We start from the raw sequence: 57,006 nt of genomic DNA, 5'->3' as shown, positions 1-57,006 counted from the left end.
AATCCTCAGCCTCGGCAAGGTGCTCTCGCAGATCTCGGAGTGGATGCCCGCCGATTTCAGCTCGTTCGACTTGTTCGGTGCCAGCCTGCTCGGATTGATCGCCCTCGGCTACTACAAGGGATTGGTGCTGCCGTGGACCCGCATTCTTCTGCTGCTCGGCCTGGTCTGGGCGGCACTCAACCACGTCAGAAACATCGAAGTCTTTGCATTGTTGACACCGCTCGTGCTGGCGAAACCGTTGGCCGAACAATTGGGCGCGGCCAGAGCGGTCGCGCTCGCACGGGCTGAAGCACGGACCTCCTTTGCAGCGACCGCAATCGCCGCGCTCGTCATCGTTGCGACCAGCTGGAGTATCACGCGGTCCTATGCCACGCCGACGCGGTATGCCTTTATCCGCAATCCGACCCCTCGGGCCGCAGTCGATCTGCTCGAGCAGCGGCACGCGCAGCGCATCTTCAGCACCGCGCCGATCGGGAGCTATCTGATCTTCCGCAACCTCAAGACCTTCATCGATGGCCGCGCCGAGCTGTATGGAGAGCAGTTCGTGCTCGACTATTTCGACGCCATCGAAGGCAAGAACGCTGAGACTCTGCTGCGTTTGCTCGATACCTACCAGATCGACGCCACACTGCTGAACGGATCGACTCCCGCCGCAAGGATCATGGACCACGTGCCGGGCTGGAAGCGGCTCTACTCGGATGACCTTGCCGTCATCCACGTCCGCGATGACGCATCGGCGAAGCTACCCTCAGCACCGTGAGCCGCGGATCAGGCGTTTAACCGTCGCGGACTCGCTTGGACGCGACGACTTCGGCGAAGAAAAGACTTCGCTATAACGAGACCTCGCTAGAACAACACTTGGCACAAAAGGCTTGGCACAAAAGAAAAGAGCCTTGTCCGGGACAAGGCTCTTTCTACTCTTGGTCCGTTCAGTCTTACTTGAGGCTGGACGAGATCGAGGTGAACTTGGCGTTCAACGTGGTGCCCAGGTTATTGACGACAGTGATGATCGCCAGCGCGATGCCGGCGGCGATCAGACCGTATTCAATGGCGGTGGCGCCGGATTCATCTTTCGCAAAATTCGCAACGAGGTTCTTCATAAAGAGCTCCAAATGAGTACACGAGGCTACAACTGATCTGGTCTTTTTGGCTTCCCAGCGCCGCTCGACCATGGATGCGAACGTAGTGGCAAAGAATTGCGCCGCAGTTAATTCGACTGCGGAAATACAGAGCGGTTTGCGTGTATTCGCCGATGGTAAACCGAAATCTAAAACGATCCGTTAAATTGTCGAGACATCAAGCCGGCCCGGTATCACCGGTTTACCCGGAATTATGACCGCCGTGGTCCAATGTCGATCGCTCGGCACCCCGACAAAACAACAGGACGACGACGCGGCATGTCCCTTTCCTTTGCCAACAGCATCACGGTGCAGGGTCGTGCGCGAGCCCTGGTGCCGCTGTGCGTCGGTGCGGGCGCCTATCTCTTCTTCATGTATGTCGGCGATACGCTGCTTCAGGACTCCGACTCGTTTTGGCAGATCAAGATCGGACAATGGATCATCGATCACGGCGCTATGCCGTACACGGACATCTATTCCTTCACGCGGACGGGCGCGCCGTGGATTTCAACGTCGTGGCTGTCGCAGGTGCTGTTCGCTCTCTCCTATGCGCAATTGGGCTGGGCAGGTCCCGTCATCCTCACCGCGATGGGAGTCGCGCTCACGGCCGCGATCTTCGTCTATCTGCTCGACGTGCAGATCGAGGCACCGCGCGCAGTGCTGCTTGCGATGCTGGCCCTGCTGCTGTCGCTGCATCACGTCCTGGCGCGTCCGCACGTCCTGGCGCTGCCTGTCATGGTGGCATGGGTCGGTCTATTGATGGCGGCTGCCGACCGCAGGAGCGCGCCGTCCTGGTACTGGCTGCCGCTGATGGCGCTGTGGGCGAACTTGCATGGCGGCTTCGTGCTCGGTCTGGCGCTGATCGGTCCGATCGCGCTCGAGGCCGTCGAGCACGCCGAGAAGGGGCGGCGGCTTCAGCTGTTCCTGCGCTGGGTGCTGTTCGGCATCGGTGCACTGGTCGCGAGCTGCTGTACGCCGTACGGCTGGGGAACGCTGCTGGGCGCCACCAACATCTTGAGCCTGGGCGAGTTGCTTTCGCTGATCTTCGAATGGATGCCGGCGAACTTTGCCACCTTCTCCTCGTTCGAAGGCGCCCTGCTCGGCCTGATCGCGTTCGGCTATTATCGCGGCCTCGTGCTCTCTGCGCCCAGGATCTTCCTGATCCTGTTCCTGACCTGGAGCGCGCTGACCCACGTCAGGAGCATCGAGGCGTTCGCGTTCCTGGTGCCGCTGGTGCTGGCGAAGCCGCTCGGCCAGCTGGCCTCGCGCCCGCAGCCGGACGCACCCGGTGCCGACCGCTGGCCGGCCCGCTATGTCACCGCGCTTGGCGCACTCATGATCGTCGCCGCAAGCTGGGCCTCGACCTCGCTCTATATGGGCCACCACAGCTTCAGCTTCACCATGACGCAGACGCCGGTCGCGGCAGTCGACTTGCTCGAACAACGCAAGGTCCAGCGCGTCTTCAACGCCTATCAGTTCGGCGGCTATCTGATCTCGCGCGACATCCCTGTTTACGTCGACGGTCGCGCCGAGCTCTATGGCGAGAAATTCGTCATGGACTTCTTCAAGGCGACCGAGGGCAAGAAGCCCGAGCTGCTTCCGCGGCTGCTCGACGAGCACAAGATCGACGCAACGCTATTGGCCGCCGACGCGCCCGGACCGCAGATCCTGGACATGCTGAAGGGCTGGAAGCGGATCTATACGGACGACATCGCAGTGATCCACGTGCGGGACAACACGGTAGGTGGGTCGGCGACGAGCGCGAAGCCCTAGCGCCTAGGTGATTGCGAGGCAACCCTGCCCTGCGTCAACGTCGTCACCGCGAGCGTAGCGAAGCTTCGTCGCAAGAGCTCCTCGCAACGACGAGTCGTTCGCCGACGCACCACCACCCAACAAAAAACGCGGCGTTTCCGCCGCGTTTTTCAATTCGATCTGCCGTTCGCGATTACGCCTGCGGCTGCGGCTCCAGGCCGGGATCCGGATCGGGCCGCGGGCGCGACTTGCCGGCCGGAGGCACCGCCGAGGCGCGCGGCGTGGTCGGCTCGAGCACGGACTCGCGGTTCGGCTTCTTGCCCTTGAGCAGGTCGATGATCTCGTCGCCGGAGAGCGTCTCGAACTCGAGCAGGCCCTTGGCGAGAGCTTCGAGATCGGCGCGCTTCTCGGTGAGAATACGCGTCGCTTCGTTGTAGCCTTCTTCGACGAAACGCCGGATCTCGGTGTCGATCTTCTGAACCGTCGCTTCCGATGCGTTCTGGGTGCGCGACACCGACATGCCCAGGAAAACCTCGTCCTGGTTCTCGCCATAGGACACCGTGCCGAGCGCCTCGGACAGGCCCCAGCGCGTCACCATCATGCGTGCCAGACGCGTCGCCTGCTCGATGTCGGACGACGCACCCGAAGTCACCTTCTCGCGGCCGAAGATCAGCTCTTCGGCGACGCGGCCACCCATCATGATGGCAAGGCGCGAGGTCATCTGCTCCAGCGACATCGACAGCTTGTCACGCTCGGGCAGCTGCATGACCATGCCCAGCGCACGACCGCGCGGAATGATGGTCGCCTTGTGGATCGGGTCGGTCGCGACGACATTGAGGCCGACGATGGCGTGGCCGCCCTCGTGATAGGCCGTCAGCAGCTTCTCTTCCTCGGTCATGACGAGCGACTTGCGCTCGGCGCCCATCATCACCTTGTCCTTGGCTTCCTCGAACTCGGCCTGGGTCACCATCCGCTTGTTGCGACGGGCGGCGGTGAGCGCGGCTTCGTTGACGAGGTTCATCAGGTCGGCGCCGGAGAAGCCCGGGGTGCCGCGCGCGATGGTCTTGAGGTTGATGTCCGGCGCCAGCGGCACCTTGCGGACGTGGACCTTGAGGATCTGCTCGCGGCCGACGACGTCAGGGTTCGGCACCACGACCTGACGGTCGAAGCGGCCGGGACGCAGCAGCGCGGGATCGAGCACGTCGGGACGGTTGGTCGCGGCGATCAGGATCACGCCCTCATTGGCCTCGAAGCCGTCCATCTCGACCAGCAACTGGTTCAGCGTCTGCTCGCGCTCGTCATTGCCGCCGCCGAGGCCAGCGCCACGGTGCCGACCGACGGCGTCGATTTCGTCGATGAAGATGATGCAGGGCGCGTTCTTCTTGGCCTGCTCGAACATGTCGCGGACGCGGCTGGCGCCGACGCCGACGAACATCTCGACGAAGTCAGAACCCGAAATGGTGAAGAACGGCACGTTGGCTTCGCCCGCGACCGCACGCGCGATCAGGGTCTTGCCGGTGCCGGGAGGGCCGACCAGAAGCACGCCGCGCGGGATGCGGCCGCCGAGGCGCTGGAATTTGCCGGGGTCGCGCAGGAATTCAACGATCTCCTGCAGGTCCTGCTTGGCCTCGTCGACGCCCGCGACGTCCTCGAAGGTGACGCGGCCATGCGCTTCAGTCAGCATTTTTGCGCGCGACTTGCCGAAGCCCATCGCCTTGCCGGCGCCGCCCTGCATCTGCCGCGACAGGAAGATCCACACGCCGATCAGCGCGATGAAGGGCAGCCAGGAGACCAGCAGCGAGACGAACCACGGCACGTTGTCGCCGGGCGGCTTCGCGGTGATCTGCACCTTGCTGTCATAGAGGCGCTTCACGAGCGTCGGATCGCTCGGCGCATAGGTCTGGAAGCTCGAGCCGTTGGTGAAGGTGCCGTGGATGTCCGGCCCCTGGATCACGACGTCGCGCACATTGCCGCGGTCAACCTCGCTCAGGAGCTGGGAGAAGGCGATGTCCTGCGAGGAGGCGCGCTGACCCGGATTCTGGAAGAGCGTGAACAACGCCAACAGCAGCAGGACAATGATGACCCAGAGGGCGAAATTGCGCAGATTGGCGTTCATCGATCTTCCTTCGTGGTCGCGCGGATCGCGGCCTGAGCCTTGGGCAGTTATTTGGGCAGCGCGAGGAAATCCCCAAGGAATCCTCTCGGTTAGACGGATACAATCTAGGTGTCGCTCCGGTCGCTGCCAAGGGAACGAGATGGGACTATTTAGCCCATCTTAGTCCGATTCCCGCTGAAATAATGGCACCCAGATCCCGCTTTTTCTTGCCTGGTTAAGGTGTCCTCACGGCGCGGTCTCGAAACGGACGGTGCGATGATCCGCCCCTATCCGCCCTTGCGCCGGGCCGGCGCCGGGCCGATGCGGATACGTCCCCCGACAAGGCTGATCAAGGCTCCCGCAAGCGTCTGCTTCAGGGCAGGCCGGCCATTTGCGGGTGCGCGGGGACTTGCGGCAATGGCCTGATCCAGCACCGCCAGGAGGGATTCGACCTTGCCGAGTTCCGCCGGTCCCTCATGCCCGAACGCGTTGATGGCCCGCAGCAGGAGCCGCAGCCGGACCTCCTCCGGCAGGACGGCAAACGCGGAGGCCTCGAGGCTTCGAACGCCGGCCTGCGGCGCATCGCCGCGATCCCGCAAACGGAGGAAGCGCTCGGCTCCATCGGTCAGCACCTCGACGGCCGCATTGGCGCGCGCCAGCCTTGCCGCGAGCCGGGCCAAGCTGCGGGCATCACCCCCCTCCGCCGCGAGCTGCGGCAGCAGCGCACGCAGCCGCGGCCGAGTAAAGGCAGCGTCGTGGTTGGTGGGATCGTCGGCAAAGCCGATCTTCGCCCGCTTCAAGGTCGCGATCAGCTGCGATTTCGGAACATCGAGCAGTGGACGCGCAAGAACGACGCCGTCGCGCTCGGTGAGACGGGCCATCGCCGACAGCCCGGCCAATCCGCTGCCGCGGACAAGACGCATCAACAGGGTCTCGGCCTGGTCGTCGCGGGTGTGGGCGGTCAGCACGTGGCTCGCACCAGCCTTGCGTGCGGCCTGCACGAGCAGGCGGTAGCGTGCCTCGCGCGCGGCGGCCGGCAGTCCCGTTTTCGGCTTGGCGCCGCGCCAGCGCAGGGTCCGGTGCGGCAAGCCAAGCCCGGTCGCCAGACGCTCGACCTCGCGCGCCTCGCGCGCCGCCTCCGGCCGCAAGCCGTGGTCGATGGTGACGACGGTGAGACGCGGGCCGCACGCCAGGCTGCGATGCCAGCGCGCCGCAAGCCACATCAGCGCCACCGAGTCGGGCCCGCCGGAGACCGCGAGCAGCAGTCCCTGCGCGCCTTTCAGGCCTGCGAAGAGGCGCTTGGCCTCACGCGCCGAGATCGGTGAATTGTCCTCTGGCATGACGCTGCAATCGTCCGCGGATGGACCGACTGTTTAGCGCAGCGCCATCAATCTTGTCAGGATCAATCGCTGCGCCTCAGCACTTCACCCGCTTCTGCTCGCGGTCGACCGCGGCTTTGACGCCGGCGGAAGCGCGCGGATATTTGCGGCCGACTTCGCCGAAGGCGGCGCACGCGGCCTCCTTTTCCTTCAGCGCCGCCAGCGACTGGCCGAGCCGCAGCAGGGCATCGGGCGCCTTGGCGGATTTGTCGTATTTGGTGGTGACGGCGAGGAAGGCTTCCGCGGAGTCGCGATATTGCTGGCGCTGGAAATAGCTCTCGCCGAGCCAGTATTGCGCGTCGCCGAGCAGCGGGTCGCTCGGATATTTCTGCGAGAAGTTCTTCATGGTCTGCTCGGCCAGCGCATAGTCCTTACGCTGCATGTATCCGATGCCGAGGTCGAATTCGTCGCGTGGCGTGGCCGAGGGCGGCAGCGTCGTCAGCGCCGGGGCGCCTGCCGGCGCGGGAGAGCCGGATGGGGCCGGCGGATAGCCGGGCTGCGCAGCCTGAGGCGCGGCCGCTTGCGGATAGCGGGGGCCGCTGTTGGCGAGATCAAGCGGTTCGCCGGCGCCACGGCCACCGGGCGCGCCGCTCGGGGCACCTGCAGGCATCGGTTGCTGCCCGCCGCCGAGCGCGCGCGGCGCACCCGGCGCATTCGGGCTCTGGTTCGGGTCGAAGGCATCGCCGCGGCGGCGCATGCCCGGCGCGCCGGGCGCAGGCTGCTCTTGAACGATCGGCGCGGGAGAGGCGATCTGCGGCTGCTCGTAATTCGGCTGGGCCGCTTGCTGGTGCGGTGGTTGGCGATAGGCCGGCGCGGCTTGCGCGGGCGGCATGGCCACGACATTGGGCTGGACCGGCGTCTGGCCGGGCGCGCCTTGCGCGCCGCCCTCGAGCGCTCGCAGCCGCTCTTCGAGCTGGCGGTTGCGATATTGCAGCTCTTCGTTCTGGCCGGTGAGCTGGCGCAACTGGTTCTCCAGCCGCTCGATCCGCATCTCGGGATCTGCATCGTCCGACTGTGCGAGGGCGGGCGAGCACAAAGAGAGCAGCGCGGCGATCGCCACGGTGCCGGTGAAGACCTTAAATCTGGATGACATCTTGCCCTGACGACGAAAGCGAAATGGCCTGCGACCGAACATTCGACGCGCCACACATTGAAGCGGAGTACGCCAAAACTGTGACTGAAACAAAGGGGTTTCCGTCACAGATCGCTGAAACGAAACCGGCGCCCGAGAGGGCGCCGGCATAATCGGTTTCTGAAGATGAACGGCGCCTGACCAATGGTCAGGAGCTCGCGTTCAGCACGGTGACGGCGCGGCGGTTCTGCGACCAGCAGGAGATGTCGTTGCAAACGGCGACCGGCCGCTCCTTGCCGTACGAGATCGTGCGCATGCGGTTCGGATCGATGCCGCGCGAGGCGAGGAACGAACGCACCGACTGGGCGCGGCGGGCGCCGAGCGCGATGTTGTATTCGCGGGTGCCGCGTTCGTCGGCATGACCTTCGACGGTGAAACTGTAGCGCGGATAGCTCTGGAGCCACTGCGCCTGCTTCTCCAGGGTCACGATCGCCTGCGGGGTCAGATCGGTCTGGTCGCTTTCGAAGAACACGCGGTCGCCGACATTGACGACGAAGTCTTGCTGGCTGCCCGGCGTCGCCGCGTTGGCCATCGCATCCGTGGCAGCGTTCTTGTTGGCGCAGGCACCCATCGACAACGCGACGGCAAGCACCGCGGCCAGCTTCAATCCCTGGAGGATGCGCATAGGATGTTTCATTCCGGAGCCTCCACGCTCACGTTTCGTCCACTGCTGTCCGGTCTACAGGGGGTTGGTTAAGCGAACGTTCCGTCAACCTTGATGGAACCTTGCCACAGCCGGTCAAATGCCCCCAACCAGCGAAAAGCAACCGTCATGGTTAATGGGTTGTAAATGTGGCGCGATGGTGAAGGCAAGCCGCGCCGACCGGCAAAAACCGCGGCCCTTGCTGCAATTTTAGGCTCGGCGCGTGGAGACGCTGGGGCCAGATCCTGGGGCCAGATCCTGGGACCTAGCGGGCAGAACCCGTTGCCGAGGCGGCTACGTCCGGGCTCCGCTGGGTGGCCAGCGACACCGGCCGCGGGGCCACCTGGCGCGGGCTGCTGCGTTGAAATAACATGCGCCGCTCAAAAGCGCTGGAGCGCATGATCGGAAAGCGTGTCAGGACCTTTTCCCGCTGGTTCCGGAAATCGGACGCCATCAGCACGGCCTTCTTGGTGGGCCAGCCCGGAAACCCGCGGGGCTCCGGTGAAATAGTCTCGTGCAGGAAGATGCGACGATAAAACGCCTGATGATCGGTCCGGATCATGGCCAGCCCGGTGTCGGCGTTGAAATGATCGCAAGCCACAAAAGCCAGCCGCACCGTCAGATAGGGCAGCTCCGGAAAACGCTGGTGCTTTTCGGGATCAGCAACAAACCGGCATGGATCGATGAGAACTTCGCCGCGGTCGAGGCGGGGATGCAAGACGTCGCCAAACACTTCGGTCGTGTAGGACATTCGCCAGTCAGACGTCAGGACGTGAATGCGAACGGAGCTGCAGAGCTCTCCATCGACATAGACCCCGAAATTCCAGGTGTTGGGCGCATCGTCGAAGCGATCAGTCACGCGCCGCGACTCCGACGGCTCGATCAGTCCGGCATGCAGATAGGCCCGGTACCGCATCAGATAGAGGTTGTCTCGGTCCTCAGGAGTTTCGATCAGGCGGTAATCGATGCGGTCAAACAGAGCGGCTCCCCGCGGAAGGAGCACCGTTTGCGGTTCAGCTCCAGACGTCATCCAGTACCCCTACACTCCAAAGCAACTTCTGCGAGTGTGGGGAGATTAATGGTTCATTAACGGAATTGCAAAGGCTTAGAAACGTTAGGGTTAACCTTTGCAGCCCGCAAAAACACGGACGAACGAGAGCTAAATACGTTGAGGAGTGAGGCAGAGAAAGATCAGGCGATCGATCGCGAGGACACCATGACGATCTGGTCCTCAGCCCCGCGACGGCCATGCGAGGCATTGAGCAATTGGCGAATCCGGACTGCCGGCACCGGCCGGCTGAACAGATAGCCCTGCCCTTCGGTTACGGTGCCGTCGGCGCTGATCAGCTCGAGCTGATCATTGGTCTCGATGCCCTCGACCACGACCGCCATGCCGAGATCGGCCGACAGCCGCGCCACGCCGCGCAGCAGCGTCAGCGGCCGGTCGGCATCGATGCCTTCGAGGAAGGAGCGGTCGATCTTCACCTTCTGCATCGGGAAATTGTGCAGGTAGCTGAGGCTCGAATAGCCGGTGCCGAAATCATCCAGCGAAATGCGCACGCCGATCGCATGCAATTGCGACAGGATGTCGTGCGTCAGCTGGGTGTTGCGCAACAGCGAGGATTCGGTGATCTCGATCTCCAGCCGATGCGCCGGGAGCCCCGAAACCTCGAGTGCGTAGCGGATTTCGCTCAAGACGTCGCGCTGGTGGAATTGCTGCGGCGAGAAGTTGACGGCGACGCTGACACCCTCCGGCCATTTCATGCATTCCATGCAGGCGCGGCGCAGGATCCAGCGGCCGAGATCGACGATCAGCCCCATGTCCTCGGCGACCGGGATGATGTCGATCGGCGAGACCGTGCCGCGCACCGGATGATTCCAGCGCAGCAGCGCCTCGCACGTCGTGATCTTGCCGGACTTCAGATTGACCAGCGGCTGGTAGAACAGCTCGAATTCCTCGTTGGCGAGCGCCTTGCGCAGGTCGAGCTCGAGGATGCGGCGCGCCTCCACGGTCGCCGCCATCTCGTCGCGGAAGAAGCAGAAGGTGCCGCGGCCGTCGGCCTTGGCCCGGTACAGCGCCATGTCGGCGTTCTTGAGCAGCGTGTCCGCGCTGACGCCCTCCGGAGAGGTCAACGCGATGCCGACGCTGGCCCCGATCTCGACCAGATGATTGTCGATGCGGTAGCGCTCGCTCAGCCGTTCGACGATCCGGCGCGCCAGCGCGGCGGCGTCCTCGGGCGAGGAGATGTTCTCCTGGAATACGACGAATTCGTCACCGCCGAAGCGGGCGACGAAATCCTCGGGGCGCAACATCTCGCGCAGACGGTTGGCGACCGCGCACAGCAGCTGGTCGCCGCAGGGATGGCCGAGCGTGTCGTTGACCTGCTTGAACTGGTCGAGATCGACGAACAGCAGCGCGGACAGGCGCTCGGCGTCGTGCGAGATCGCCAGCAGCCTTTCGATCTCATCGCGGAAATGAACGCGGTTGGGGAGCGCGGTGAGGTCGTCGTAGCGCGCCAGATGCGTAATCTTGGCCTCGGCGCTGCGACGGTCGGTAATGTCCTCGAGCAGCACCACTGCGCCGCCGTCAGCCATCGGCTGAACAGTCCAGGACAACGACCGGTTTCGCTGCGTGTCGGGATCGGCGGTGATGATCTCCTTGGCTTGCGAACTCTCGATGTCCGCGACGATCCGCTCGCCGCTCCCAGCCGAGATGGATCCGGCGCTGACGCACGCCGCGACGATGTCACGCGCGTTGATGCCGCGCTGCGCGAGACCTTCCGGCAGGTTCATCATTGCGCCGAAGCGGTGGTTCATGACCGCCAGCTGTCCGTCGACGCGGAACATGCAGAGGCCGTGCGGCATGTTGTTCAGCGCCGTATCGAACTGGCCGGCGAGCGCGGCTTCACGTTCCCGTGCCACGACCGCTCCCATGAAGATTCGGTGCAGATTCACCGAAAGCTGCATGATCGCCATCAGGAACGCGCCGCTGACCAGCGCCATCGCGATGTAGTAGGGCGTTCCACGCAGCGCCAGGGCAAGCACGGCCGGGCCGAAAATCAGCACGGCCTGGAGGTGGAAGATCGCAGGCCGGCCATATGCCCTGCCCGCGCCGCCCGCCGCGATTCCGGTGGTGACCGACAAGGCTATCATGTGAGCCACGGCGTCGTCCGTGGCCAACAGGGCGGTGGCGCACCAGATGCCGATCGCAGCCGCCTGGATCTTTGCCCCGATCTGATAGCGCTTCTGCCAGCGTGCGGCCGCCTCGACGGTCATGACCGCCTGACGTGCCTGATAGAGGCGCAGGTCGATCGCCCGCGCGGACCCGGCCAGGATCAGAAGTGCGACGCAAGCCCAGATCAGCGGCTCGCCCGTCCTCAGCGCGGTCAGGGCCGCACCAATCGACACGAAAATGAGTCCGGCCAGCAACGGGCCAGGCGCTTCGAACAGCGAATCGATTTGCGCCGCCGAAGTTTTCGGCGGCCGCTGTTCCGGCTCTCCGCTCTGACTTGCAAACTGCATCTGGTGTTTACGCGCGTCCTGTCTGGAGCGCAGTTTTACCGATCCGGTATGAAGTCTTTCTGAGGGAACATCGTTAAAGTCGAGTTGTTTTGAGTGACCAATAGTCGAAATACATCAATAGAAACAAACCGATGGGAAAAGTTTGCCGAGTGCAACCTTAAAGAACAATTATCGCGGGGAAACATCTGGCAAAGTTTTCGGAAAAGGCGCGCGGTCAAATCATCGCGCGCCGCGGGCGGCGGCTAGCCCGACGTCGAGGACAATAGCGGCGACCATGCCGGGTCGGAAGCGAAGCCCGGCGTCGGCACCTTCAGCTCGTTGCGGCCCGAGATGTCGACGGAGAACAGCGACGGCCCGCCGCTGCCGCCGGGATCGCGGAAGAACATCAGCACGCGACCGTTCGGCGAGAAGGTCGGACCTTCGTTGTGGTAGCCGGAGGTGAGAAGCCGCTCGCCGGAGCCATCCGGCTTCATGACGCCGATCGAGAACTGTCCGCCACCTTGCCTGGTGAAGGCGATGTAATCGCCGCGCGGCGACCACACCGGGGTCGAATAGGTGGCGTTGTTGTCGTCCTTGGAGAAGGAGATGCGCTGCGCCGCTCCGCCGCCCGCGGCCATGACATAGATCTGCGATCTGCCGCCGCGATCGGACTCGAAGCAGATGCGGGTGCCGTCCGGGGAGTAGGACGGAGAGGTGTCGATCGCGGGCGTGTCGGTGAGGCGCGTGGTCGAGCGCGAGCGCAGATCCATCACGAACAGGTTGGAATTGCCGCCCTGCTGCAGGCTCATGATGACGCGCTGGCCGTCCGGCGAGAACCGCGGCGCGAAGGTCATGCCGGGGAAGTTGCCGACGATCTCGCGCTGGCCGGTCTCGATGTTGAACAGATAGACCTTCGGATCGCCCTGCCCGAACTCCATGTAGGTGATTTCCTGCGAGTTCGGCGAGAAGCGCGGCGTCAGCACGAGGTCGGAGCCGCGGGTCAGATAGCGCACATTGGCGCCGTCCTGGTCCATCATCGCGAGCCGCTTGACGCGGCGCTCCTTCGGCCCGGTCTCGTCCACGAACACGACGCGGCTGTCGAAATAGCCCTTCTCGCCAGTCAGCTTCTCATAGATCTGGTCGGAGATGATGTGGGCGATCCGGCGCCAATATTCCGGCGAGGTGAAATATTGTTGGCCGGCGAGCTGCTGGCCGGTGACCACGTCCCACAAGCGGAATTCGGCCTTGAGGCGGCCGTCCGGCTGCCGCGTCATGCGGCCGGTGACGAGGGCTTGCGCGTTGAGGGTCTTCCAGTTCTCGAATTGCGGCGCGACGTCGATATTGCTGATGCGCTCGATGAAGGCGGCCTGGTCGACCGGCGCGAACAGACCCGAGCGCTTCAGGTTGTTGGTGACGACCTGAGTGACGCCGTTTCCGACCTCGCCGTCGGCCGGCGAGCCCGGCACGAAATTGGTGATCGCGATCGGAATCGGCCGAAATTCCGTGGGATTGATTTCAAGCCGCTTTTGGGCCTGTGCCAGGGCATGTCCGCCCCCAAGCATCGCCAGCGCCGATCCACTGACGGTCATAAAGCGGCGGCGGGTGATCGATCGAGCGTCATTCATCGCAAAATTCTTTTGTTCGGATGTCACAACATATCTTTCAGGCCGAAGCGCATCGGAATGGTTTTCCAAGTGTCATACTGCTGCTTTGGCAGGAACGAATAGACCTGACATTGTACGATGGCTCGCTTGCCACTCTCCGCCACTGCCTGAGCGATCGACCGGGACGGTCCTCTCGCCGCAACGACGACCGGCTCGGATGCCAGCGATCCATCGATCTTCATGAAAATATCAATGTCGGCTTGGTATTGATCGGCGTCCTGCCCGTTATAGGTGGGCGTGAAGCAGCGCTTGACCGCTGCCATGAACGCGCCTTGCCAGGTCGCAACGTTGTTAGCGGCCGTCCCGGTCGTCGATCCCAGCGCGGCGGACGCATTCAGAGTCGATCCCGTGAGCTCGTGCCGGGTCGCGGCGCGCTTGTCGAGATCTCGGGCAATCTGCGCGGGATCGAAGGTGCGCTCCTTGGGCTTGGGCTGCTGCTGCGGCTGCACTGCCGCGACCTTCTGCTCCACGGGCTTGGGCGGCGGCTTCTTGGTGTCGAGCTTCTTCTGGAGTTCGGCGATCGGATCTTCCTTGGCCGGATCAGGCTTCTTTTCCGGCGGCTTCGGCTCTTCCTTGGGCTTCGCCTCGGCGACCGGCTTCGGCGGCTCGGGCTTCTTCTCGACCGGCTTCTCCACGGGCTTCGGCGGCGGCTCAGGCGTCGAGTTGGTCTTGATCAGCTCTTTCTTCTCGGTGACCTTGCCGACGGCATCTTCCTCGGGCTTGGCTTCCGCGATCTTCTCGACCTTCGGCTTCGGCTCTTTCTTGTCGCCGGTCTTCTGCCCCGACATCATCTGCGCGAGTTGGTCGGTGGAGATGATGTCGATCGGCAGCGACTCTTCCGCCGGCACGAAAGCCCTGCTGCTAAAGGTGACGAGCCCCCATCCCAGCACGAGGACGTGGAGGGCAATCGACGCAACGAGTGTCTTGTCGACCTTCACCTTCACGGGCTACCCCTGATCCGCTTCCGTGACGAGCGCCAGCTTCTTGAATCCTGCGCCGGACAACTGGCCCATCACCTTGGCCACCGTCCCGTAATCGGCCTTCTTGTCGGCACGCAGATAGATGCGTTCCTCAAGCCCTCCGCGCGCGTCCGTGATCGCCTTCAGCTTCGGGATCAGTTCGTTGATCGCGATCTCGGCGTCGTTGATGAACACCTTGCCCTTGATGTCCACTGACATCTGGATCGGCTTCTGGTCGTTGTTTTCGAGGCTCTTGGCCTGGGTCTGCGGCAGGTCGAGCGGCACGCCGACCGTCAGCATCGGCGCCGACACCATGAAGATGATGAGCAGCACCAGCATCACGTCCACCATCGGCGTGACGTTGATCTCGGCCACGACCGGCTTGCGCCGGCCACGGCGCCCACCGCCTCCGGACGAACTCGCAACGTTCATGCCCATGGTCTGGTGCCCAAATTGCCCTTCACACTATACATGCCGTCCGTCAGCCCCGCTCGTCGATCTGGCGCGACAGGATGGCTGAAAATTCATCGGCGAAGCCTTCGAGCCGCTGGGCCTGCCGGTTCACCTCGGAGGTGAACTTATTGTAGAAAATAGTGGCAGGAATGGCGGCGATAAGGCCGACGGCGGTCGCAAACAGCGCCTCCGCGATACCGGGGGCCACCACCGCCAGGGAGGTATTTTTCGACGCCGCGATCGACTGGAAGCTCGACATGATGCCCCAGACGGTGCCGAACAGGCCGACGAACGGGCCTGCGGAGCCGACGGTGGCGAGCACCAGCAGCCGGCGTTCCAGCCGCTCGACCTCGCGGGCGATCGAGACATTCATGACCTTGTCGATGCGCATCTGAAGGCCTGCGACCGAGCGGGCCTGGCTCTCGAACGAACGCTTCCACTCGCGCATCGCCGCGACGAAGCAGGCCGCCATGGAATGCGTCGGCTTGGCCGAGAGCGTGCGATAGAGGTCCTCGATCGACTCGCCGGACCAGAAGGCCTGTTCGAAACGGTCCATCGAGCGGCGGGTGCGGGCAAACAGGAAGATCTTGTCGATGGCGATCGCCCAGACCCAGACCGAGCAGGCGAGAAGCCCCAGCATCACGGCTTTCACGATCCAGTGAGCCTGCCAGAACAGCGCGATCAGCGACACGTCCGCGGAAGCGGCAACCGGAAGGGCTGACTGAGCCACGTCGGCCGGATTCATAAGCAGTATCCTCTCAAGGCGATCGTTACCTGATGTCCCGACCTAATGTCCCGGCCAGCAAATGGCCGCCGGTTCCCCAATAGCCGCGCTAGAACCGGCGCGGCCGGCAAGCCCGCTCAAAGCCTTGTCTTTCTGGGGTGCAGGGCTCGTCCAAAGCCAGCCGCCTGCATTCCCTGCCAAGATGTCAAAACTATGGGCCCGACCCCAAGGCTCAGACTTCGGGCTCTGGGCGCGATTGTCCGCAATTACCAGAGCCCGGCGATGGTTAATGCTGAGTTACCGCAGGCGAATTTGGCTGCGGGAAAGCGAGGTCCCGCAGGGGGATGGGAGGCGCGGCGCGCGGGTCCGCGTTCCCCCCACGCGCCGCAACGCCTGCGCAGGGCCTCGGCTCTGCGTCACGTCCTCGACGGGACGTTGCGCTGGCGCCCGGAACACCAGCGTTCCGCTTCCCTGTGCGCATCAGGAGCGGAGCCCAATATCCGGCGGAGGAACCAGCCCTCACCCGAAAAATTGTCCAGAAAATCACTACTCGCGAGGTTTTGCCATGAGCATCAACCCCAAATCGACCGCCGCCATCGGCGATCATCCGCTCCACCCCATGATCATCCCGTTCCCCGTCGCCTTCCTGGTCGGCGCGCCCATCGCCGATCTCGCCTTCATCGGAACCGGCGACGGCTTCTGGGCCAGAGCCGCCATCTGGCTGATCGGCGCCGGCATCGTCATGGCGCTCGTTGCCGCCGTGGCCGGCTTCACCGACTTCTTCAGCGACGCCCGTATCCGCAGCCTCAACGATGCCTGGTATCACATGGTCGGCAATCTGGCGGCGGTCGTGCTGGCCCTGATCAATTTCTACCTCCGCTACGCGCAAGGCGCGGAGGCTGCGGTCAAGCCGTGGGGCGTGGCGCTCTCGTTGATCGTGGTGGGCATCCTCCTGTTCACGGGATGGAAGGGCTGGGAAATGGTCTACCGGCATCATGTCGCGGTGCTGGACGCACCGGGCCAGACCAGTTCGGAGCCGGTCACGCCGCATCATGGCGGCGAGCGCCACCGCCGCGCCGCCTGAACGAGGAGCACGTCGCCTGATGACTTGAGGGCGAGTCAGGCCGTCGAGGCCGGTTCGGGGCAATTCGTCAGCCGCGCCGGATTGCCTACTGCGGTGCAACCCCGGGGCACGTCGCTCGTCACGACGGTGTCGGCGCCGATCTTTGCAAAACCGCCGATGCTGACGTTGCCGAGAATCGCCGCGCCGGAGCCGATGAACACGCCGCGACCAATGCGAGGCGAGCGCGCCGGCAGTTCCGTGCCGCGACCGATGCTGACGTTCTGAAGGATGGTGGCCTCGTCGCCGATCGCCACATCGGCACCGATCACGATGCCGGTGGCGTGGTCGAGATACACCGACGATCCGAGGCTCGCCGCCGGATGAATGCTGACCTGCAGGACGTTCGACGCCTCGTTCTGAAACAGCAGCGCCGCGTCGCGCTGGTCGTGATGCCAGAGCCAGTTCGAGACGCGCCAGGCCTGTAAGGCGACGTAGCCCTTGAAATGCAGCAGCGGCGCCAACAGTCCGGTGATGGCGGGATCGCGGAGCACGATGGCCTGCAAGTCGCGTCCGGCGGCCTCGATCAGATTCGGCTGGCCATTGAAGGCGTCGCGGGAAAATGTCGTGAAGCGCGCGCGTTCGGCCGCGCTGTCGCCAAGCCGCCGTCCGATCAGGTCGGACAATGCGCCGGTAAAATCGTCATGGGCGAAGATGAGGCCGCCAAGAGTCCGGCCGAATATGGGGTCGGCTGCCGCTGCGCGCTGCGCCTCGTCTCGGATCTTCTGCCAGAGGGCCTCGCTCGGCGTGATCGCAGCTTCCATCATCGTTGCCGCCTGCGATGTTTTGACGCTTCCTTTTCACCGTCAGATATAGAGCGTCGGCAGCGCGCGCGCCACGCTCCCCGTGAGGCTACGAGCTTGCATGCCAGGCGGCCGGGATCATATATATGGAGGAAGTCGAGTTCCCGGCCGAAGCTATGGTCTCAGGATCGTACTGCCGCGCTGGCCCGGGTTGTTCAGGCAAAGTATCTCGTTCGAAGCCCCGCAGCGGTCCGCCACCCCCGGGTTTGTCGTACACAGCGGCCCTCAGTGCTGCCGAAGCGACTCCGGATCTCCATCATCCAAGGTCACGCCAATCCATGTCGCCCAATGCCTCCGCCGACGACCAACACGACGACATCATGTATCCCTCCGCACTGCCGTTCCTGCTGGTGCATCTCGGCTGCGTTGCAGCCATCTGGACCGGCGTGACCTGGCAGGCCATCGCGATCTGCGCCTCGCTGTATGTCGTCCGCATGTTTGCAATTGGAGCGGGCTACCACCGCTATTTCTCCCATCGGGCTTTTGCGACCGGCCGGGTCTTTCAGTTCATCCTGGCCTGGCTTGCGCAGAGCACCGCGCAGAAAAGCGTTTTGTGGTGGGCGGCCAAGCATCGACATCATCATCTGCATTCCGATACCGAAGACGACGTGCATTCACCGCGTCATCGAGGCTTCCTCTATAGCCATCTCGGCTGGATTTTTTACCGGGAGCACGATGGCACCGATCTCGTGAAGGTCGGCGATTTCGCTGCCTATCCGGAGTTGATGTGGCTGCATCGCCTGGAACTGCTGCCGGCCGTTACGCTGGCTGCGCTCTGCTTCCTGGTTGGCGGGTGGTCCGGTCTCGTCGTCGGCTTCCTGTGGAGCACCGTGCTGGTCTATCACGCGACCTTCTGCATCAACTCCCTCGCCCATGTGCATGGACGCAAGCGGTACGTGACCGGCGATGATTCCCGCAACAATTGGCTGCTGGCCTTGTTCACCCTCGGTGAGGGCTGGCACAACAATCACCACGCCTACCAGAGCAGCGTGCGGCAAGGTTTTCGCTGGTGGGAAATCGACATCACCTATTACATCCTGAAGGTGCTGTCCTGGTTCGGCATCGTCTGGAACATGAAGTCGCCGCCCGAGCAGGTGCTGCGCAACGAGCAGCCGCTTGGCGCGCGCGTCATCAACCGGGCAGCCCGTGAGCTTGCCGGACGGTTCGATGCGCAGACACTGGCGCATGCGATCTCGTCGGCGCTCCGTCGAGCCGATTTGGCCCAGCTGCAGCTGCCGACGCTGCATGACATCCTCAGTCGCGCGCACGAAGGCGTCGATGCACTGACACATCTGCATTTGCCGAAGATTCCAACCCGCGAGGAGTTTCTCGCCGAGGCCAAGGCGATGTTCGCGCGAACGCGATCACTCAACGAGATCGTGGACTACGCCTACGAACACTTCCTGGAGTCGGTTCGCGCGCAGCTCGCTACGGCGCGCTGACCAAGTCTCTCTCTGGACCAGACTTCCAGACCAAGACTTTCCAAACCGAGGCAATCCGGACGGTCGCGGCAGCCTGACGCGCATTCCCAAAATCAAACCGCCCGCCTGCGGTTGCGCAGGCGAGCGGCTCAGGGCCATCAGGACTTTGGGGGCATGCGCCTGACGGCTTTGAGAGGCGTCAGTCCCGAGATCAACCTTGAGATCAACCTTGCTGCTGGTCGGTCGGCGGCGGGGTCGGGCGTGTCTTGTGTTGCGCCATGAACTGGTCGAACTCTTCCTTGTCCTTGGCGTGACGCAGACGGTCGAGGAAGTTCTTGAACTCGACCTGCTCCTCCTCGAGCCGCTGCAGTGTCTCGGTGCGGTACTCGTCAAAGGCGCGGTTGCCGCTCGAGGGCGGTCCGAAGCCAAAGCCGAAACCGTGGCGCTCCATGCGGCCGCGCATACGGTCCATCTTGTACTGCATCCGCTCCATCTTGTTCTGCCAGCGATCCTGGTTGCTCCAGCACGACATTCTTCTGCTCCCGAGTGTGAAAAAGAGAAGGGCAAGTCCGATCGGCCACCACATGATGAAACCGAGGATGGTCACGGCGATCCAGCCGGGATGCCAGGGCGTGTTGAGCATGTGGGGGCGCTCGTAGTGTTGGTCCGAAGGGCCGCGCCATCGATTGACATCAGCGGTGTAGGCCATTTCCCTCTCCATGACGGCATCAGCGCCGTTGTGAATGTAAATAACATTTACATAGGTAGATCATCCCGCGATTTTGTCAAGCCGACCGCCTGACAGGGCGGGGGAATTATTTGGGTAACTTTATTTCGGCTTGCCCCAGGGACCACCGGGCGGCACGCCCGAACCGGAGGATGCCTCCGGTGGTACCGGCGGCGGCTCGGCGCTTTTCGCCGGGGGACGGCGATCGGTCGGGAAGCCGAGACCGCGCAGATAGATCAGCACCTCGGCTTCGAGCAGCTCGTCCGGGGACATGGGCAGCTTTCGACGCGCAGCATCGCCGCGGGAGAACAGCGAGGCCACGCCATGCGCCATCGACCAGATGTGCAGCGCCATCATCATCGCCGGCGGCCGCGGGGTGCCCGGCGGTGCCAGCGCGGCAAGCCGCTCCGCCGCGGCACGAATGATGTTGAAAGCACGCTCGCTGGCGGCCTGGAGCGCTGGATTGGAATCCACCGGCACGCCCGATTCGAACATCGCATTGTAGAACGCGGGCTCCTCGCGGGCGAAGGCGAGATAGGCCCTGCCGACTCGCTCGAACGCCGTGACGGTGTCGGGCCGTCCGTCGTCCCAAGCCGCGGTCAGGCGCGCTTCGAACTGCTCGAAGCCGCGCTGCGCGATCGAGGACAGCAGTTCTTCACGGTCGCGAAAATGCCGGTACGGTGCCGCGGCACTGACGCCAGCCATGCGCGCGGCATCGGCAAAGGTGAAGCCGGCCGCGCCCTTCTCGGCGATCAGCCCGAGGGCGGCCTGCAACAGGGCTTCCTTCAGATTGCCGTGGTGATAGCCGCGCTCGGCGCGGCGCGTCTCCTTGCGCCAGCTCATGTGAACGACCTTTACATGAGCTGGGCAGGAAGGTCACTAGCGGCGACGGGGTTGATCGACCGTATTCTTCCCGGTCCGGCGCCGCGGGCCGAAGCCCTAGCCGCCGGGGATCGGCAGCACCGGCATGATCTCGACGCGTTCGCCGGGGAAGATCGTGAAGTGCGGGTGGTTCTCGAACATCTTCGCCGCGGCTTCATGGGACGCCGCACGCACGACGGTGAAGGCGCCCATCTCGTTGGCGATGTCGGCGAGGCCCTTGCCGTCGACCTTCTTGGTCTTGCCGAGCGGGCCGCCCATGGCCTCGATCGCGCCCTGGTGCTTTTCGACCCAGCCCTTCCAGGCCGCCATGCCCTCCTGCTCCTTCGCCTTCCGCTCGGCCTCGGGCATCGCATCCCATGCGGCCCATTTGGAGCTGGTCTTGCTGCCGAGGAAAACGGCGAGATAGGTGTCGGTGCTCATTGGTTCTCTCCCTTGGTGATGGATAGCCGAAGCTGCGGCTATTTCTTGAGGTCGCCGAAACCGGCGGCGGCCTCCTGCACGTCAGGCGGAAAGTCGCTCATCTCCTGCACCTGACGGATCTCGATGATTTCGTTCGGTGCGGCCGGACACCGTTTGGCCCAGGCGATCGCCTCGGCACGCGAGGCAACCTCGATCATCCAGTAGCCGCCCAGGACCTCCTTGGCCTCGGCGAACGGACCATCGGTCACGATGGGCTTGCCGGCCGCAAACGAGACGCGCGCGCCCATCGAGGGCGGGTGCAGGCCGTCGAGCGTGATCAGCACACCGGCGTCCTTCAGCGCCTCGTTGTAGCGCATCATCGCAGCGACCCGCTCGGGATCGAGTTGAACGTCGGGCGCCGCGGTCTCGTAGCCGAGCGGGATCATCAGCATCATGAATCGCATGAGCATTCCTTGCGTGCTTTTGTCGTTCGGGTTGCGCGGCGGCGCCACTCCGGATGGACGGGAGCGACAGCCCGGGCCGCCCGCCCCCACCTCCAAGACGAAGGAACCTTGACGAAACCGACAGGTGACGAAAATTATTCTGGAGGTTATTGGCTGGTGCTAGCGCGCCTGCGGCAGGAAACGCCCGTCCTGCCGGGCAGCGCCGAAATAGACCTCGATGCGGCGAACCTTGCCGCCGGCGAAGGTGAAGAACTCGGTGTTGCGAAAGCTCCTGCCATCTGTCGCCAGGCAGAGATAGGTGACGAAGGCCTCGTCGCCTTGGATGAAAATCCGCTCGATGTCGTGCCGCGCAATCCAGCCGGTGTCCGTCCAGCAACGCTCGAAATAGGTCGCTTTGTCGAGGTCGTCGTCGAACGGGCTGGTGAAGCGGAAATCGTCGGCCAACGCGTCGGCGACCCGTTGCCGGTCGTTTCCGAGATAGGCCGCGAAAAGGTCTAGAATTAGGCGCTCGGGGTCAGTCATCGAACGGTTCCGTGATCAGCATCGTCTTGAAGACGATTGAGGCGCACCCGCGCCGACATCACGTCCGGCGGCAACCACGCGAAAAATAATGCACGCGGTGGCCCGTACAAATACGGCGCGTTCTATGAACTCCGCCGTGCATATGAGTCAAGAATACTTGCAACCTGAGCAACATGGCCGAGGCGTGCGAAAGACAGAACGGGCGCCGCCTCGTGCAGGAGTTTACAGTTGCTAAAGAAGCCCATGCAACTTTTTAGCTTGAGCGAAACGGTATGACGATCCGGCTGATTCGCCCCTCAGCATTAGGCGGAGCTTACGTGTTCAATTTCCAAAGCAAGAAAGTCAGGCACGCGGTCGCGGAGGTCGAGGCGCTCGACCGATCCCAGGCCGTGATCGAATTCGGCCTCGACGGCACCATTCTCGATGCCAACGAAAATCTCCTCAAGATGAGCGGCTATACGCTCTCGGAGATCAAGGGCAAGCATCACAGCATCTTCGTCAGCGCGACTGAACGCGAAAGCGCCCGTTATCGCGATTTCTGGGCCAGCCTGAACCGCGGCGAGTTCCAGACCACGCAATACAAGCGCTTCGGCAAGAACGGCAAGGAAGTCTGGGTCCACGCCTCCTACGCGCCATTGCGCGACGAGAACGGCAAAGTGGTCAGCTTCATTAAATTCGCCACCGACATCACGGCATACAAGGTCAAGACCATGGAGGATGCCGGCAAGATCGCCGCCGTCAACCGTGCCCAGGCCGTGATCGAATTCAACATGGACGGCACCATCCTCACCGCCAACGAGAATTTCCTGGGCGCGATGGGCTACTCGCTCGACGAGATCCAGGGCAAGCACCACAGCATGTTCGTGACGCCGGAGGATCGCGCCAGCTCGGCCTATGCCGACTTTTGGGCGCGACTGAACCGCGGCCAGTTCGAGGCCGCCGAATACAAGCGGATCGGCAAGGGCGGGCGCGAAATCTGGATTCTCGCAAGCTACAACCCGATCCTCGACGAGATGGGCAGGCCGTTCAAGGTGGTGAAGTTCGCGACCGACGTCACCGCGCAGAAGATGAAGGCCGCCGACAATGACGGACAGCTCGCCGCAATCCAGAAATCGCAGGCGGTGATCGAGTTCAACATGGACGGCACCATCCGCACCGCCAACGAGAACTTCTTGAAGGCGATGGGGTATTCGTTGGCGGAGATCAAGGGACAGCACCACTCCATGTTCGTCGAGCCGAACGAGAAGAATACGGCTGCCTACCGCCAGTTCTGGGAGACGCTCAACCGCGGTGAATACCAGGCCGCCGAATACAAGCGGATCGCCAGGGGCGGCCGCGAAATCTGGATCCAGGCGTCCTACAATCCGATCCTCGACCTCAACGGCAAACCCTACAAGGTGGTGAAATATGCCACCGACATCACCGCGCAGGCGATCGGCCGCAAGAAAGCCGAGAACGCGCGCGGTCTGATCGAGGCGGTCGCGGCCGGTAGCGAACAGATGAGTGCATCGATCCGCGAGATCTCCGCCACCATGGCGAAGTCGCGCGAGAATTCGAAGGTCGCGACCACTCGCGTCGAGGCCGCCGACGGCCAGGCGCAGCGGTTGAACGCGGCGGCGCAGGCGATGAGCGGCATCGTCGAGATGATCTCAGGCATCACCGGCCAGATCAACCTGCTCGCGCTCAACGCCACCATCGAATCGGCGCGCGCGGGCGAAGCCGGCCGCGGCTTTGCGGTGGTCGCCTCCGAGGTGAAGAGCCTCGCCAACCAGGCCAAGCAGGCGACCGACACCATCACGTCCGAAATCGACGCGCTGAACACCATCTCCGGCGACGTTGCAAGCTCGCTGACCGCGATCAAGGTCGCGATCGCCGGCGTCAACGAGTTCATCGCCTCCACCGCCGCCGCGGTTGAGGAACAGAGCATCGTGACGGCCGACATGTCGGCCAACATGCAGCGCGCCACGGCGGAGCTGGCGTAGGCCGACCTGCGCGGCTGCAAAAGGAGAGCCTCGAAGAGCCAAAGGGCGCGATAGTTTGTCGCGTCTCCTCGCGGCTTTCGTGGTAGGGAGACCGCTTCAATTCCCGAACCACGGATAAGCTATGACCGCCACCCCGCAGAAAATCGCCCTCGTCACCGGAGCCGCGCGCGGCATCGGGCTTGCGACCGCGAAGAAGTTTTTGACCGAGGGCTGGCGGGTGGCATTGCTCGACATCGAGGGCGAGCTGCTCGGCCGCGCGGTCGCCGAGATCGGCCGGGACGAGGCCACCCTGGCGTTGACCTGCGACGTCTCGGACGCAGCCGCGGTTGCCGCCGCAATGACGACGGTCGAACAGCGGTTTGGACGGCTCGACGCGCTCGTCAACAATGCCGGCATTGCCGTGTTCGCGCCGCTGATGGAGACGTCGGAGACCGATTGGCGGCGCGTGCTCGAAGTCAACCTCACCGGCCCGTTCCTCTGCACCAAGGCGGCGGTGCCGCTGATGCGCGACGGCAATGGCGGCGCCATCGTCAACATCACCTCGATCTCGGCGGTGCGCGCCTCGACGCTGCGCTCGGCCTACGGCACCAGCAAGGCCGGCCTCGCGCACCTTACCAAGCAGCTCGCGGTCGAGCTCGCGTCCCTCAACATCCGTGTCAACGCGGTCGCGCCGGGACCGGTCGACACCGCGATGGCGAAGCAGGTGCACACCAGGGAGATCCGCGCCGACTATCACGACGCCATCCCGCTCAACCGCTACGGCCTGGAAGAGGAACTCGCCGAAGCCATCTACTTCCTGTGCTCGGAACGATCGAGCTACATCACCGGCCAAATTTTGGCCGTCGATGGCGGCTTCGATGCGGCGGGCATCGGCCTGCCGACGCTGCGCGGCGAACGGCGGAACGGATAGACACGGCGTAGGTTGGCCTAGCGAAGCGCCACCCAGCTCTTCTCATTGGCCTATCCTACGGACTCGAATTCGCGGAGGCTTCATGCGGCGCGTCACCTTCCTCAAGGCCATGATGTTCGCATCCGCGCTGCTCGCCGCCACACCTGCCTCGGCCGAAATCCGCATCATCCAGTCGCCCGGTGGACAGGTCGGGCCCTTCCTCGATTTGTTCGAGAAGGTGCGCGAGAGCGGCGAGCGCGTGGTGATCGACGGTCCCTGCCTGTCCGCCTGCACGCTGGTGCTGAGCATCGTGCCGGGCGAGCGGATTTGTGTGACGAAGCGTGCCGTACTCGGCTTCCATGCGGCGCGATCGGTCGATCGGCGCGGACGCTTCTACGCCGAGCCGGAAGCATCCGATGCGGTGCTTGCGGCCTATCCCGGCCCGGTGCGCGACTGGATCAGCCGCCGCGGCGGCCTCTCGTCGCGGTTGCTTCTGCTGAAGGGACGCGACCTCGCCGCGATCTATCCACGCTGCCGGTGATGATCAGGCGGACGCAGGCGCCCGCCAATTCCGCCCGTCACACGCTTCCTGAGGTCTAATAGAAACTCTGGATCAGCTCGGTCAATTCCATGCTCGCGCAGATGAGCATACCCCAAAGTGCAAAGTTGATCTGCAGCGCCGCCGCCATCGGTCGCTCCCCTTCCAAGTACGCCCGCCCCAGTTTTTTAGAATTTTATGACGAAATAAATAACGATTCTGTCCCGGAGTTCACAGCCTAATATTGCGCCAGTTGTTGTGCGATGCGGTCCGCATCATTTCACGAAGCGGCCTCACTGCTCCCGCAATGTGATGCGACAGCAACATCCATATTCGGCCGTGTCGGCCAGGCGTTTCCCTTAGGTTCCATTTGAGCGGTGCGACGCAAGCTTCGGCAAGCGAACTTGGCGCGTCGCTACAACACCCAAGGTGTCCGGCATGATGCGACACGGCTTTGTCTTGCTCACTTTTTGCGCAACGCTCATGGGATGCGTGGTCGCGCCTGCGCAGGAGCGCCGTCCGATCGCATGGGACGGCCTCGGTCAGGATCCGAACCGTCCCTTCGTCGTGAAGCGTCGTGCGGCGACCCAAGCTCCCGCGGCGAGTGATCCGAATCAGGAGCGGGAGAGAGTACTCGGCACCTTGCACCCGTACTCCGCTGCGTGGTGGGCAATCCATGACGAAATCGAAGCGGAGAATGACAGGCAGCTCGGGACAAAGCTCGTGATCTGTCCGCGCTGCGTTCCCTCCTCCCAACCACCGAGCAACGACGTGACCGGATCGATCCGCTGAGAGCGGCACGCGGTCGATCGGCACATGACGCAACATCTCATGCGCGCCCCTCTCCGCATCGTCGGGGAGAGGGGATCGCCGCCCAGCGCGTCAAACGATCGCGCCTGTCACATTCCCTCGGCCGGGCAGTTCACCATCCAGGGAATGCCGAACTTGTCGACGCACATGCCAAAGCCCTTGGCCCAGAAGGTTTTGCTGAAGGGCATGGTAACGCTGCCGCCGTCGGCGAGCGCGTTGAACTTGCGCTCGCCCTCCGCGGGGTCCGCGACCGTGAACGAGATCGAAAAGCCCTGCGGCTTGTGAAAATGCTCGCTGGGTGCGTCGGAGGCCATCAGCACGCTGCCGTCGGGCAGCGACATCCGCGCATGCATGATCGTCTTCTCGCGGCCGGGCGCGGCCGCCATGTCCGGCGGCGCGTCCGACGAACGCATCATAGCGTCGATCTTGCCGCCGAGCACCTTGGCGTAATAATTGAATGCCGCTTCGCAGGTGTCCTGATAGAATAGATAAGGATTGAGCATCGTTTCTCTCCGTTTGCTTTCGTTCGGGGTACGGCGCTACTTCTCGGTGAGCTTCTTGAGGCTGGCCAAGCCCGCCTCGAAATCCTTGCCGATCATGTTGTCCATGTTGATGAACACCTGCATGACCTTGGACAGGAACGGGGCCGGACCGGACATCGCCCACGTGACCAGTGTGGCATCGCCTTGCGGCACAAAGGTGAACTCGGCGGTGTTGTGGCCTTCGAAAGGCCGCTCGAAGTCGAGCTTGATGCGGAGTTTTGACGGCGCACTCGCCTCGAGGATCTCCATATGGCCGGCGCCGACATTGTTGTTGCCGTCCCAGGCATAGGTCGCGCCCTTGCCTGGCGCAGTTCCGCCGAAGCTGCGCTTCATCGCGGGGTCCCGGCCCTCGTAAGGTGACCAGGCGGTCCAGCGATGGAAATCGGCGACCAGCGGATAGATCGCATCGGCGGGCGCCTTCACAGCGAGGCTGCGTTCGACACGGAAGGTGCCGGGTTTCGTCAATGCGAAGACGAGGACACCCGCGAGTCCGACAGCGAGCACGACGGCGATGATGGCAACGGCTTTCAGCATGAATGGCTCCCTCGATACGGTCCTAGGACGAAGGGAGAGGGCCATATCCGACAAGGCGAAGCGAAAATTTTGCAACGCCCGAAGCAGGCGCTCCCTACTTCACCTTGGCGTCTTTGACCTTGGCGTCTTGCCTGGCGCCGCCATGGGCGCCCTTGGGCTGGCTGTCCCGGATCAGGCGATCGAGATGCATGCGGATGTGAGCGGCTTCTGCTGACGTGTTGGCGAGAGCGATGGCGCGGTCGAAGGCGACGCGGGCTTCGTCGTTGCGGCCGAGCTGCATCAGGAAAGCGCCGCGCACGCCGTAGAAATGGAAGTAATTGGCAAGCTTTGGCGCCAGCGGCTCGATCAGGTCGAGCGCGGCTTGCGGTCCGCGCACCTTGGACACCGCGACCGCGCGGTTGAGCGTCACCACTGGCGAGGGCTGCACCACCTCCAGCGCACCATAGAGCAGGTCGATCTGCGCCCAGTCGGTCTCCTCGGGCGTCGCCGCGCGGGCATGCAGCGCGGCAATCGCGGCCTGGATCTGGTAGGGCCCGCTGCGGCGATGGCGTATCGCCTTGTCGATCAGGGCGAGGCCTTCCGCGATCATCGTGCCGTTCCACAGCGAACGATCCTGGTCGTCCAGCAGGATCAGCGAGCCATCCGCGGCAAAGCGCGAGGCACTGCGCGCATGCTGCAACAAGATGAGCGCCGTGAGCCCCATGATCTCCGGCTCGCTCTGGAACAGCCGCAAAAGCAGCCGCGCCAACCGGATTGCTTCCTCGCACAGCGGCTTTCTGATTGCGGCGGTGTCGCCGCTCGCCGAATAGCCCTCGTTGAAGATCAAATAGATCATCGCCGCGACAACGGCGAGCCGCTCCGAGCGCTCGACCGCGCCCGGCGTTTCGAACGGTGTCCCGGCCTCGGCGACCTTGGCCTTGGCGCGCGTGATGCGCTGCTCCATCGCCGCATCCGACACCAGGAAGGCGCGTGCGATCTGCTTCACGGTCAGGCCGCAGACGATGCGGAGCGCCAGCGCGATCTGCTGCGTCGCCGGCAGGCCCGGATGGCAGCAGATGAACATCAGCCGCAAAATGTCGTCGCGGTAGTGCGAGCCGTCGAGCCGCTCGGCGAGCGCGCCCTCGGCGTCGTCGAGATCGGAGATCGCCTGATCGTCCTCGGGCAGCGGCTGCTGCTTGCGGGTGCGGCGCACCTCGTCGATGGCAACGTTGCGACCGACCATGATCAGCCAGGCCGCGGGATCGCGCGGCGGTCCGTTCTGCGGCCAGGTCTTCAGCGCGCGCAGGCAGGCGTTCTGGAAGGCCTCCTCGGCGGTGTCGAGATCGCGGAAATAGCGCAGCAGCGCGCCGACTGCCTGGGGGCGCGCCGAGGTCAGCGCGGTCTCGATCCAGGCGGTATCGGCCTCGCTCACGTCAGATTCCCTCCGGGCCTGAACACGCCCACCGGGCGCACTTCATAGGCGCCGCCGGGATTGGCCGATCCGAGGTCGCGCGCAACGTCGAGCGCCTCGTCGAGGTTCTTGCAATCGACGATATAGAAGCCGAGCAACTGCTCCTTGGTCTCCGCGTAAGGGCCGTCGAGCACCAGCGGCGGGTCCTCCTTGCGCAGCGTCGCTGCCGCAGTGGTCGGCAGCAGCCGCGCCACGGGGCCGAGCCTGCCCTGCTTCGCGAGACCTTCCTGCACCACGGCGAGCTTCTTCATCACGGCCTCGTCCTGGTCCTTGCTCCAGGAGCCGACGAAGTCCTCGTCGTGATAGCAAAGGATCGCATAAAGCATGGGCAGTACCTTCTCTGAGCGCTTGTTTTGAAGACGATCCAGTATGCCTTGCCCCGACATGGCTGCGGAAAAAAATTGCAAGAAAAATCCGGCAGATCGTGCCAAGGAGAGCCTTCAAAAGCGGAACCTCAAGAGGCACTTCGAATGACCGTGGGCACACTGGCCGTCCTGATCAACAGCACGCAGCAGAACTGGCTGCCGGAGCGCTGGAAGGCCCGGTTCGACGCGGTCAGCGGCGGCCGCCGCGTGGCGCTGCTGCCCGATCCCAGGCTCGATCCGGCCGAGGTGCACTATGCCGCGGTGTGGAAACCGGTGCCGGGCGACCTCGGCTCTTTCCCCAATCTGCGTGCGATCTTCAATCTGGGCGCCGGCGTCGATGCGCTGATGGCGGACAAGAGCCTTCCGAACGTGCCGCTGGTGCGTGTCGCCGTGCCCGATCTGACCGGCCGCATGACCGAATACGTCGTGCAGCACGTGCTGATGCACCATCGCCAGGAGCTTTATCTGCGCCAGTCGCAGCGCGAAAAGCGCTGGGAGCCGACCTATCAATGGCCGGCGAGCGCCGTCACGGTCGGTATCATGGGACTGGGCACGCTCGGCACTGACGCGGCCGATGTGCTGCGGCGGCTTGGTTTCCGCGTCGCCGGCTGGAGCCGCAGCCCGCGCACGATCGCGGGTGTCGAATGCTTCCACGGCGCGGCGCAGATCGACGCGTTCCTGCGCACGACCGATATTCTCGTCAGCCTGTTGCCGCTGACGCCCGATACACACGGCATCCTCAACCGCGACGTCTTCACCAAGCTCAACCGCAAAAGCCCACTCGGTGCGCCCGTGCTGATCAACGCCGGCCGCGGCGGCCTGCAGAACGAAGCCGACATCCTTTCTTGCCTCGACGACGGCACGCTGGGCGCCGCCTCGCTCGACGTCTTCGTGCAGGAACCGCAGCCGGCGGATAGCCGGTTCTGGACCCATCCCAAGGTGTTGCTAACGCCACACAACGCCGCCGATACCGACGCCGATGCGATCTCGACCTATGTCGCCCAGCAAATCGCGCAGTTCGAGGCGGGTGGTGTGCTGGAGAACCTGGTGGACCGGACGCGGGGGTACTGAGACCTCACGTGCCACCCGGGCCCGTAAAATCACTGATCGCCGGCCGGTATCCCGTTCACCCTCTCTTAGCGAGAAGTTGATAGGCGTTGTTAATCAACGCTCAACGAACGAGTCGGACATGCGCTTCACGCTCGGCCTCAGGATGCGGATCACGGTTGCGCTGGCGGTGACGGCGGCGGCGACCGCCCTGTTCGCCGTGCTCGGGGCGATGTGGATCATTTCCGGCATCATCGACCGGGCCGACCAGCGCGAGCTTCGCAGTCATTACGACGCGCTCCAGTCGCGAATTGCCGAGGAATCCCAGCGTGCCGCCGCCATGAGCGCCGTCGTGGCCGCGATGCCCGCGACGCAGGACGCGATGGCCAAACAGGATCGCAACGCTTTAATCGGCCTGTTCGGGCCGGTGTTTGCCGCGACCAAATCGGAGTACGGCGTCGAACAGTTCCAATTCCACGTGGCGCCCGCGACCTCGTTCTTGCGCGTGCACCAGCCTGCCAAATTTGGCGACGACCTCTCGGGCTTTCGCAAAACCGTGATCATCGCCAACCAGGAGCACAAGGTCGTGGTCGGGCTCGAGGGCGGCCTGGCCGGGCTCGGCATCCGCGGCGTGGTGCCGATCGCGCAAGGCGGCAAGCATCTCGGCTCAGTGGAGTTTGGCCTGACCTTCGGCCAGTCCTTCCTCGACGATTTCAAGACCAACCGCCATGTCGACATCGCCTTCCATCTCGCGGACGGCGGCGGCTTCAAGCTGTTCGGCGGCACACTGAAGGGCAAGAGCTTCTTCGATGCGGCCGATTACGGCCGCGCCGCCGGCGGCGACTTCACGGTACGGCAGGCCAAGCTCGACACCACGCCGGTGGCCGCGCTGCTCGGGCCGATCAGGGATTTTTCCGGCAAGCCGCTCGGCGCGGTCGAACTGGTGATGGACAATGCCGACTATGTGGCCTCTGCCGACCGTGCCTGGCTGCTGGCATTCGGCATCGCCGCGCTCGGGCTCGGGCTCGCCGCCATCGTCGGCTATCTCATCGCCCGCAGCATCTCGCGTCCGATCATCTCCATCACGAGCGTGATGCGCGAGCTGGCCGACGGACACCTCGATGTCACCGTCCCCGCCAGCAAGGCGAATGACGAGGTCGGCGCGATGGTCAAGGCTGTCGCAGTGTTCCGCGACAACGCCGTCAACTTCAACCGGCTCCAGGCCGAACAGGCCGACACCAAGGCGCAATCCGAAGCGGAGAAACGGCGCGCCTTCGCCGCGCTCGCCGACAATTTCGAAGCCAGCATCCGCGATGTCGTCACCACGGTCTCCTCGGCCGCGGTCGAGATGGAGAACACGGCGCGCTCGATGTCCGATATCGTCGAGCGATCACGGCAGCAGACCGGCACGGTGTCATCGGCCTCGGCGCTCGCCTCCGAGAATGTGCAGACGGTTGCTGCCGCCGCGGAAGAGTTATCGTCGTCGATGACCGAGATCAGCCGGCGCCTTGCGCACGCGACGGCGGTGGTCGGCAAAGCTGCCAGCGACGGGCGACGGTCGAATGAGCGCGTGCAAAGTCTGGCCGACGCCGCGCAGAAAATCGGCGACGTCGTCTCCTTCATCAGCGGCATTGCCGAGCAAACCAATCTGCTGGCCCTCAACGCGACGATCGAGGCGGCCCGCGCGGGGGAAGCCGGCCGCGGCTTTGCGGTGGTCGCCTCCGAGGTGAAGGCGCTGGCAACCCAGACCGCCAAGGCGACCGAGGAGATCGGCGCGCAGGTGACCGCAGTACAAGGCGAGACCACCGGCGCAGTGGACGGCATCCAGTCGATCTGCGCGACGATCCAGGAGGTCGACGAGATCTCCGCCGCGATTGCCGCCGCCGTCGGCCAGCAGGGCACCGCGACGCAGGAGATTGCGCAGAACGTCCAGCAGGCAGCCGCCCGCACAGGCGAGGTCTCGCAAAACATCGCGGGCGTCACCGCCGGTATCGCCGCGACGGGAACAGCGGCCGAGGAAGTCCTGGGCTCGGCGATCGAGCTGTCGAAACAATCGCAGCGGCTGCGCGACGAGGTGGACCGCTTCCTCGCGCACATTCGCGCGGCGTAGCGAGGCTACAACTCAGTGTCGTCCTGGCGAAAGCCAGGACCTATTACCCCAGGGAGGAGCTGCGGCGCGACGGCGGCAACTCCGAACCTTCGCCAAACCAAATTCGGTGGCTATGGGTCCTGGCTTTCGCCAGAACGGCGTTTGGGAGATACTCCCGCCACGCCACCGTCTAGCTCTTTCCTCCCACCATCACGTCGATCGCCCCCTTCACGATCGCCTCGAGCTCCTTCCGCGACACACGCGCGCGGGAGCGGATGGCAATTGAGTGCACGGTTGCGGATGCGAGCTGCGCCAGCACAGCGGGATCGGCGCTGTCGGACAACTCGCCTTTCTCCTTGGCGCGGCGGAAGCAACTTGCAAATGCCTTGTCGAGCTCGTTGAGGCCATCGAGCACCATGGCCCGGATGTCGGGATCGCCGACCGCTTCGGAGGCCGCTGTGACCACGGTGAAGCAGCCGCGCGGGCCGGTCTCGCCGGAGAGATAGATGTTCAGCGCGGAGGCGAAGATGCGTTCCAGCCGCCGGCGCACGGGCATCTCCTGGCGAAAGATCTCCACCATCGATGCGCGCGCTTCCTCGCGGTAGCGCTGATAGCTCTTGATGTAGAGCTCGCGCTTGTCGCCGAAGGCGCCATAGAGGCTAGGGCGATTCATGCCGGTGGCTTCGCTGAGATCGTCGAGCGAGGTCGCCGCGAAGCCCTGCGTGCGGAACAGGTCGAGCGCCTTGCCCAGCGCGACGTCGGGTTCATAGGCGCGCGGACGTCCGCGGCGCTTGGGCTCCGTGGCAGCAGTTGGCGGCTTGGATTTTTGTACCATTTCGCAATTTAATCCTTGACCGCCTCCATAATATGCAAGACAGTACAAAAATCAATCTGGCCGGGTTGAGCGACACTACAAAAGTCACATCGAGGAATTGCCCAAGGAGGCTCAAGATGGATCTTTATTTCTCGCCCCTCGCCTGTTCGATGGCGAGCCGCGTCGCGCTGTATGAAGCGGGCGCCGAAGCGAATTATCTCGAAGTCGATCCGCCGACCAAGACAGTGCTGAGCGACGGCACTGATTTTCGAACCGTGAATCCGATCGGCCTGGTGCCGACACTGCGCACTGACGAGGGCGTGGTGCTGACCGAGAACGCCGCGATCCTGCAATATATCGCCGACCGCTTCCCGCAATCGGGCCTCGGCGCCGCAGCGGGCATCGATCGCACGCGGCTGCATCAATGGCTCTGCTTCATCGGCACCGAACTGCACAAGGGCCTGTTCATCCCGGTGCTCGACCGCAAGGCGCCGCAGGAGACGAAAGCCTACGCACTGGAGAAGAACCTGTCGCGGCTGGACTATCTCGACAATTACCTGAAGGGGCGCGACTTCCTGCTCGACCATTTCAGCGTCGCCGACGCCTATCTCGTCACGGTCATCAACTGGACCATGGCGACGCCGCCGATCGAGCTCGCCAAATGGCCGAACGTGAAGGCCTATTACGAACGCCTGCGTCAACGGCCGTCGGTCGCACGCGCGATCGCGGAAGAATTCGAGCTGTACAAGGCCGAGCAGGCGCGGAAGAAGGCCGCGGCTTAAGCGACATTCGAAACGACCGTCGTTCCGGCCAATGCGGCCGGGACGACGGGTTAAAGCGCGACTAACCGCGTCCCGAACAATTGGCTATTTCGGCGTCTGCAGTACGACCCCGTAGCGGCCGTATATCCGATCGATCGTGCCGTCGCTTCGCAGCCGTTCAATCGCTCCATCGATGATGTCGCGCAATGCATCATCCGGACGGACCATGCCGACCGCGACGTTCCAGTTGAGATCGGCTATGGATTCGTCGCGATCCAGGATGCGAAATGCCTTGTCCGGATGCGTCAGATTGAAATAACTCGCCGCGGTGGGGGTGACCGCCGCGGCATCGATCTCATGGTTTGACAAGGCATCGAGGCTGTCGCTCTCGAAGCCGAAAGTCGACGTCGGGACGTGCCGTTGGCCGATGATCATGGCCGCGACGGATCCGACCTGCACCCCGACCTTGGTATGCTCGTTGAGGCTCTGGAACGAGGCCAGCGCGCTGGATGAAGGGACGGCGAGGGCGACGCCCGTGCGGTAATACGGTTTTGAGAATCTCAAGCGGGTTTCACCCTGCGCTTCGCGGTTGGCGATGACGTCCAGAACGATGTCGCATCCGGCGCTCCGCATCTGGTACTGGGTGATGATCCAGTCGAGACGCAGCGAGACGCCGAGCTCGTGTGCCAGCGCCTCGCCCAATTCGATCTGAAAGCCGGGTGGATCGGCCGCCTTGCTTGCGAACGGAAGCGAGTTCGGATGGGCGCATAATCCGAGCACACCGGACGCGCGGATCGCGTCCAGGGTCCGCCCCTGCGCAGGATTCAGCAATCCGATCGCGGCGCCGACCACAAGCGGGAGAACTGCTTTCATTCCGCGTTCTCGTATCGACATCGGCTGGTCATTCAGCCCTCGCGCGGCTTCAGGGCGCGGATATATTTGACGATCTGGTCGATCTGCGCGTCGGTGAAGGCCCCGCCGAATGCCGGCATCGCACCAGACTTGCCGTTCTTGATGCGGCTGTGCAGATAGTCGTCGTCGCGCGGCGAATTCATCAGTTGCGGTCCCTTGCCGGCGGCCCGACCGCCAGCAGAGTGACAAAAGCCGCAAGTCCCTGCGAATAACTGCTCGACGTCGAGCGTCCCGTTGTCGGGTACGGGAGTGGCAGACTGCGCCTGAACCAGTGCGGCATACAGCGACGAGGCGCCCAGCACCGCCGATAGCAGCGCGGTGATCTTCTTGAAATGCAAGTTCAAGGTATCCAGCTCCATATCCTGAAGCGCCACGTCTCGAAGCACGAGTCCTGAAGCACGAGTCCTGAAGCACACCGGGAAATTCCAATGCACGGGAAGCAAGCTTGCGCCTGCTCCCCGGCAATCTGCGATGATCTATTTCAAGCTGAAGACGACAAGCGCCCCGTCATCACGCGGCATGCTCTTGTAGGCGCCGCCGAAGTTTGGCGCGTATTCGTCCGCCAGCATGCCGCCAAAGCCAGCGACTACGGCAATGTATTGCTTGCCATTGACGGAATAGCTGACGATGCCGCCCTGGTGGCCGGTGCCGTTGTTGTGACTCCACAGCTCAGCCCCGGTTTCGGCATCGTAGGCATGAAGGATGCCGCGGGAGTCGGGCACGAATACGAGATTGCCCGCAGTTGACAGCACGCTTCCGAGCGGCGGCTCGGGATAGCGAACCTCCCACTTCTTGGCGCCGGTGATGGGGTCGCGCGCGTCGAGATGTCCATAAATCTCTCCGCCCGGAGGAGGTACCATCTTGAAATCGGCGCCGATGTTGAGCTGGACCTGGGGCGCTGTAACCGGCGTCGTCTTCTGGACGTCGAGCGTCATGCACCATTCCTGGCCGATCTTGTAGTACAGGCCTGTCTTCGGGTTGTAGGAGCCGGCGTTCCAGCTGACGCCGCCGCCAATGAAGGGGCACAGCGGCGGTTCGGTGACCTTCCCGGCGCTGAAGTCGCGACGGCCGATCAAGGCACCCGTCTTGGGATCGATATCCTTGACGAAATTGATGTTCTCAACGAGCCGCCAGACGTTCTTCACGGCGAGATTGCGGTCATAGACGAAGACGAAACCGCCCTTGTTCGGGTGAACCACGAACTTCTGACCGTCGCGTTCGAGCATCACAAACTCGCCGACCGCGCTGTCGAAGTCCCAGGCGTCGTGCGGCAATTCCTGATGATGGAATTTCAGCCTGCCGGTATCGACGTCGAGACCGATCACCGAACTCGTGTAGAGATTGTCGCCGGGACGCGCGCCTTGCGTCTTGTAATCGGCGCCCGACCAATCGTAGAGCGGCGCCGGGTTTGCGGTGCCCCACAGGATTGTGTTGGTCTCGGAATCGTAAGTGCCCGGCATCCAGCCGCCACCCCCGCCGGTGCGCCAGGAATCGTTTCCCCACGTCTTCATGGCCTCGTCGGTGCCGGCGACGGTCAAGAACTCCCACTTCTTCTTCCCGGTGGTGGCATCCAGGCCGAAGATCGGGCCGCGGCCCGGCCATTCACCGCCTTGCGCTCCGATGATCACCGTACCCTTCGCGTAAAGCGGTGCACCGGTGAAACCGACCGTGAGCTTCTGCGAGTCGATCAACCTGGTTTCCCAGAGGACCTTCCCCGACTTCATATCCAGGCCAAGAACCCTGCCATCCATGGTGCCGACGAAAACCTTGCCCTCGCCGAGCGCTACGCCGCGATTGTAGGGGGAATGGGTCTGACGGGAGATCAGTGCCTCGTCAAGCTCCGGAAAATGAGACCAGATCACCTCGCCTGTCGCGCCGTTGAGCGCAAAAACCCGGCTGTAAGAACCCGAGTAATAGAGCACGCCATCCGCCGCGAGGGGCATCGATTGCAGGCCGCGGGTCGAGCGTCCTGGAATATGGGTCCAGGCAACGTTCAGATTACCGACGTTGTTTGCGTTGATCTGCGCCAGCGGGCTGTAGTGATAGGATTTGTATGAACCGTGATAGGTCAGCCAATCGTTCTGACCGCCGTTCTCGATCCGCGCAGTATCCACGGACTGGGCCAAGGCCGACGACACCATCAGCGTCGCGCCGGCAATAAGAGGTAGACCAGACTTACACCAACGCTTCCTCATCCGTTCCTCCCGCTTTTATGGCTGTTTAACTTGCGTCTCACAGACGCCACCGCGAGGGATGCTGCAGTCCGCTCTCTGTCGGCCTTCTCCATCGCATACGAGCCGCCGACGGCTCTCGATCTCTCTCGGCGGACATCGCCAAAAGGTGCTACGTCTCTGGACTGGTTGCAGTTGCGCTTATCCTCGCTGCAGCAGCGTACGCCGGATGACGAGGAGCGCAAAGATGAAACACGCGCACGGCGCGAATTTGACGCGCGGCGCGGATTGCAAACGTCAGTTGCGCTGACCGGTTCGTTTGGCCTCGCAGTCTCAGACTGCTGCGGGCGGCGATAGCGCCAAGGCCCGAGGAAGGATTTACCCGTACAGCACGCGCGGAAGGATCGTGACGATGCCGGGCCAGAGCGTCAGCAGCAGCACGAAGCCCACCATGATGAGCAGGTACGGCATCGTGACGCGCGCGATGTAGCCGAGGCCATCGTCGGTCAGGCCCTGGATGACGAACAGGTTGAAGCCGACCGGCGGCGTGATCTGCGCCATCTCGACCGCCAGCACGAGGAAGATACCGAACCAGATCTCGTCGAAGCCGGCGCCCTTCACGATCGGCAGCACGATCGGCAGCGTCATCACGATCATCGAGAAGCCGTCGAGGAAACAGCCGAGGATCAGATAGAAGATAATCAGCACCACGATCAGCATGAAGGGCGATAACCCCAAGCCCTTCACGAAGGCGGCGACGGCCTGCGGGATGCCAAGGAAGGCCGCGGCGTTGCCGAGGATCGAGGCGCCGAGCACGATCAGTGCGATCATCGAGCAGGTCACGACCGAGCCGATCAGCACGTCGCGGATCACCTGCTGCGACATCGAGCCCTGCGCCCAGGCAACCAGCGCCGCGCCGAGCACGCCGACCGCGGCGGCCTCCGACGGCGTCGCCAGCCCGCCATACATCGAGCCGAGCACGCAGGCGATCAGGAATAGCGCAGGCGCGAGATCCTTCAGCGCCGCAAAACGTTCGCGCCATGGCACCTGCGAGAGCTTGGCTTCCGTCTCAGGCACCATGCTGGGGTTGAGGGACGTGTGCAGCATCACCCACCCCATGAAGGTGGCCGCCAGCAACAGTCCGGGCAGCACGCCGGCGGTGAACAGTTTCAGGATCGAGACGTCCCCGAGCACGCCGTAGATGATCATGATGTTGGACGGCGGGATCAAGAAGCCGAGCGTGCCGGCGCCGGCGAGCGAGCCGATCGCGATGTCGCGGGAATAGCCACGGCGCAGCAGTTCGTTGAGCGACATACGGCCGATCACCTGCGTCGTCGCCGCCGACGAGCCGGAGATCGCCGCGAAGATGGTGCAGCCGATCACGTTCACATGCAGAAGACGACCCGGCAGAAGCCCCGCCCAGGGCGCGAGCCCCTGGAACAGCGAACGCGACAGACGGGTGCGAAACAGCAGCTCGCCCATCAGGATGAACAGCGGCAACGCCAGCAGCTCCTGCGTGGTCAGGATGTTCCAGGCGTATTGCGGCAGCAGCTTGTCGAGCGGGATCGAGCGGAACATCGCCAGCAGCAGCGTCGCAGTGAGCGCAAGCGTCAGGCCGATCCAGACGCCGCAGGCCAGAAGCGCAAACAGGATCGCAAAGAGTGCAACGACTTCGATGGTCATGGAATCCGGTGTCCGCTGGCTGGCGCGTGGGCGATCATTCGACGGGCGAGGCCTTCATGCGGTGATCCTCCAGCGGCAGGCCGAGCACGGCCTGGATCGCGCGCGCCAGGAACTGGAGCGTCAGCAGCAGCATGCCAAAGGTGACGACGGCCTGCGGAAACCACAGCGGGGTGTCGCTCGAGGTCGAAACCTGGCCGCGCACATAGGCGCCGAAGGCGAACTTCGCCATCGACGATGTCAGGAAGGCCATGAAGGCGAAGCCCGCGGCGGCCGACAGGATTTCGATCGCGCGCTGAAACGGAGCGGGGACGTTCTTCAGCAGCAGCACGACACGGATATGGCCGCCGACGCGCAGGGTCATGGCGGCGCCGAAGGTGAAGGACGCCGCCATCAGATAGGAGGAATACTCCCACGCGATCGAGATCGTGGGCGGAAAGAACGGCAGGAAGTTCGAGAGGAAGCGCGTTGCGACCTCGCACAGCATCAGCAGCGTCAGCATCAAGAGGCAGCCGCCGCCGATCCAGCCGTCCAACCGGCCAAGACGGTCGATGCCGTCGAGCAGGATGCGCAGCGGCGCTGGCGCCGCCGCGTTGAGACTTTGGGACGACGCAGGCAAAACATTCGCCACTGCAAGTCCTCAGCGCTTCATTTCGGCGAGATAGGCCCGCACCGGCTTGTCGGCCGCCGGCACGCGCTTGACGAAAGCCTCGAGCTGCGGCGCGGTCTTGGCGCGAATGTCCGTGATCATGGCCTCCGAGACCGGCACCACCTCCATGCCGCCTTCCTTGAGCCGGTTGAGGCTGTCGACGTCCGCCTTGAGCGAGTTCGCCCAGAAGCCCGGCTCCATCTTGGCGGCAATGCCGGCGACAAGCTGTTGCTGATCGGCGCTCAGTGCCTTCCAGGAATCGAGATTGACGGTGAGCATCTGCGACGACCAGACGTGGTTGGTCGGGTAGATGTATTTCAGGAATTCCCAGAACTTGCCGTCGACGCCCGACACCGCCGAGGTGGAGACGCCGGAGACCGCGCCTGAGGCCAGCGCGGGGATGGTCTCGCCCCAGGGAATCATCACCGGCGCCATGCCGACCACGGCCAGCATGTCGACGGCGTTCTTGTCGGGCACGCGGATCTTGATGTTCTTCAAGCCGTCGACATCGGCGACCTTGACCTTGAGATGCAGATATTGCGTCGGCCAGGGCACGATGTAGAGGATTTTCTGGTTGTTGCGCGCGGCGACCTTCTCGTATTCGGGCCGCACATATTTGTGCAGTACCTTCAATTCGTCCATTGAGCCGCAGAGAAAGGGAATGCTTTCGACGCCCATGAAGGGCTCGTCGCCGACCTGCTGGATGTTGAGGACGTCGGCGAGCGGCACCAGGCCGTCGCGCACGGCGCGCAGATGCTCGGGGCCCTTGAAGCCGAGCTGTCCACCGGCCTTCACGGTGATTGCGACCGAGCCGCTGCTCTGCTTCTTCACCTCTTCCGCGAAGGCAAACGCGTTCTGAGTGTGGAAATTGCCGTCGGGCCATACCGTCGACATGTCCCAGCTCACCGTCGCAGCTCGCGCGCGAGTCGAGATGTGGCCGGCGGCGAGCAGCGTCGCGGCGCCCGCGGTAAAATTCCGTCGCGTGATCATTGAGCCCCTCCGTTTGCTACGCGCACAACGCCTGAAGCGTCATCGCGCATGCCCATAAACTGTAACCGCGTTGTCGGCAGACACGAGGCCGCTTTCGATGTCGTCGTTGACGGCTGTCGGCGCGCGCTCCCGGGGATCGCCGATGCCGGCGCCGCCTGGTGTCAGCACCACCAGCCGGTCGTCCGGCGGCACCTGCTGAAAGCCTTTTCCACGCAGCTTCTTGCCGGACTTCAGGCCGACATAGCCGGCCTCGCCGTTCTTGCCGCCATCGCGACCACGTGGCGGATGATCGATGCGGTCGAATGCCGCCAGGATGTCGAACGGCGCATCAACGCCGCTGCCGACCTCGATGATCTGGCCGAGGCCGCCGCGGGTGCGCCCCGCCCCTCCGGAATCCGGACGCAGCTCCTTGCGCCAGAAGATCAGCGGCGTCTGCGTCTCGGCGATCTCGACCGGCGTGCCGCGCACGCCGCTGGGATAGGCAGTCGCCGACAGCCCGTCCTTCGCGAAGCGCGCGCCGGTGCCGCCATTGGAGGTCACCGCCATCGAGAATCCGTAATTGCCGCCGGCGCCCGAGCGGGTCTGTCCGCGCACGTTGAGATTCCACAGGCACGATGTGCCTTCGGCGGGCACGCGCTCGGGAATGATCTGGCGCAGGCAGCCGAACACGACGTCGGGCAGCATCTGGCCGATGATGTGACGCGAGGCGACCGGCGCCGGCTTCGGCGCATTGAGGATCGCGCCCGGGGGAGCCGACACCGTCAGCGGCGAGAGCGAGCCGGCATTGTTCGGGATCTGCGAGGCGACGACGCAGCCGAGACCGAACACGGTGTAGGCGATGGTGTAGGACAGAGGCACGTTGATGCCGAACCTCGATGCGGCCGAGGTGCCGTCAAAATCGACGTGAATGCCTTCGTCCGAGATCGTCAGCGTCGCCTCGAGCGAGACCGGCGCGTCATAGCCGTCGACCACCATGGTGTTGCGCCAGGTGCCCTTCGGCAGCTTGGCGATCTCGGCCAGCACGGCCTCGCGCGAGCGGTCGCAGATATAGTCGCCGAGCGTATCGAGGGTGTCGATGCCGAACTCGGTCATCATCTCGACCAGGCGCTCGCAGCCGACGTCGTTGCAGCCGGCGAGCGAGTAGGTGTCGCCCTCGGTATCGATCGGCAGCCGCGTGTTGGTGCGGATCATCGCCATCAGCGTCTCGTTGACGACGCCCTGGTCGATCAGCTTCAGCATGGGGATGTAGAGCCCCTCCATGAACACGTCGGTGGCGTCGGGCCCGAAGCCGATGCCGCCGATGTCCATGAGATGGCTGGTGCAGGAAAACAGCGCGACCGGCTTGCCGTCCTTGAAGCAGGGTGTGGTGACGACGAAATCGTTGAGATGCCCGGTGCCCATCCAGGGATCGTTGGTGATGTAGGCGTCGCCCTCCTTCATCGTCTCGATCGGAAAGTGGGCGATGAAGTGCTTGACCGATTCAGCCATCGAATTGACGTGGCCGGGGGTGCCCGTCACCGCCTGCGCCAGCATCCGTCCCTTGAGGTCGAACACGCCGGCCGAGAGGTCGCCGCATTCGCGCACGATCGGGCTGAAGGCGGTGCGGAGCAGCACCTGCGCCTGCTCCTCGACCACGGCGATCAGCCGGTGCCACATGATCTGGAGGTCGATCAGGCTCGCGCCGCTTGCCTTGCTCATGATCAGGCCGCCTTCCGTTCCATGACGATGCTGCCGGCACCGTCGATATGGGCATCAAAACTGTTGGAGACGAACGTCGAGGTCTCGTCCTCGGCGATCACCGCGGGACCCGCAATCGTAGCGCCCGGCGCCATGTCCTCGCGGCGGTAGAGTGGGATCTCGATCACCTCCCCTGCCCGGCCGTCGAAGAACTTGCGGCTGCCCGACGCCTTGCCCGCGGGCTTGCGCGTAACGGCCGCGACCGTGGCCGGATTGCGCGCCTCGGTCGTCGCGAGCACCGACCAGCTCAACACCTCGATCGCCGCACCCGGGATGGACCGCTCGAACATCGCCGCATAATCCGCTTCGAACTTCTGGCGCAGGCCGGCCAGATCGGCCGTCGTCAGCCGCCGGTTCGGCAACTCAATCGTGATCTCATGGCCCTGGCCGACATAGCGCATGAAGGCCGCGCGGCGCTCGCGCACTGGCGCACCGGCCGCGCCCGACTCGACCAGCGCACGCGCTTCGGTCACCATCTCCTGGAGCAGGTCGGAGACCCCCTCGGTGTCGAAATCGTCGAGCCGCACATGACGGCTGCGCACCAGCTCGTAGGCGATCGGAGCCGCAAGGAAGCCGACGGCCGAACCGACGCCGGCATTGGAAGGGACGATCACGCGGGAGACACCGATCTTCTCGGCGACCCGCGCCGCATGCAGTGGCGCCGCGCCGCCGAAGGCGATCAGCGTGTGCTGCCCGACAATCTCACCGCGCTCCACCGCATGCACGCGCGCCGCGCTCGCCATATTCTCGCAGACGACCTCGTGCACGGCATAGGCCGCGGTTTCCGCCGACAGGCCGAGCGGCTCGCCCACGGCGCGCAGCAGCGCCTGCTTCGAGAGTTCAGGGTCGAGCTTGATCGTTCCACCCGCGAAATCGTCGGGATCGATCATGCCGAGCGCAACGTCGGCATCCGTCACGGCCGGGCGCAGGCCGCCGCGGCCGTAGCAGGCGGGCCCGGGCTCCGAGGAGGCACTCTCGGGGCCGACCGTGACGCGCTTCATCGCATCGACATGGGCAATCGAGCCGCCGCCGGCGCCGATCTCGACCATCTCGATCACGGGAATCCGCACCGGCAGACCCGAGCCTTTCAGGAAGCGCGCTGCGCGATCGACCTCGAACACGCGCGAGGTCTCGGGCTGGTATTTCTCGATCAGGCAGATCTTTGCCGTGGTGCCGCCCATGTCGAAGGACAGCACCTTGCTTTCGCCGAGACGCGCCGCGATCTGCGCCGCGAAAATGGCGCCGCCGGCAGGACCGGATTCGACGAGACGCACCGGAAAGCGCCGCGCTGTCTCGATTGAGGTGACACCGCCGCCGGAGGTGACGAGATAGATCGCGCCGCGGTACTGCTCGACCTGCAAGGCGTCGGACATGCGGGCGAGATAACCATCGATCAGCGGCTGCACATAGGCGTTGGCTACCGCCGTCGATGTCCGCTCATATTCGCGGATCTCCGGGCACACCGCGGACGATACGGTCACGGAAATGCCGGGCATCTCCTCACTGATGATCGCGGCCGTGCGGCGCTCGTGCTCGGGATTGGCGTAGGAGTGTAGGAAGGCGACCGCGACGCTCTCGACGTTCAGCGCGCGCAATCTTGGCGCGAGCGCACGCACCGCCGCTTCGTCCAGCGGGAGGCGGACGGCACCGTGGGCGTCGATACGCTCCGGCACCGTGAAGCGCAGGGACCGCGGCGCCAACGGCTTCGGCTTGTCGATGGAGAGGTCATACTGGTCGTAGCGGCTCTCGGTGCCGATATCGAGCACGTCGCGAAAGCCCTCGGTCGCGATCAGCGCCGTCTTGGCGCCGCGACGCTCGATGATGGCGTTGGTCGCGAGCGTCGTGCCGTGAATGAAGACGTCGATGTCGCTGATATGGGCGCGCGCATCGGCAAGAATGAGCCGCATGCCATCGAGCACCGCCTGTTCGGGCCGCTGCGGCGTCGTCAGCAATTTGCGCGTCTTGCGATCCTGCCCCACGTCCAGCACGATGTCGGTGAACGTGCCACCGATATCAACGGCAAGCCGCACCTCGGCTCCCTCAAGCATTCCAAATTCTCCGTGCTGATCGTCAAGACTGAGGACAAAAGCGCAGCAATTTCCATGCCATGGGCGACAGGAACATGCTGTGTCCAGCTATTCTGCTTGGCACCCATGCAATAGGCAAGGCGTGTTCGCAGCCCGCGCGATCAGAGCAGGAATGCAAGCGCCGCTTCGCAGCGCTCCTCGACCTTGAGCGTGAGGAGATCATCGGCGCGGGTGCGTCCGAGATTGACCGCAGCGATCGGGATTTTCCGGTGCGCGGCAGCCTGCACGAAGCGAAAGCCGGAATAGACCATCAGTGATGAGCCGACGATGAGCATGGCGTCGGCCTGCGCCAGATGATCCTGAGCGGTAGCGACCACGTCGCGCGGGACGTTCTCGCCGAAGAATACGACATCGGGCTTGAGGACGCCGCCGCAGGCCCCGCAGGGAGGCACATTGAACGACGAAAAATCCGCATGCTCCAGGTCGGCGTCACCGTCGGGCGCTTCGGCCGCATCGAGCGTCAACCATTCCGCATTGGCGTGGCCGAGCGTCTCCTGGAATTCGCTCCGCGGCGTCTTTTGGCCGCAGCCCATGCACCGGACCAGATCGAGCCGACCGTGCAGGTCGATCACCTGGCGGTGGCCGGCGGATTGATGCAGCCGGTCAACGTTCTGGGTCAGCAGCATTCCGCAACGCCCGCTCGCCTCGAGCCGGGCGAGCGCGTGATGCGCATCGTTCGGCCTCGCCTGGCCGAACCGCCGCCAGCCGATCAGGCTGCGCGCCCAATAGCGCCGACGCGTATGCTCTTCCGACATGAAAGCCTGGAAGTTCACCGGCTGGGTCCGCTTCCAGTTGCCGTGACTGTCGCGATAATCGGGAATGCCAGAATTGGTGCTGCAGCCAGCACCGGTCAGCACGAACAGACGTTCGTGCCGGCCGACGAAATCCTGGAGCGGATGATTTGCCAGCGGATTATTTGCCATGACGCAGATGTAGTCCGCGCAGGCGGGTTTTGCCAGATCACCGCTGTTCGGACCGGTCGAATCCCGCAATCAGCTTCACGAGCTCGCTCTGCCGCGCAGTACCGGTCTTGCGGAAGACGTTGTGGAGGTGTGTCTTGACGGTCGCCTGCGTCAGCCCGAGCAACTCGGCCAGCGCCTTGATCCCGCTCACCCTCATGACGGCGTCGATCAGGCGGACCTCGCTTGCGGTGAGCCTGTAGAGTTTTGCAAGCGCCTCCAGCGGCGGCGGGCTTGCCGGCGAGGCCTTGCGCACGAACACCGCGGCAACCGCGGAATGCAGCGCGCCGGTACGCCGCCGGTCCCCCGAGGTCAACGGCAGCACGTTGGCAAACCAGCGGCCTTGCGAGGTCCCGAGCGGAATCGAGCCGCCGCTGTCTGTCGGCATGTTGCCGTTCTCCGCGGCGACAAGCGCTTCGCGCAACGCGCGCTGAGCGTCGAGGGCAACAGCGAACAACGTTCCGTTTCTTTCCGTGAGCAGCGCAGCCTCGTCCAGCATCGCGCGTCCGGGCGCGTTGGTGAAGGCGAGACGTCCGTTGGGACCAACCAGAAAGACGGCGGCCGTGACGCTGTCAAGCGTCTGGGTCAACACCGCCTGTGTCGCCCTGTTCTGATCGAACAGCCGGCCAATCGAGACCGCGCGCTGGAAGTGCGGCACGATCAGCGCAAACCGGCTGCGGGCATCAGCGTCGGCGAGACCGTCTTTCTCATGCATCCGGACACTGACGATCGATGAATAGGTTGCGCCCTTCTCCAGATTCGACCCGAGCGCATCGATCATGCCCTGCGGCTTCATCCACTCTTCGTAGAAGCGCGTCGCCACCATCTCCTCGAAGGGGACGAAGTCTGTTGATGCATAGACGAGACCAGCCTCGCAGAAAGTGGCCGCTGGAAAGCATGGGTTCAAGGCGAGATATTTCTCGAGATAGAGCTTTGTGTAGTCCGGCTCCTCATTGAAGAGGTGCAGCACTGCGGTTTGTTCGGTGGCCGCGTCATGCCAGAACAGGGCGCCGGAGGACCCGCCGACAAACAGGCAGGCCTGTTCGAGGGCGCGCGGCCACAAGGCGGGATCGAGCGCGGCGTCGTAAATCAGGCCGATCAGCTCTGAAAGCAGAGCGGCTTCGGATATCACGGCCGGCTCTCCGACATGTCGAACAACAGATTCGGCATCCGCACCTCGTCCCTCATTGAGTCGGGACCAGGGGCTGTTTCGCAGGCGCGCCCGGCTTAGGCGGGGCGGATTGCTTCTGTGAGACGACCGCCTTGCCAAGCCCAGCTTCAGGAGCGGCGGGCGCCACCGGTGCGGACTGCCCCACCGACAATGATACGCCGAACACACGCCATTGTCCTTCGACCGGCGCGAACATCAGTTCGAAATTCACCTGGGATGGCACCGACGGAAAGAATCCTGCCATGTGCAGGAGCCCGTTCGGCTCGATCTGCGGCAGCAGCGACAATTGCGGATCGATCACGGCAAGGCCGGAGAGATCGAGCTTGTCGCCACGCTGCTTGGCAAAGATCTCCGCAAGCTTTGCGGCGGTGTTGATCTGGAAGCCGGGCGCACCGAGATCGCGCAGCACGGTGTAGTTCCCGGTCTTGTTGGCATGGTCGAGCGCAAGCAGCGTCGAGCGGATCAGCATCAGCACGCCGTTGCGGTCGATATTGGCGGGTTTGGCCGCCTGCTGCTGCTGCGACGGCGGCGTCTGGTGGGGCTGCGGCGGCGTCTGCTGCGCAGAGGTCGTCACCGCCCCCAGGATCAAAAGACCGGCAATCGGAAGACCAAGGCCCGCGCTCAACCAACGCAGCGTCATGACGAACGGGTTCTTCCTACCACTGGATCGAGACAGCACCACGTCCACCTGCAACGCTGCGCTCGAGTCCGATGCCGCCGCCGGCATTGGCGATAATGGCATAGCTCTTGCCGTCATAGAGCAGTGCCGTTGCACCGACCGCAAACGCGTTGGCGCCCTCGAAATTGCCGTAGCCGGCCGAGAGCGCGAACTTGCGCCCCTGTTGCAGCGCCGGCATCGAGCCGGCCGCGAGCGCGACCGCGGTCCCGCTGCGGGCTTCGAGCCGGTTGTCCATCACTTGCGACTGCAAGGAGGTCACCTGCGACTGCAGTGAGGCGATGTTCGCCGGATTGAAGCTCGACGTTGCCAGATTGCCGGCCGCGTCGGTCGTCACGAAGGACACCGGTCCACTCTGTGCCGCCAGGCTCGCCGCCGAGGCGACGCCGGCCATGCGATAGGTGTTGCTGGCGGTCCCGATCGCGACCTGGTTGGCAGCGGTTACTGTCGCACCGGAGCCGATGGCGGTGGAGTTCGAGAATCCCGCGGTGGCGCCAGAACCGATTGCCGTTGCGCTCGCGGCAGACGCAGTGCTGCCCTGTCCATAGGCCGCCGCGCCGGCAGCGGTAGCGTTGCTGCCAGCGCCGATTGCGGTGGCATTGGACGCCGACGCAACAGCACCGTTGCCGAATGCGGAACTGCCGGCGGCGGCACTTGCCTTTGCCCCATCGCCAACGGCGGTGTTGCCGAGCGCCGCCGCCGAATCAGCGCCGACGGCAATCGATCCGGTCGAAACTGCACCGGTGCCGATGGCAATCGCATTTGCGCCCGTGCCGGCGGTTGCGCCGTCGCCGATCGCGACAGCGCTCGTCCCGGTGGCGTGGGAGTTGTTGCCGGCCGCGAAGGAATTGCCGCCGCTTGCGGTCACCGCGCTGCCCACCGCAGTCGAGTTGGTGTTGCTGGCGTTCGCGGCGTTCCCGATGGCTGTGGATGAAGCGCCCCCTGAGGAACTGCTGAGGCCGATCGCAACCGACCCAAATCCGCCCGACGTTGCGCCCGTTCCGAGAAAACTACCGTCGCCGCCCCCGATCGCGACGCTGTAGTTTCCGAGCGAACTGGGAGCGCTGCCGGCGTCGCCACCCGCGCCAATTGCCGTACTCCACCTGCCGGCGCCGGCCGCCGTGCTGTTGGAGTTGGTACCGATGCTGGTGATGCCCTGGTTAACCGTTGATTTCGCGGCATTTGTGCCCATCGACACGCCGAAGTCGTTGGCCACCGCGTCATGGCCCACCGCGGTCGCACTGTCGTTAAGCGCAATTGCGTGGTCGCCAAAGGCGGTGGATAGCTGGTCGGCTCGGGTATTATCGCCGACTGCGATCCCGTTGGAGCCGGGAGTCCCTTGGGCCGAGCAGGTGCCCACGAAAGAGCTTCCATTGGAATAGCACTGGGCGGCGGCCGGAGACATTCCGAGGAACAAGGCCATAGCCGTGAGAACCGCCAGGTTGACCAACGCCGTGATCATGCGAGGAGCGTTGCGGTCAATGCGGGGCGACGAGCGGTGCAAGCTACCCCGATCAGTCGCTCCCGGTTGCGGACAACTGACCGGCATCTTCTCGCTCTCCACTGATCCAAGCTGCCGCAACTGTGGGACAGGGCCACGGACGGGACATCAACCGTTCGGTTGAGTTCGCTCGCGCGTGCGACGCCGACAGCCCGCTTTTTTCCGACTGTTGCTGGATTGCATCGCGAAAAGTCTCGACGATGAGCGTCGGCGCCGCAGGCAGACCGCGAGAACTGCAAGGACGCTCGTGATCTTTGCTAGCTCGCCCAGTTGTCCCGAAACTCAGGAAACAGCGTCAGGCCTCCGCACGCATAGATGGTCTGCCCGGTAATGTAACTGGCATCGTCCGACGCGAGGAAGGCGAACACGGCGGCGATCTCTTCCGGTGTGCCGACACGGCCCAGCGGAATGTGGCTGGTGACCACTCCCCGCTTTTCCGGATCGCCCGTCCAGGCCGCGTTGATCGGCGTGTCGATCGCGCCGGGACCCACCGCATTGACGCGAATGCCACGGCCGGCGAATTCCAGTGCCAGCGTGCGCGTCAGATTGGCCATGCCGCCCTTGCTGATCGAATAGGCCAGATAGCCAGGTTTTGGGATGATCTGGTGCACACTCGAGCAGTTGATGATGCTGCCGCCTGCGCCGCGCGCGACGAAATGCGCGAGCGCCTTCTGGGCGCAGAACACGGCGCCGTTGAGATTGACGTCGATGATGCGGCGGTAGGTCTCGATGTCGAGCGCTTCGCTCGGCGATTCCCGCTGGAAGCCGGCATTGTTGACGAGGCAGTCGAGGCGCTTCCAGCGCGCCAGAATCGTCTCGAACATCGCGGCGACGTCTTGTTCATTGCCGACATCGGCCTTGACGATGATGTGATCGAGCCTGCCGTGGCCGCGATCACCCGATGCCGTCCGCGCGAGCGCGAGTGTCTCCTCAGCCCCTTCAGCGTGACCGAAATAGTTGATGGCGACGGTCGCGCCTTCCTGGGCAAGCCGGATGGCGACGGCGCGGCCGATGCCTTGGGAGGCGCCGGTCACCAGCGCGTACTGGCCGACAAGTCGCGAGTGAAACGAGGTCGAGCGATCGGTTTGTGGCATGGGTCCTCTCCGGGATGCCCTGATCAGCGACGGAACCGGCTTTTTGTTCCATCCCTCAGCGCATCGCTGCGATTCATTCGACGCGGCGCGCGAATGGCGAAGTCAGGATCTGGTACAGGATGATGGCGCCAAAGGTTGCGGTGCCGATCCCGCCGATCGTGAAGGCGCCGAATTTGAGCGTGAGGTCGCCGGCGCCTGCGGTGAGCGCGACCGCCACGGTGATCAGGTTTGCCGGACTTGAGAAGTCGACCTTGTTCTCGACCCAGATCCGGCCGGCCATCGCGGCGATCAATCCGAACAGCACGATCGAGAGCCCACCGATGACAGGACCCGGGATCGACAAGATCAGCGCGCCGAATTTCGGCGAGAAGCCGAGCACGATCGACACCACCGCCGCGAAGGCAAACAGCAAGGTCGAATAGACCTTCGTGGCCGCCATGACGCCGATGTTTTCGGCATAGGTGGTAACCCCGGTGCCGCCGCCGCAGGCCGCCACGATGGTCGCGAGGCTGTCGGCGAGCAAGGCGCGGCCGAGATAGTCATCGAGGCTCCGGCCCGTCATGGCGCCGACGGCCTTGATGTGACCGAGGTTCTCGGCGACGAGAATGATCGCAACCGGCGCAATTAGGACGATCGCATCGGTCTGGAAGGTCGGCGTGGTAAAACTCGGCAGGCCGATCCACGGCGCAGCCGCAAGCGGGGTGAAATCTATCGGCTTGCCGAAGCCGAGGCCGTTCGCGAACAGCAGGTACAAGAGATAACCGCCAATCGCGCCGAGGATGATCGGCAGGCGGCGCCACAGGCCCCGTGCGCCCACGGCAACCACGCCAACGATCAGAACTGTCGCGAGCCCGATTGCTGTGTCGAACGCATTGGCGCTCACGGCCTTGACCGCCACGGGCGCGAGGTTGAGACCGATCGCGGCGACCACAGCGCCGGTGACGGCCGGCGGCAACAGCCTCTCGACCCAGCCAACCCCCGACCACATCACGATCAGCGCGATCACGCCGTAGAGGACGCCGGCCCCGACGATGCCGCCAAGCGCAACCGACAGGTTCGGGTTCGGCCCGTGCCCGGCATAGCCGGTGGCGGCGATGACGACCGCGATGAACGCGAAGCTCGAGCCGAGATAGCTCGGCACGCGCCCCGCGACGATGACGAAGAAGATCAGCGTGCCGATGCCGGAAAACAGCACCGCAACATTGGGATCGAACCCCATCAGCAGCGGCGCGATGATCGTCGAGCCCGACATTGCGACGCAATGCTGGAGACCGGACACGACGGTCTGGCCAAGCGGCAGCCGCTCCTCGGGCATGATCACGCCGGAGGACTTCAAAGTCCAAAGCGGGAAATAGCCTTGCGCTCGCTGTTCGGAGCCCGTTGCAATCGGCATGTTCCCCCCAGTTGCGGTGCAGCGACCGATCTTCGTGCGAACAGACAAAAATGTGATTGTCGCTTCTGCGGCGGCCATCACATGATGCAAATCAAACAAGATCAATACGTTCCGGGGCCTATTCTATGACACAGATTGCGATCCAGCCAGCCATCCACCGCCGGCACCAGCCCTGGTACAAGATCCTCTACATCCAGGTGCTGATCGCGATCGCGCTCGGGGTGCTCATCGGCTATTTCTATCCTGATCTCGGCAAGGCCCTGAAGCCGCTCGGCGACGGTTTCATCGCGCTGATCAAGATGATGATCGCGCCGGTGATCTTCTGCACGGTGGTGCACGGCATCTCCTCGATGGGCGACCTCAAGCGCGTTGGCCGGGTCGGGCTGAAGTCGCTGATCTATTTCGAGACGGTCTCGACCGTCGCGCTCGCGATCGGCCTTCTGGTCGGCGAGGTGCTCCAGCCCGGACACGGCTTCAACATCGATCCCGCCACGATCGACCCGAAATCGGTGGCGACCTACGTCACCAAGGCCAAGGAAGAAGGCATCGTCGCCCATCTGCTGGCGATCATCCCCGACAGCTATCTGGGCGCCATCGCACGTGGCGATCTGTTGCAGGTGCTGCTGATCTCGATCCTGTCGGGTTTCGCCATCGCCTTTCTCGGCAAGGCCGGCGAGCCCATCGCCGAGGCGATCGACAAGGCCGCAAAGATGTTCTTCGGCATCATCCGCATCATCGTGCGCGTCGCCCCGATCGGGGCGTTCGGCGCGATGGCCTTCACCGTCGGCGCCTACGGCCTTGGTTCGCTGCTCAACCTCGCCGCCCTGATCGGCACGTTCTATCTCACCAGCATGCTGTTCGTGCTGGTCGTGCTGGGGGCGATCGCAAGGCTCGCCGGCTTCTCGATCCTGCGCTTCATCGCCTACATCAAGGACGAGCTCCTGATCGTGCTCGGCACCTCGTCGTCGGAGACTGTGCTGCCGCAGATGATCCAGAAGATGGAGCATCTCGGCGCCTCGCGGTCGGTGGTCGGCCTCGTGATTCCGACCGGGTACAGCTTCAACCTCGACGGCACCAACATCTACATGACGCTGGCGACGCTGTTCCTGGCGCAGGCGACCAATACCCATCTGACCATCTGGCAGGAGCTCGGCATTCTCGGCATCGCCATGATCACCTCGAAGGGCGCCTCGGGCGTGACCGGGGCGGGCTTCATCACGCTCGCGGCAACGCTCTCGATCGTGCCCGACATCCCGATCCAGTCGATCGCGATCCTGGTCGGCATCGACAAGTTCATGAGCGAGTGCCGCGCGCTGACCAATCTGATCGGTAACGGCGTCGCCTGCGTCGTCATCAGCATCTCCGAAGGCGAGCTCGACCGCGACGCGCTGCACGAGGCCATGGCCCATCCGCTGGAGATGGGTGAGGCGCTTGAACCGGGCGGCAGCGCCGCCTCCTAGGCCGGACGCAGGTTTGGCGGCGTCCGGTTCCAACGCGGTAGTTTCCCGGAGTGGTAAATTGGCGCAACGCGAGTCACAACTGCTGCGTTGGGATCACGGATTGATACTCATCTTTTTCCACCCGACGCGCTGGGGGCAGGGCGTCGGGTTTTTGTTAATCAACGATGGGCAGCCGATTTAGCCGGCCAGTTCGACCCTGCGCGTGATCCCGATCGCCTGCAAGAACGCCTCGTCATGACTGACGACGAGCAGCGCGCCGTCATAGGCCCTCAGACCTGCTTCCACGGCTTCGATGGATTCAATGTCGAGATGATTGGTCGGCTCGTCGAGGATCAGCAGGGACGGCGGCGTCGCACCGCCCAGCACGCAGGCAAGGCCGGCGCGAAACATCTGCCCGCCGCTCAGGCGTCCGACTATCTGCAAGGCCGCATCGGCACGGAACATGAACCGGGCCAGCGCGGCATGGCATTCATTTGCACCCGCCTTCGGATGGAAGCGCCCAAAATTGTCCAGGATGGAGATCGCGGGATCGAGCAGACTGACCTTCTGATCGAACAGCGCAACATCCGGCTTGACCCGCACGGTGCCGGAGAGCTGATGCAACTCGCCGGCGACGAGTTTCAGCAGCGTCGTCTTGCCTGAGCCGTTGGGCCCGACGATTGCCACGCGCTCCGGACCGACGATCGCAAGCGATAGATCGCGCAAGACTTCCCTATCCGGCCCATAGCCGGCGCTGACGCGATCGAGCCAAACCACCTCCCTGCCCGTCGGCAGCCGGGTCGAGGGCAATTTCACCGACAGCGGCTGAAGAATCTCGATGCGTCGGCGCGCCGTATCGACGGCCTCGAGCGCATCCGCGCGCATCCGCTCGGCGATGTGCGCGTTCTTGCCGCCGGTGTCTTCACTACGGTCCTTGCGCGCGCCGGCCAGGATGCGCGGTATGTCGCCCTTGGCGCGCTTCTTCTTGCCCCCGCTGTCCTTGCGCGCTTTCCTCTCCGCGGCCTCCTGCGCTTTCCCGTCGATCTCGGACAGGCGCCTCTGGGCATGCGCGAGGTCGTGCCTGACAGCCGCAAGCGCAAGGGCTTTCTGCTCGCAATAACTGCTCCAATTGCCGCCGTATCGCGCGGCTCCGAGCGACGTCAGCTCGACGATCGCATCCATGGTTTCGAGCAGGTTCCGATCGTGGCTGACGACAATCGCCCCGCCGCGCCAGGAGGCAAGGAAATCGATCACCGCCTTGCGTCCCTCCCGATCGAGATTGTTGGTGGGCTCGTCGAGCAGCAGGAAGTCCGGCTCCGCGAAGATCAGCGCGGCGAGACGAACCCGCGTGACCTGCCCGCCCGACAGGCGGTCGAGCTCGATCTCCGGAGCGACGTCGAACCCGACACGCGCAAGGGCGGACGTAAGCCGTGTTTCGAGGGTCCAATCGACCTCGGAAACCTCCTCGGCCGAGGCGTCTCCGCGCTCGACACGGCGAAGAAGATCGAGCGCGGCTCGCGCACCGAACAGGTCGATCACCTTCGCGCCCGCAAGCGGCTGGACGTTCTGGCGTAGCAGACCAACTGTTCCGTTGATGGCAACGCGCCCCGACGGAGGAATGTGCTCGCGCGAAATCGACGCAAGCAGCGTCGTCTTCCCGACGCCGTTGCGACCGACGAGGCCGGTCCGCTCGGCTCGGAACGTCAGATCGATATTGGAGAAAAGACAGCGGCCGTCAGGTGTGGACAGCGACAGGTTGGACAGGATGATGGAAGCAGGCATGGAATTCCCCGTGAGCAAGGCAGGTCGGCTTTGCGGTCGGGGTAAAATCCATGGCTCTCGAATATCCTGTTTGAGGAGCTCTCTAACTAATCTCATCGAAGGGCGAGATCAAGGCGAGGCTCGCAGGGAAGGCGGCGCGCGGAGCGCTGACGTGCCCCGCTGGCCTGCGCGATCAGCCCTTGAGCGCGGTGACCACGACCTCGATCAGCGCGCTGCCGCCGAGATCGGCGACACCGACGGTGGCGCGGGTCGGCAGATTGTCGCCGAAGAACTCGGTCCAGACCGCGTCCATCTCCTTCTTCTTGGAAAGGTCCGTGACGAAGATCGAGGTGCTCACGACGCGCGACTTGTCGGTACCCGCTTCCTTCAGATAGCCGGCGATCTTGCCGAGGATGTTGCGGGTCTGCTCGCCCATCGACACCGAGGTGTCGTCGGCGATGGTGCCGCCAATGAAGACGAAGCCGTTGGCTTCGACGGCGCGGTGCATGATGGGCGTGCGGATGCTGCGGGTAATGCTCATGATGTCCTCTTTTGCTAGAGCGTGGGGGAATAGAAACGGTCGATGCCGAGTTCGCCGATGCGGGTCTGGGTGCCGCCGTTGACGATCAGCTCCGCCATGACGGCGCCCGCGCCGGGGCCGAGCTGGAAACCGTGCAGCGAGAAACCGAACTGGTGATAGAGGCCCTTGTGCCGGCTGCTCGGTCCAAACACGGGCAGATCGTCCTTGGTCTTGGCCTCGATGCCGGCCCAGGCGCGGACGATCGTCGCGCTGCGCATGACCGGGAACAGCTCGAACACGGTGCGGGCGCTGGTCGCGAGGCTCTTCCAGTCCAGCACCGTCTCGTTTCGATCCTGATAGGGCGTTGCCAGATGGCCGCCGCCGATCAGCACCGTGCCGTTCTTGAATTGCTTGAAGGAGAGCTTGCGGCCGCGCAGGATCACGACTGGATCGATGAAATGCGGCACGCGCGAGGTGATCATCAGCATCGGCGCCACGGTCTCGACCGGAACGGGCTCACCGAGCGCGGCTGCAATGGTCCCGGCCCAGGCGCCGGCGGCATTGACGAGCACCGGCGCGGCAAAGCTCTCGGCGCCGACATCGACATGCCAGAGACCATCGGTGTGCCGGATGTTCGTGGCGGCAATGCCCTCGCGAACGGTCGCACCGAGCTGCCCGGCCTTGCGCCGGAACGCCGTCGTCGCCTGCGCAGGATTGGCCGCACCGTCGCGGCGCGAGACCACGCCGCCGGGACAGCTCTCGGCGACTGCAGGCACGAGGCGCCGCAACTCGGCCGCATCGATCAGCTCCTCGTGGGTGAAGCCGAGCACGTTGAGCTCGGCCACACGTGCGCGGCAGACCGCGAGTTCCTCCTCGTTCTCGGCGACGAGGACCTGGCCATAGCTCTCAAAGCTGCAATCGTCGTCGAGGAGATCGGTGATCTTCTCCCACATTCCCATCGAGCGGATCGAAAGCGGGATTTCGGGGATGTGCCGCGCCAGCTGGCGCACGCCACCGGCGTTGACGCCGGAGGCGTGGCGGCCAGCATAGTCCTTCTCGATCAGCACCGGTTTCAGGCCGGCGAGACACAGATGCAGCGCAGTCGAGCACCCGTGGATGCCGCCGCCCACGACGATCGCATCCACGTTTTTCGTCATCCGCGCACCACCGCCTTGATGTCGTCTTCGCTCTTCGGAACCGCGGCAAGCTCGGCGAGCGTGATCGGCTTGACCGGCGCGCGCAGCCGGTAATAGCCAATCTCCTGCGGGCTCTTGCCCCGCGCCTGCGCCATCAGCTCGGTGACGGTGAGGCCACAGAGTCGGCCCTGGCACGGACCCATGCCGGTGCGGCGATAGGCCTTGAGCTGGTTCGGCCCGGTCGCGCCGATCGCGACGGCATCGAGAATATCCTTTGCCGTGACCTCCTCGCAGCGACAGACGATGGTGTCGCCCGCGGGAATGCGAAATTGCGGCACCGGCCGGAACAGCGTGTCGAGAAAAACGCGGCCACGTTCGGCCTTGGCGAGATCGGCGCGGAGGCTCGCCATCGGCGCAAGTTTTGTGGCAGCCGCAGGCGCCAACGCCTCCACCGCCGCGCGGGCCGCGATGCGGCCGCGCACCACGGCTGCACTCGCACCGCCGATGCCGGCGCCGTCGCCGGCAATCGCAATGCCGGCGACCGACGAATTGCCGCTGGCATCGAGCACCGGAGACCAGCACAATTGCAGATCATCCCAGCGATGCTCGATTCCGGCCGCCATCGCCAGATTGACGTTGGGCACGACGCCCTGGTGCAGCAACAAGAGATCCGCAAGGACGGTTTCGCGCTTGCCGCCGGCGACATAGTTCACGCTCGCGAGCTGGCCGTCGCCAGATGTCGCAAGCTCGGTGACGCCGGACACGACCTGCACCTTCGCCTTCACCTCGCGCATCATCGACAGGCCCTTGGCGAAATAAGGCGAGGTCAGGAAGGCAAAGGCGTGGGGGAGAGCCGCGAAATAATTGCCGCGCGCGGTGGTGTCGAGAATGCGATCGATGCGACCGCCGAGACGCAAGATCTGCGCGGCGAGCAGCCAGAGCAGCGGCCCCTGCCCTGCAATCACGGTACGGCCATCCGGCACCAGGGCCGATGATTTCAACATCGTTTGCGCGGCGCCCGCGGTCATCACGCCCGGCAGCGTCCAGCCGGGAATGGGGAACGGCCGCTCCAGTGCGCCAGTCGCGAGGATCACGCGCTTGGCCTTTACGAACGCGGACGCGCCGCCGACCGAGACGGCGATGTCGAGGTTGCGGTCGAGGCTCCAGACGGTGGCGCGGTGGATGACCTCGGCGTTGCCTGCGCGTAGCGCCCGCACGAGATCGGCGCCCACCCAATAGTCAGCGCCGAGCTGATCGCGCTCGGTCACCGGTGTCGAGGCGATGGCGCGGAACACCTGGCCGCCGGGCCCGATATTCTCGTCTAGCAGCAACGTCGACAGGCCGGCTTCGGCGGACGTCGCAGCAGCGGCGAGGCCGGCAGGCCCGGCCCCTATCACCACGACGTCGTATTCTTCGCGCTTGGGAGCCACAGTCATTTCCCGATCTCCCGCTTGCCCTTCTGAATCTCGATCTGCATGCCCTCGGTGACCGGCACCAGGCAACCCTGGCGGTTGCCGACGCCGTCGATGGTGACGAGGCAGTCGAAGCACA

53 protein-coding genes (2 of these 53 cut by a window edge) are annotated in these 57,006 nt (G+C 64.2%); 12 read left to right on the top strand and 41 right to left on the bottom strand.

Annotated elements, in window-relative coordinates:
- Window positions 1–760: the 3' portion of a hypothetical protein gene (locus N551_RS0131715; protein ID WP_027570347.1), read on the top strand. It extends 731 nt beyond the left edge of the window; 760 of the gene's 1,491 nt are visible here — the last part of the coding sequence; its start codon lies off the left edge, out of view; it ends in the stop codon at window positions 758–760.
- Between the two features lie 175 nt (window positions 761–935).
- Here N551_RS0131715 and N551_RS0131710 read toward each other — a convergent pair whose 3' ends face one another.
- Entirely contained in the window at window positions 936–1,100 is a 165-nt protein-coding gene (locus N551_RS0131710; protein ID WP_027570346.1) for a Flp family type IVb pilin, read from the bottom strand.
- A gap of 297 nt (window positions 1,101–1,397) precedes the next feature.
- On the opposite strand from N551_RS0131710, the gene N551_RS0131705 reads away from it, so the two are divergent.
- The gene (locus tag N551_RS0131705; RefSeq protein ID WP_027570345.1) at window positions 1,398–2,891 is read left to right on the top strand and encodes a hypothetical protein; all 1,494 of its coding nucleotides are present in this window, start codon (window positions 1,398–1,400) and stop codon (window positions 2,889–2,891) included.
- Between the two features lie 172 nt (window positions 2,892–3,063).
- Here the strand turns inward: N551_RS0131705 and ftsH are convergent, their stop codons facing one another.
- From ftsH to tolQ, 10 genes are all read right to left on the bottom strand, one after another.
- Window positions 3,064–4,986, bottom strand: coding sequence for an ATP-dependent zinc metalloprotease FtsH (gene ftsH / locus N551_RS0131700; protein WP_007596301.1), 1,923 nt, complete (start codon window positions 4,984–4,986; stop codon window positions 3,064–3,066).
- A 266-nt stretch (window positions 4,987–5,252) separates the two neighbouring features.
- Window positions 5,253–6,305 (bottom strand): tRNA lysidine(34) synthetase TilS, encoded by a 1,053-nt coding sequence (tilS, locus tag N551_RS0131695; protein ID WP_027570344.1) that lies wholly within the window; start codon window positions 6,303–6,305, stop codon window positions 5,253–5,255.
- A gap of 76 nt (window positions 6,306–6,381) precedes the next feature.
- Window positions 6,382–7,437, bottom strand: coding sequence for a tol-pal system protein YbgF (gene ybgF / locus N551_RS0131690; RefSeq protein WP_027570343.1), 1,056 nt, complete (start codon window positions 7,435–7,437; stop codon window positions 6,382–6,384).
- Window positions 7,438–7,624: 187 nt separating this feature from the next.
- On the bottom strand, window positions 7,625–8,113 hold the full coding sequence (gene pal, locus N551_RS0131685) for a peptidoglycan-associated lipoprotein Pal (protein WP_007596304.1): 489 nt from the start codon (window positions 8,111–8,113) through the stop codon (window positions 7,625–7,627).
- Between the two features lie 271 nt (window positions 8,114–8,384).
- Entirely contained in the window at window positions 8,385–9,149 is a 765-nt protein-coding gene (locus N551_RS0131680; RefSeq protein ID WP_027570342.1) for a hypothetical protein, read from the bottom strand.
- A gap of 161 nt (window positions 9,150–9,310) precedes the next feature.
- On the bottom strand, window positions 9,311–11,641 hold the full coding sequence (locus N551_RS0131675; RefSeq protein WP_027570341.1) for a bifunctional diguanylate cyclase/phosphodiesterase: 2,331 nt from the start codon (window positions 11,639–11,641) through the stop codon (window positions 9,311–9,313).
- A 242-nt stretch (window positions 11,642–11,883) separates the two neighbouring features.
- Window positions 11,884–13,245: a Tol-Pal system beta propeller repeat protein TolB gene (gene tolB / locus N551_RS0131670; protein ID WP_027570340.1), complete on the bottom strand. Its 1,362-nt coding sequence runs from the start codon at window positions 13,243–13,245 to the stop codon at window positions 11,884–11,886.
- Between the two features lie 23 nt (window positions 13,246–13,268).
- A complete protein-coding gene (locus N551_RS0131665) occupies window positions 13,269–14,228 on the bottom strand; it encodes a hypothetical protein (protein WP_027570339.1) in 960 nt (319 codons plus the stop codon).
- A gap of 3 nt (window positions 14,229–14,231) precedes the next feature.
- The gene (gene tolR / locus N551_RS0131660) at window positions 14,232–14,681 is read right to left on the bottom strand and encodes a protein TolR (protein ID WP_018453789.1); all 450 of its coding nucleotides are present in this window, start codon (window positions 14,679–14,681) and stop codon (window positions 14,232–14,234) included.
- A gap of 43 nt (window positions 14,682–14,724) precedes the next feature.
- Window positions 14,725–15,441: a protein TolQ gene (tolQ, locus tag N551_RS0131655; protein ID WP_007596319.1), complete on the bottom strand. Its 717-nt coding sequence runs from the start codon at window positions 15,439–15,441 to the stop codon at window positions 14,725–14,727.
- A 544-nt stretch (window positions 15,442–15,985) separates the two neighbouring features.
- Here tolQ and N551_RS0131650 point away from each other — a divergent pair.
- Window positions 15,986–16,504, top strand: a complete 519-nt coding sequence (locus N551_RS0131650) for a DUF2231 domain-containing protein (RefSeq protein ID WP_027570338.1) — start codon at window positions 15,986–15,988, stop codon at window positions 16,502–16,504.
- Between the two features lie 35 nt (window positions 16,505–16,539).
- Here the strand turns inward: N551_RS0131650 and N551_RS0131645 are convergent, their stop codons facing one another.
- Window positions 16,540–17,307 (bottom strand): serine acetyltransferase, encoded by a 768-nt coding sequence (locus N551_RS0131645; RefSeq protein WP_027570337.1) that lies wholly within the window; start codon window positions 17,305–17,307, stop codon window positions 16,540–16,542.
- A 314-nt stretch (window positions 17,308–17,621) separates the two neighbouring features.
- Between N551_RS0131645 and N551_RS0131640 the strand changes: the two genes are divergently transcribed.
- Window positions 17,622–18,785, top strand: a complete 1,164-nt coding sequence (locus tag N551_RS0131640) for an acyl-CoA desaturase (protein ID WP_027570336.1) — start codon at window positions 17,622–17,624, stop codon at window positions 18,783–18,785.
- A 202-nt stretch (window positions 18,786–18,987) separates the two neighbouring features.
- Here N551_RS0131640 and N551_RS0131635 read toward each other — a convergent pair whose 3' ends face one another.
- From N551_RS0131635 to N551_RS0131615, 5 genes are all read right to left on the bottom strand, one after another.
- Complete coding sequence (locus N551_RS0131635; RefSeq protein ID WP_027570335.1) at window positions 18,988–19,473, bottom strand: DUF2852 domain-containing protein; 486 nt, start codon at window positions 19,471–19,473, stop codon at window positions 18,988–18,990.
- 120 nt (window positions 19,474–19,593) lie between these two features.
- Window positions 19,594–20,334 (bottom strand): TetR/AcrR family transcriptional regulator, encoded by a 741-nt coding sequence (locus N551_RS0131630; RefSeq protein WP_027570334.1) that lies wholly within the window; start codon window positions 20,332–20,334, stop codon window positions 19,594–19,596.
- Window positions 20,335–20,430: 96 nt separating this feature from the next.
- Window positions 20,431–20,793, bottom strand: coding sequence for a YciI family protein (locus N551_RS0131625; RefSeq protein ID WP_027570333.1), 363 nt, complete (start codon window positions 20,791–20,793; stop codon window positions 20,431–20,433).
- Window positions 20,794–20,831: 38 nt separating this feature from the next.
- The gene (locus N551_RS0131620) at window positions 20,832–21,236 is read right to left on the bottom strand and encodes a YciI family protein (RefSeq protein ID WP_027570332.1); all 405 of its coding nucleotides are present in this window, start codon (window positions 21,234–21,236) and stop codon (window positions 20,832–20,834) included.
- A 159-nt stretch (window positions 21,237–21,395) separates the two neighbouring features.
- Window positions 21,396–21,758 (bottom strand): nuclear transport factor 2 family protein, encoded by a 363-nt coding sequence (locus N551_RS0131615; RefSeq protein ID WP_027570331.1) that lies wholly within the window; start codon window positions 21,756–21,758, stop codon window positions 21,396–21,398.
- Between the two features lie 317 nt (window positions 21,759–22,075).
- Here N551_RS0131615 and N551_RS0131610 point away from each other — a divergent pair, with 317 nt between their 5' ends.
- The 4 genes from N551_RS0131610 to N551_RS0131590 all read left to right on the top strand — a co-directional run bounded on the left by N551_RS0131610 (window position 22,076) and on the right by N551_RS0131590 (window position 25,959).
- Window positions 22,076–23,740: a PAS domain-containing methyl-accepting chemotaxis protein gene (locus N551_RS0131610; RefSeq protein ID WP_027570330.1), complete on the top strand. Its 1,665-nt coding sequence runs from the start codon at window positions 22,076–22,078 to the stop codon at window positions 23,738–23,740.
- A gap of 121 nt (window positions 23,741–23,861) precedes the next feature.
- Complete coding sequence (locus N551_RS0131605; RefSeq protein WP_027570329.1) at window positions 23,862–24,650, top strand: SDR family NAD(P)-dependent oxidoreductase; 789 nt, start codon at window positions 23,862–23,864, stop codon at window positions 24,648–24,650.
- Between the two features lie 109 nt (window positions 24,651–24,759).
- Window positions 24,760–25,170 (top strand): hypothetical protein, encoded by a 411-nt coding sequence (locus tag N551_RS0131600; protein WP_371180161.1) that lies wholly within the window; start codon window positions 24,760–24,762, stop codon window positions 25,168–25,170.
- A gap of 435 nt (window positions 25,171–25,605) precedes the next feature.
- A complete protein-coding gene (locus tag N551_RS0131590) occupies window positions 25,606–25,959 on the top strand; it encodes a hypothetical protein (protein ID WP_027570327.1) in 354 nt (117 codons plus the stop codon).
- Window positions 25,960–26,066: 107 nt separating this feature from the next.
- On the opposite strand, the gene N551_RS0131585 is transcribed toward N551_RS0131590, so the two are convergent.
- From N551_RS0131585 to N551_RS0131570, 4 genes are all read right to left on the bottom strand, one after another.
- Complete coding sequence (locus N551_RS0131585) at window positions 26,067–26,480, bottom strand: VOC family protein (protein WP_027570326.1); 414 nt, start codon at window positions 26,478–26,480, stop codon at window positions 26,067–26,069.
- A 36-nt stretch (window positions 26,481–26,516) separates the two neighbouring features.
- The gene (locus tag N551_RS0131580) at window positions 26,517–27,053 is read right to left on the bottom strand and encodes an SRPBCC family protein (protein ID WP_027570325.1); all 537 of its coding nucleotides are present in this window, start codon (window positions 27,051–27,053) and stop codon (window positions 26,517–26,519) included.
- A gap of 94 nt (window positions 27,054–27,147) precedes the next feature.
- On the bottom strand, window positions 27,148–28,464 hold the full coding sequence (locus N551_RS0131575) for an RNA polymerase sigma factor (protein ID WP_027570324.1): 1,317 nt from the start codon (window positions 28,462–28,464) through the stop codon (window positions 27,148–27,150).
- Entirely contained in the window at window positions 28,461–28,829 is a 369-nt protein-coding gene (locus N551_RS0131570; protein ID WP_027570323.1) for a YciI family protein, read from the bottom strand. The genes N551_RS0131575 and N551_RS0131570 overlap by 4 nt, the downstream gene beginning before the upstream one ends.
- Before the next feature lie 144 nt (window positions 28,830–28,973).
- On the opposite strand from N551_RS0131570, the gene N551_RS0131565 reads away from it, so the two are divergent.
- A complete protein-coding gene (locus N551_RS0131565; RefSeq protein WP_027570322.1) occupies window positions 28,974–29,939 on the top strand; it encodes a glyoxylate/hydroxypyruvate reductase A in 966 nt (321 codons plus the stop codon).
- A gap of 118 nt (window positions 29,940–30,057) precedes the next feature.
- Window positions 30,058–32,025, top strand: a complete 1,968-nt coding sequence (locus N551_RS0131560) for a methyl-accepting chemotaxis protein (protein WP_027570321.1) — start codon at window positions 30,058–30,060, stop codon at window positions 32,023–32,025.
- A gap of 169 nt (window positions 32,026–32,194) precedes the next feature.
- Here N551_RS0131560 and N551_RS0131555 read toward each other — a convergent pair whose 3' ends face one another.
- Entirely contained in the window at window positions 32,195–32,839 is a 645-nt protein-coding gene (locus tag N551_RS0131555) for a TetR/AcrR family transcriptional regulator (protein ID WP_027570320.1), read from the bottom strand.
- A gap of 116 nt (window positions 32,840–32,955) precedes the next feature.
- On the opposite strand from N551_RS0131555, the gene N551_RS0131550 reads away from it, so the two are divergent.
- Window positions 32,956–33,600: a glutathione binding-like protein gene (locus tag N551_RS0131550; RefSeq protein ID WP_027570319.1), complete on the top strand. Its 645-nt coding sequence runs from the start codon at window positions 32,956–32,958 to the stop codon at window positions 33,598–33,600.
- Window positions 33,601–33,684: 84 nt separating this feature from the next.
- On the opposite strand, the gene N551_RS0131545 is transcribed toward N551_RS0131550, so the two are convergent.
- The 14 genes from N551_RS0131545 to N551_RS0131480 form a co-directional block, all read right to left on the bottom strand.
- Entirely contained in the window at window positions 33,685–34,452 is a 768-nt protein-coding gene (locus tag N551_RS0131545; RefSeq protein ID WP_027570318.1) for an ABC transporter substrate-binding protein, read from the bottom strand.
- Between the two features lie 32 nt (window positions 34,453–34,484).
- The gene (locus N551_RS37575; RefSeq protein WP_245287900.1) at window positions 34,485–34,925 is read right to left on the bottom strand and encodes a cytochrome c; all 441 of its coding nucleotides are present in this window, start codon (window positions 34,923–34,925) and stop codon (window positions 34,485–34,487) included.
- Window positions 34,926–34,967: 42 nt separating this feature from the next.
- Window positions 34,968–36,686, bottom strand: a complete 1,719-nt coding sequence (locus N551_RS0131535) for a PQQ-binding-like beta-propeller repeat protein (RefSeq protein WP_027570317.1) — start codon at window positions 36,684–36,686, stop codon at window positions 34,968–34,970.
- Between the two features lie 354 nt (window positions 36,687–37,040).
- On the bottom strand, window positions 37,041–38,345 hold the full coding sequence (locus N551_RS0131530; protein WP_027570316.1) for a TRAP transporter large permease: 1,305 nt from the start codon (window positions 38,343–38,345) through the stop codon (window positions 37,041–37,043).
- A gap of 34 nt (window positions 38,346–38,379) precedes the next feature.
- A complete protein-coding gene (locus N551_RS0131525; protein ID WP_027570315.1) occupies window positions 38,380–38,973 on the bottom strand; it encodes a TRAP transporter small permease subunit in 594 nt (197 codons plus the stop codon).
- A 9-nt stretch (window positions 38,974–38,982) separates the two neighbouring features.
- Window positions 38,983–39,981, bottom strand: coding sequence for a TRAP transporter substrate-binding protein (locus N551_RS0131520; protein WP_027570314.1), 999 nt, complete (start codon window positions 39,979–39,981; stop codon window positions 38,983–38,985).
- A 39-nt stretch (window positions 39,982–40,020) separates the two neighbouring features.
- Window positions 40,021–41,679, bottom strand: coding sequence for a hydantoinase B/oxoprolinase family protein (locus N551_RS0131515; RefSeq protein WP_027570313.1), 1,659 nt, complete (start codon window positions 41,677–41,679; stop codon window positions 40,021–40,023).
- 2 nt (window positions 41,680–41,681) lie between these two features.
- On the bottom strand, window positions 41,682–43,766 hold the full coding sequence (locus N551_RS0131510; protein WP_027570312.1) for a hydantoinase/oxoprolinase family protein: 2,085 nt from the start codon (window positions 43,764–43,766) through the stop codon (window positions 41,682–41,684).
- A gap of 140 nt (window positions 43,767–43,906) precedes the next feature.
- Window positions 43,907–44,728, bottom strand: a complete 822-nt coding sequence (locus N551_RS0131505) for an NAD-dependent protein deacetylase (protein WP_027570311.1) — start codon at window positions 44,726–44,728, stop codon at window positions 43,907–43,909.
- 37 nt (window positions 44,729–44,765) lie between these two features.
- On the bottom strand, window positions 44,766–45,896 hold the full coding sequence (locus N551_RS0131500; RefSeq protein ID WP_245287880.1) for a LuxR family transcriptional regulator: 1,131 nt from the start codon (window positions 45,894–45,896) through the stop codon (window positions 44,766–44,768).
- A 52-nt stretch (window positions 45,897–45,948) separates the two neighbouring features.
- Entirely contained in the window at window positions 45,949–46,575 is a 627-nt protein-coding gene (locus N551_RS0131495) for a hypothetical protein (RefSeq protein WP_027570309.1), read from the bottom strand.
- Between the two features lie 16 nt (window positions 46,576–46,591).
- Complete coding sequence (locus N551_RS36430; protein ID WP_155810057.1) at window positions 46,592–48,175, bottom strand: hypothetical protein; 1,584 nt, start codon at window positions 48,173–48,175, stop codon at window positions 46,592–46,594.
- 194 nt (window positions 48,176–48,369) lie between these two features.
- Window positions 48,370–49,206 carry an SDR family oxidoreductase gene (locus N551_RS0131485; RefSeq protein WP_027570308.1) on the bottom strand — a complete coding sequence of 279 codons (837 nt, stop codon included), beginning with the start codon at window positions 49,204–49,206 and terminating at the stop codon, window positions 48,370–48,372.
- 73 nt (window positions 49,207–49,279) lie between these two features.
- Complete coding sequence (locus N551_RS0131480) at window positions 49,280–50,599, bottom strand: solute carrier family 23 protein (RefSeq protein WP_027570307.1); 1,320 nt, start codon at window positions 50,597–50,599, stop codon at window positions 49,280–49,282.
- A gap of 125 nt (window positions 50,600–50,724) precedes the next feature.
- Between N551_RS0131480 and N551_RS0131475 the strand changes: the two genes are divergently transcribed.
- On the top strand, window positions 50,725–52,059 hold the full coding sequence (locus N551_RS0131475) for a dicarboxylate/amino acid:cation symporter (protein ID WP_027570306.1): 1,335 nt from the start codon (window positions 50,725–50,727) through the stop codon (window positions 52,057–52,059).
- A 177-nt stretch (window positions 52,060–52,236) separates the two neighbouring features.
- Here the strand turns inward: N551_RS0131475 and N551_RS0131470 are convergent, their stop codons facing one another.
- The 5 genes from N551_RS0131470 to N551_RS0131450 form a co-directional block, all read right to left on the bottom strand.
- On the bottom strand, window positions 52,237–53,820 hold the full coding sequence (locus N551_RS0131470) for an ABC-F family ATP-binding cassette domain-containing protein (RefSeq protein WP_027570305.1): 1,584 nt from the start codon (window positions 53,818–53,820) through the stop codon (window positions 52,237–52,239).
- A gap of 172 nt (window positions 53,821–53,992) precedes the next feature.
- A complete protein-coding gene (locus N551_RS0131465) occupies window positions 53,993–54,340 on the bottom strand; it encodes a RidA family protein (RefSeq protein WP_007596366.1) in 348 nt (115 codons plus the stop codon).
- 14 nt (window positions 54,341–54,354) lie between these two features.
- Entirely contained in the window at window positions 54,355–55,476 is a 1,122-nt protein-coding gene (locus tag N551_RS0131460) for an FAD-binding oxidoreductase (RefSeq protein WP_027570304.1), read from the bottom strand.
- Window positions 55,473–56,891 carry an NAD(P)/FAD-dependent oxidoreductase gene (locus N551_RS0131455; protein ID WP_027570303.1) on the bottom strand — a complete coding sequence of 473 codons (1,419 nt, stop codon included), beginning with the start codon at window positions 56,889–56,891 and terminating at the stop codon, window positions 55,473–55,475. Before N551_RS0131455 ends, N551_RS0131460 begins: the two co-directional genes overlap by 4 nt.
- Window positions 56,888–57,006, bottom strand: the 3' end of a protein-coding gene (locus N551_RS0131450; protein WP_027570302.1) for a (2Fe-2S)-binding protein. The gene runs 178 nt beyond the window's last position; 119 of the gene's 297 nt are visible here — the last part of the coding sequence; its start codon lies beyond the right edge, outside the window; the stop codon is at window positions 56,888–56,890. Before N551_RS0131450 ends, N551_RS0131455 begins: the two co-directional genes overlap by 4 nt.

The sequence above is a fragment of the Bradyrhizobium sp. URHA0013 genome (assembly GCF_000518345.1).
GTDB lineage: Bacteria > Pseudomonadota > Alphaproteobacteria > Rhizobiales > Xanthobacteraceae > Bradyrhizobium.
Note: the sequence above shows the minus strand (reverse complement) of the source record. Positions and strands in the feature narration are given on the sequence as shown.

Excerpts from the sequence above, each read along its gene's own strand:
- N551_RS0131600 (WP_371180161.1), top strand. The coding sequence starts at position 24,760 with ATGATGTTCGCATCCGCGCTGCTCGCCGCCACACCTGCCTCGGCCGAA.
- N551_RS0131580 (WP_027570325.1), bottom strand. The coding sequence starts at position 27,053 with ATGCTGAAAGCCGTTGCCATCATCGCCGTCGTGCTCGCTGTCGGACTC.
- ybgF (WP_027570343.1), bottom strand. The coding sequence starts at position 7,437 with ATGTCATCCAGATTTAAGGTCTTCACCGGCACCGTGGCGATCGCCGCG.
- N551_RS0131710 (WP_027570346.1), bottom strand. The coding sequence starts at position 1,100 with ATGAAGAACCTCGTTGCGAATTTTGCGAAAGATGAATCCGGCGCCACC.
- pal (WP_007596304.1), bottom strand. The coding sequence starts at position 8,113 with ATGAAACATCCTATGCGCATCCTCCAGGGATTGAAGCTGGCCGCGGTG.
- N551_RS0131550 (WP_027570319.1), top strand. The coding sequence starts at position 32,956 with ATGGATCTTTATTTCTCGCCCCTCGCCTGTTCGATGGCGAGCCGCGTC.
- N551_RS0131505 (WP_027570311.1), bottom strand. The coding sequence starts at position 44,728 with ATGGCAAATAATCCGCTGGCAAATCATCCGCTCCAGGATTTCGTCGGC.
- N551_RS0131530 (WP_027570316.1), bottom strand. The coding sequence starts at position 38,345 with ATGACCATCGAAGTCGTTGCACTCTTTGCGATCCTGTTTGCGCTTCTG.
- ftsH (WP_007596301.1), bottom strand. The coding sequence starts at position 4,986 with ATGAACGCCAATCTGCGCAATTTCGCCCTCTGGGTCATCATTGTCCTG.
- tilS (WP_027570344.1), bottom strand. The coding sequence starts at position 6,305 with ATGCCAGAGGACAATTCACCGATCTCGGCGCGTGAGGCCAAGCGCCTC.
- N551_RS0131495 (WP_027570309.1), bottom strand. The coding sequence starts at position 46,575 with ATGACGCTGCGTTGGTTGAGCGCGGGCCTTGGTCTTCCGATTGCCGGT.
- N551_RS0131625 (WP_027570333.1), bottom strand. The coding sequence starts at position 20,793 with ATGAGCACCGACACCTATCTCGCCGTTTTCCTCGGCAGCAAGACCAGC.
- N551_RS0131470 (WP_027570305.1), bottom strand. The coding sequence starts at position 53,820 with ATGCCTGCTTCCATCATCCTGTCCAACCTGTCGCTGTCCACACCTGAC.
- N551_RS0131645 (WP_027570337.1), bottom strand. The coding sequence starts at position 17,307 with ATGATGGAAGCTGCGATCACGCCGAGCGAGGCCCTCTGGCAGAAGATC.
- N551_RS0131485 (WP_027570308.1), bottom strand. The coding sequence starts at position 49,206 with ATGCCACAAACCGATCGCTCGACCTCGTTTCACTCGCGACTTGTCGGC.
- N551_RS0131585 (WP_027570326.1), bottom strand. The coding sequence starts at position 26,480 with ATGCTCAATCCTTATCTATTCTATCAGGACACCTGCGAAGCGGCATTC.
- N551_RS0131630 (WP_027570334.1), bottom strand. The coding sequence starts at position 20,334 with ATGAGCTGGCGCAAGGAGACGCGCCGCGCCGAGCGCGGCTATCACCAC.
- N551_RS0131705 (WP_027570345.1), top strand. The coding sequence starts at position 1,398 with ATGTCCCTTTCCTTTGCCAACAGCATCACGGTGCAGGGTCGTGCGCGA.
- N551_RS0131520 (WP_027570314.1), bottom strand. The coding sequence starts at position 39,981 with ATGATCACGCGACGGAATTTTACCGCGGGCGCCGCGACGCTGCTCGCC.
- N551_RS0131480 (WP_027570307.1), bottom strand. The coding sequence starts at position 50,599 with ATGCCGATTGCAACGGGCTCCGAACAGCGAGCGCAAGGCTATTTCCCG.
- N551_RS0131605 (WP_027570329.1), top strand. The coding sequence starts at position 23,862 with ATGACCGCCACCCCGCAGAAAATCGCCCTCGTCACCGGAGCCGCGCGC.
- tolB (WP_027570340.1), bottom strand. The coding sequence starts at position 13,245 with ATGAATGACGCTCGATCGATCACCCGCCGCCGCTTTATGACCGTCAGT.
- N551_RS0131565 (WP_027570322.1), top strand. The coding sequence starts at position 28,974 with ATGACCGTGGGCACACTGGCCGTCCTGATCAACAGCACGCAGCAGAAC.
- N551_RS0131515 (WP_027570313.1), bottom strand. The coding sequence starts at position 41,679 with ATGAGCAAGGCAAGCGGCGCGAGCCTGATCGACCTCCAGATCATGTGG.
- tolQ (WP_007596319.1), bottom strand. The coding sequence starts at position 15,441 with ATGAATCCGGCCGACGTGGCTCAGTCAGCCCTTCCGGTTGCCGCTTCC.
- N551_RS0131535 (WP_027570317.1), bottom strand. The coding sequence starts at position 36,686 with ATGAGGAAGCGTTGGTGTAAGTCTGGTCTACCTCTTATTGCCGGCGCG.
- N551_RS0131615 (WP_027570331.1), bottom strand. The coding sequence starts at position 21,758 with ATGACTGACCCCGAGCGCCTAATTCTAGACCTTTTCGCGGCCTATCTC.
- N551_RS0131475 (WP_027570306.1), top strand. The coding sequence starts at position 50,725 with ATGACACAGATTGCGATCCAGCCAGCCATCCACCGCCGGCACCAGCCC.
- N551_RS0131460 (WP_027570304.1), bottom strand. The coding sequence starts at position 55,476 with ATGACGAAAAACGTGGATGCGATCGTCGTGGGCGGCGGCATCCACGGG.
- N551_RS0131640 (WP_027570336.1), top strand. The coding sequence starts at position 17,622 with ATGTCGCCCAATGCCTCCGCCGACGACCAACACGACGACATCATGTAT.
- N551_RS0131635 (WP_027570335.1), bottom strand. The coding sequence starts at position 19,473 with ATGGCCTACACCGCTGATGTCAATCGATGGCGCGGCCCTTCGGACCAA.
- N551_RS0131560 (WP_027570321.1), top strand. The coding sequence starts at position 30,058 with ATGCGCTTCACGCTCGGCCTCAGGATGCGGATCACGGTTGCGCTGGCG.
- N551_RS0131545 (WP_027570318.1), bottom strand. The coding sequence starts at position 34,452 with ATGAAAGCAGTTCTCCCGCTTGTGGTCGGCGCCGCGATCGGATTGCTG.
- N551_RS0131510 (WP_027570312.1), bottom strand. The coding sequence starts at position 43,766 with ATGCTTGAGGGAGCCGAGGTGCGGCTTGCCGTTGATATCGGTGGCACG.
- N551_RS0131650 (WP_027570338.1), top strand. The coding sequence starts at position 15,986 with ATGAGCATCAACCCCAAATCGACCGCCGCCATCGGCGATCATCCGCTC.
- N551_RS0131465 (WP_007596366.1), bottom strand. The coding sequence starts at position 54,340 with ATGAGCATTACCCGCAGCATCCGCACGCCCATCATGCACCGCGCCGTC.
- N551_RS0131590 (WP_027570327.1), top strand. The coding sequence starts at position 25,606 with ATGATGCGACACGGCTTTGTCTTGCTCACTTTTTGCGCAACGCTCATG.
- N551_RS0131620 (WP_027570332.1), bottom strand. The coding sequence starts at position 21,236 with ATGCGATTCATGATGCTGATGATCCCGCTCGGCTACGAGACCGCGGCG.
- N551_RS0131455 (WP_027570303.1), bottom strand. The coding sequence starts at position 56,891 with ATGACTGTGGCTCCCAAGCGCGAAGAATACGACGTCGTGGTGATAGGG.
- N551_RS0131675 (WP_027570341.1), bottom strand. The coding sequence starts at position 11,641 with ATGCAGTTTGCAAGTCAGAGCGGAGAGCCGGAACAGCGGCCGCCGAAA.
- N551_RS0131680 (WP_027570342.1), bottom strand. The coding sequence starts at position 9,149 with ATGACGTCTGGAGCTGAACCGCAAACGGTGCTCCTTCCGCGGGGAGCC.
- N551_RS0131570 (WP_027570323.1), bottom strand. The coding sequence starts at position 28,829 with ATGCTTTATGCGATCCTTTGCTATCACGACGAGGACTTCGTCGGCTCC.
- N551_RS0131555 (WP_027570320.1), bottom strand. The coding sequence starts at position 32,839 with ATGGTACAAAAATCCAAGCCGCCAACTGCTGCCACGGAGCCCAAGCGC.
- tolR (WP_018453789.1), bottom strand. The coding sequence starts at position 14,681 with ATGGGCATGAACGTTGCGAGTTCGTCCGGAGGCGGTGGGCGCCGTGGC.